The sequence below is a fragment of the Halomonas sp. SpR8 genome, assembly GCF_031010195.1.
Taxonomy (GTDB): domain Bacteria; phylum Pseudomonadota; class Gammaproteobacteria; order Pseudomonadales; family Halomonadaceae; genus Vreelandella.
The window spans coordinates 57672-113366 of record NZ_JAUAMC010000005.1 but is presented as its reverse complement, the minus strand read 5'-3'; the positions used below and the strand labels follow the sequence as shown (position 1 = coordinate 113366).

Below are 55695 nucleotides of genomic sequence, written 5' to 3'. Positions count from 1 at the left end.
CGCATCACCAGCAATGCATCGCTATCGGTGAACGCGCGTTTATTTATCTAATCGATTGCGAGCTTGAGTTAGCGCTGCCCTGCGACGAACGCATCGAATACGACCTGCAGGTGGAATCCCTGCAGGGCGAATGGCGCTCACTGCCCGAGTGGGCGCCGTGGCTGTGTTATGACGGCGCCGTGTATCCCGCTTTTGTAATTGCCTCGCGCCATCACCGACTGATGCACGGCTCCTGCCGCAAGCCCCATCACTTCAGTGCCGATGGCCTGGTGCGCGCCGATAGTTGGCTTGCCGAACAGCAGTCAACGCCCACCGAGTGGCCCGCCTGGCTGTTGATGACCGGCGATCAGGTTTACGCCGATGACGTGGCCGGGCCAATGCTGCGCGCCGTGCATGCGCTGATTGAACGGCTAGGGCTGGTAGATGAGTGGCTGGAAGGCGCTACAGTGGATGATAGTCAGGCGCTTTATCAGTCGCCTGATAGCTATTACCGGCGTGCGCAGCTGCTGCCCGATGTGACCAGCAACGTGGCGCTACGCGAGCGCTTTTTTGGCGGTGTCAAAAAGCCGGTGTTTACCTCGGCGAACGCGCAAAATCATTTAATGACGCTGGCTGAAATGCTCGCCATGTACTGCCTGGTGTGGTCGCCGACGCCCTGGCAAGTGATTGCGCAAACGCCGCCTGCCTTGGATGAAAAAGACGCCGAGCTGTATCGTCAGGAACAGGCGGTGATCGATACCTTTGTTGATGGTTTGCCCCAGTGCGCGCGACTGATGGCGCATTTGCCCAGCCTGATGATTTTTGACGACCACGATGTTACCGATGACTGGAACCTAACCGCCGATTGGGAACGTGCCGCCTACGGCCATCCGTTCTCTAAACGCATTATCGGTAACGCCCTGGTGGCGTATCTGCTCTGCCAAGCCTGGGGTAATGACCCGGATAAAATGAATCCGTTAGTCCATCACGCCTCGACCCTGCTGGGCGATGGCGACCAACCGCTAGTCTGTGCTGAGCAGGATGGGCTGATTGAGCGGTTGCTGCGTTTTCAGGGCTGGGAGTTTCAGGTGCCGGGCACCCCTGCGCTGATTGTGCTCGATACCCGCACCCGCCGCTGGCGCAGCGAACGCAGCCCACATCGGCCTTCGGGCTTGATGGACTGGGAGGCGCTAATGGAGATGCAGCAGGCGTTAATGGGCGCCAAGAGCGCGGTGATTGTCTCTCCTGCGCCGATGTTTGGCGTCAAGTTGATAGAGACAATCCAAAAACTGTTTACCGCCGTGGGGAAGCCGCTGGTGGTGGACGCTGAAAACTGGATGGCCCACCGCGGAGCCGCCAATACGCTGCTGCAGATTTGGCGGCACTCCAAAACCCCCGGCAACTATGTGATTTTATCCGGGGATGTGCACTACTCCTTTGTCTACGACATTGTGGTTCGCCATCAGCGCCGCGCGCCCCACCTGTGGCAAATTACCTCCAGCGGGATCAAAAATACCTTCCCCGAAAACCTGCTCAATACCTTTGACCGCCTCAACCGCTGGCTCTACGCCCCCTGGTCACCTCTCAATGCATTTACCAAACGCCGTAAGCTAAGCGTTCACCCCCGCGACCCGGATCGCGCCAGCGCCGGTGAGCGGTTGTGGAATGCCAGCGGTATTGGCTTGGTAACCCTTGACGAGAAAGGCCGCCCTATCGATATTCGCCAGCTTGACGCCGACGGCAGTGAAGTGGTGTTTCCAGCGCCTGATAAGCCTCTTACCTGATGGCCTTCAAAGCGCTCGTTAACCCTAACCGCCTGGCTCTCCAACTGGTCGTTAGGTAACCGCGACTGTCATTTTTCGTTCGCTAAAACGTCACCAAGTGGTCATAAGACTGCCCCGCCTTTGTCATCTGCCGTTGTCAGGATGTCGCTATCTTCTAACAACGCGCTAGGTGACCCATGCAATCTTTCTCTCTTTCTTTCTCGCATTCCATGTCACGTGCTTTGCCCCGCACATTAACCAGCGCCGCCGTTGCCAGTGCTTTCGCCTTGGCGGCGGTGAACGCCTCTGCGGATCTCTCATCGCGCTATGTGGACAACGATGGCGATATGATCGCCGATGTTCCCAGCGATGAGTCTCAGTGGGCCGGCCCCGATACGCTGGTGTTTGCCTACACGCCGGTGGAAGATCCTGCGGTTTATGCGGATGTCTGGTCTGACTTCCTTGACCACCTGAGCGAAGCCACGGGCAAAAAAGTCCAATTCTTCCCGGTACAGTCCAACGCTGCCCAGCAGGAAGCGCTGCGCGCGGGCCGTTTGCACGTCGCTGGTTTTAATACCGGCGGCGTACCGGTGGCGGTTAACTGCGGTGGCTTCCGCCCCTTCGCCATGATGGCCGCTGAAGATGGCAGCTTTGGTTACGAAATGGAGATCATTACCTATCCAGGCAGCGGCATTGAGGCCGTTGAAGACCTGGAGGGTCGCCAGTTAGCGTTTACCTCCGAGACCTCCAACTCTGGCTTCCGCGCACCCTCTGCGCTGTTGCGTTCAGAGTACGGTCTGGAAGCGGGTGAAGATTTTGAAACCGCCTTCTCCGGCTCCCACGACAACTCCATTCTCGGCGTGGTCAACGAAGACTACGAAGCGGCGGCGATTGCTAACTCCGTAGGCCACCGAATGATTTCCCGCGGTGTGGTTAACGAAGGTGATTACGACGTTATCTACACCTCGCAAACCTTCCCCACCACCGCTTACGGACTGGCCAATAACCTGAACCCGGAGCTTGCCGAGAAAATTCAGGACGCCTTCTTCAGCTACGACTGGGAAGGCACTGCCCTTGAGGCGGAATTCGCCAACTCCGGTGAAGCACAGTTTATTCCGATCACCTATCAGGAAAACTGGGCCGTTATTCGCACCATTGCCGACGCCAACGGCGTGACCTACGACTGCGATTAATCAGTCGGTTATCAGCCGTTATTCGGCCAGGAGGGCTTACCTTCTGGCCGTTTCGCTATACATAAGAGGTGGAACGATGTTGACACTAAGTGGCGTAGGCAAGCGCTACCCCACCGGGGATCGAGCGCTGACGGATATTGAACTCACGCTGCCCAAAGGCCAGGTGATGGCGCTGATTGGGCCATCGGGCGCGGGTAAAAGCACGCTCATTCGCTGTGTGAACCGATTGGTTGAACCCACCCAAGGCAGCATTCGCCTGGAAGATGCCGAGCTCACCAAGCTTTCCGGGCATAAATTGCGTCATGCCCGCCGCTCCATGGGGATGATTTTTCAGGAGTACGCGTTAGTAGATCGGCTGACCGTAATGGAGAACGTGCTTTCCGGGCAGCTCGGCTACGTGGGCTTTTGGCGCAGCTTTCTGCGCCGCTACCCCCAGGAGGCCGTGGTCGAAGCCTTCCGGCTGCTAGAGCGGGTAGGCCTGACCCATGCCATCGATAAGCGCGCCGACGCCCTGTCCGGCGGACAGCGGCAACGGGTCGGCATTGCCAGGGCGCTACTGCAGAGCCCCAAGCTGCTGCTGGTCGATGAACCGACCGCCAGCCTTGACCCGAAAACCTCCCGCCAAATCATGCGCCTGATTCGCGAGCTGTGCGCCGAGCGCGAATTAGCGGCGATTATCAATATTCACGACGTAGCACTGGCCCAGCAGTTTGCCGACCGTATTGTCGGCCTGCGCGCGGGTGAAATCGTCTTTGATGGTCTGCCCAGCGAGCTGGATAGCGAGATGCTTACCACGATCTACGGGGAAGAGGAGTGGGATACCACGCCGGAACCCATGGACGATGAAGCCACAGACGAGGAGCCGGTTAATCCTCCTTACGCACGGGTGATGTCAGCCATTGAAGCGGGAGCGGCACGATGAGCGAGCAGGCGCGTCAACAGGCGGCGCGGCGCGGTGAGTGGCGGCGTCTACCGATGATTGAAAGTCCGCGTTTGCGCTGGGGTCTCGCTGCCGGCGCGGTGGTGTATGTGTTGTTAGCGCTTGCCTCGGTAGAGGTTAACTGGGCACGGGTCGCTGAAGGGTCAGCGAGGGCGGTCAATTTTTTAGGCGCCTTTATACAGCCCGATTTTATCAGCCGCTACGACGATATCGTCGCGGGGCTGATGGAGAGTTTGACCATGACGCTGACGTCCACGGTATTAGGCGTCCTGCTGGCGATACCCGTGGGCTTAGGGGCGGCGCGCAACATTTCCCCGCTACCTATCTACTTTGTGTGTCGCGCGATTATCGCCGTTTCCCGCACGTTTCAAGAGATCATCATCGCCATTCTATTTGTGGTGATGTTCGGCTTTGGGCCGTTTGCGGGCATGATCACTCTGGCCTTCGCGACGATTGGTTTTATGGCCAAGCTGCTGGCGGAAGATATTGAAGACTTGGATTGGCGCCAGGTGGAAGCGGTGCGTGCCACGGGGGCTAGCTGGTGGCAAACCATGAATCACGCCGTGCAGCCCCAGGTAATGCCGCGTTTGATCGGGCTTTCCATGTACCGTCTGGACATCAACTTCCGCGAGTCGTCGGTGATCGGCATTGTCGGTGCAGGCGGTATCGGCGCCACGCTGAATACCTCGCTGAGCCGCTATGAGTACGACACCTCAGCGGCGATCCTGCTGATCATCATCGCCATCGTACTGCTGTGCGAGTACAGCTCAAGCCATGTCCGCCGCTGGACCCAGTAATTTCTGGCCTGATCATTTGTGGAGACGTTATATGCCTGTTTCAACTACCCCCCAAGGCCAGCCGATTTGGCAGCGGCGCACCACCCGCGCTCAGTGGCTGCAGTACCTGGCCTGGCTGGCGGGTGTCAGCCTGTTTCTGCTCTGCTGGAAGGTCATTTCCGATAACACCATGTGGGTGTTTGTGGAGGACGCCGGTCGCCAGGGTGCAGATCTGATCAGCCGCATGACCCCACCCAAGTGGGGCTACGCCAATGTGCTCTGGAAACCCATGTGGGACACCATCAATATCGCCACCTTGGGCACCGCGTTAGGCATTATCATGGCCTTCCCAGTGGCATTTTTGGCCGCCCGTAATACCACGCCGCATCCGCTGATTCGCAGCGCCGCCCTAATGGTCATCGTCTCATCGCGCTCCATTAACTCGCTGATTTGGGCGATGCTGCTGGTGACTATTCTTGGCCCCGGCGTACTGGCGGGGATTATCGCCATCGCGCTGCGCTCCATCGGCTTTGTAGGCAAGCTGCTGTACGAAGCGATAGAAGAGATTCACCCCACACCGGTAGAGGCAATTAGCGCGACAGGCGCGAGCCGTATGCAGGTGATGAACTACGGCGTGTTACCGCAAGTCATGCCCGCCTTTGCCGGAATTAGCGTCTACCGCTGGGATATCAATATCCGTGAATCAACGGTATTGGGTTTGGTTGGGGCAGGAGGGATTGGCTTGCAGTTGAATGCCTCGATCAACAGCCTTGCCTGGGATCAGGTCAGCGTTATTTTCTTGATGATCTTCGCGACTGTGCTGGTGTCCGAGTGGATCTCCGCACGGGTTCGTCACGCTATTATTTAATGCCGACAGCGGTAACCGTCGGTAAGGAGTCGAGTATGCGTTTTCCGGATGCGCAGACCATCACCATTGATTTGCTGCGTCACGGCGAGCCGGTAGGTGGCCGAATGCTGCGCGGCTCCACTGATCACCCGTTGAGTGAAACCGGCTGGCAGCAGGTGACCGATGCAGTGATGCGCCATACGGTCGAAGGGCATTTACCTTATGATGCGATTGTCACTTCGCCGTTAACGCGCTGCCGAGAGTTTGCGTTGTGGTTAGGTGAAGAGTTTGATCTACCCGTTCAGGTGGAGGATGACTTGGCTGAGCTGCACCTGGGGCAGTGGGAAGGTAAAACCCACGCTCAGGTGTTTGCTGAAGAGGGCACTGCGCGGATGAGTGCGTTTTGGCGCGATCCCTCTAGGGTGTCTCCGCCGGGTGGTGAAACGATGCAAGCCTTCGATGCCCGGCTCGCTGAGGTATGGCAGCAGCTGTTAATCAACCCCCCCGGCAAGCATGTGTTGGTGGTGGCGCATTTGTTTGTCTGCAATGGCCTGCTGCGTCAGGTTATTGGGCAGCCGCTTTCGCGGGTGCTGGCAATGGATCTACCCTATGCGGCGCTTAGCCGGGTTCGCCATGAACGCCATGAGCTGGGTGAGACCACGTTTGTTGAGTGGATCGGGCGTTAAACATTGGCGGCTAGGTAGGCTTTGCGCCATCATGAAGGCATATTGGCTTATCGGAGACAGCCCATGCCCTTGGCGCGTTTGTTGTCTTTACCCTACGGGTTAATATCCTCGCGGAGGTGGTTACTCGTCTGCCTGACAATGCTGGTGTTAGCGGGCTGCGCAAGCCGCGATCTTACCCCTATCGAGGCGCCCCCTAACCGTGCGGGACTCTCCATGGAGCGGGCGCTGATTCTTTCCCACGCGCAGCAGGCAATAGGCACGCCGTATCGATTTGGTGGCAATACGCCCGATGGGCTCGACTGTTCAGGGCTGGTGGAAATGACCTACGGTGCAGCGGGTATACGCGTGCCGCGCACCGCCGATGAGCAGTTTCGCGCCTTGCCACACGTCGACGCGCCACGCCCTGGCGATCTGCTTTTCTTTGGCGACCGTCGCAAAGCTACCCATGTCGGTATTTATCGTGGCAACGGCCAGATGATTCACGCGCCGGGTAATGGCCGAGCCGTGGTCAGCGTGCCGCTGGAAATCGATTACTGGCAGGCGCGCTTTTTGGGCGCAGCCAGTCCCGCCCCTTAACTTATTCCATGTGTGATATCGTGCAAAAAAATCGCAACATGGCATCAATATTGCTTTTATAATGTGGCAATTGGACTTTCGGGCTTACCCGCTTGAAAGAGAACGGCCTGCCTACCCGGCGTTGGCTGTTGTTACATTAGGAGATATACCATGTCTGCCTCACCTGTCACATTGATGGTGGCTCGTCGCGTTGAGCACGGTCGCTACCGTGATTTTAATCGCTGGCTTAACGAAGGGCGCGAATTAGCCGCCGATTTTACTGGCTATCTTGGCTCTGGCGTATTGGCGCCGCCCGCTAATGACGATGAGTACCAGATCATCTTCCGCTTTAGCAGCAGCGAAACCTTAACCGCCTGGGAGCACTCCGCCTCACGTCATGCGTGGTTGGCTCGTGGTAAAGGGTTGTATGAAGCGCCTCATGAGCATCGGGCCACCGGTTTGGATGCGTGGTTTCAAACCGGCAGCAGTGCGCCGCCGCGCTGGAAGCAGGCGGTGGCCGTATGGCTAGCCTTCTTTCCCATATCGCTGCTGTTTCAGTGGGTATTTGGTGGTGTGCTGGCAGGCTGGGCGCTGGTGCCGCGAGTGGTGGTTAGCACCATGATGTTGACGCCTGTGATGGTGTTTGTATTTATTCCGCTATCGATGCGCCTGCTATCGCCGTGGCTACAAGGTAAATGGTCTCCATTGGATTTACTCGCCCGTTGGCGCCAAGCGCATCGCTCATAATGGGCGTTCAAGCATAAACATTAGCTCTAGATAAACATTAGCTCTAGATAGACACTTGTTTTAGATAGACACTTCCATGGAGTTCGGCGCTGCCAGGGTGCTAACCTTAGCAAATTGACCCTACACGCTTGATCTTTATGATACTAAGCTAAATGTACAAGCAGTGAAGGATAACTGTCGCCAGTGCAACGCTGGCGTACAACACAGCCCCATGGAGTGTTTATGATCCACGTTCACCACCTGGAAAAGTCTCGTTCTCATCGCATTCTATGGCTACTTGAAGCCTTGGCGCTGGACTATGAGCTGGTTGTGTATCAACGCGATGGTAAAACACAGCAGGCGCCAGAGGCGCTGAAAAAGATCCATCCGTTGGGCAAGTCCCCAGTGATTACCGATGGTGACCTCACCGTGGCGGAGTCAGGGGCTATTATTGACTATCTCATACAGCGTTACGGCCAGGGGCGGTTGCAGCCTTCGCCGGATGATATGCGGGCGTGGGTTGATTATCGCTACTGGCTGCACTATGCCGAAGGTTCCTTAATGCCGCTGCTGGTAATGCAACTGGTGTTTGGACAAATCCCCAAACAGTCTCCCTGGTTCATAAAGCCACTGGCTAAAGGCATTAGCGATACGGTGAGCAAGCGGTTTTTAGCCCCGCAAATCAAACGCCACCTCCGCTTTATTAATGAGCACCTCTCGGCACACGGCAATTTTGCTGGCGCCTGGCCTAGCGGCGCCGATATACAAATGAGTTTTCCGCTACAGGCGGTGGCCGCCGTGCAGTCGTTAGAACAGTATCCTGCTATTGCCGCTTTTGTGTCGCGCATCGAGCAAGATCCTGCGTGGCAACGAGTGGTGGCGAGAGCGGGCCCGCTTACTATGCCTGGGCAGTGAGTCCCCATTGGTCATTGGAGACTGCGCTCAGCCTGCGAGCAGTTAGCAACGTGGTCTCATCAAGGGGCATATGAGCTGCTCACGGATAAAACCGATGCGGCGATTGAGTATCTTTCGAGAGTAATTAATCAATATCAAAAACCCCCTTTCCAGTAAGCTAGAAAGGGGGTTGATAATGTGCTTATTGGGCGCTGTGCTTAACTAAATAGCGCAAAGCTCTCGGCGTTAAGCCACATGTGTACCAAAATGCTGGCGACATAACCAAGAAAGATGACCGGCGACCAGCGCAGGTGCCCCATAAAGGTGTAGGCACCTCGCGCTTGGCCCATGACCGCGACACCGGCCGCTGAACCAATCGACAGCAAGCTTCCCCCAACGCCTGCGGTTAAGGTAATCAGCAGCCATTGGCCGTGGGACATATCGGGCTCCATGGTGAGTACCGCAAACATCACGGGAATGTTGTCCACCACGGCAGAAACGACCCCTAATACGATGTTGGCAGCCGTGGCGTTCCAACCGGTATAGAGCGCTTCTGACAGCAGGCCGAGATAGCCCATAAAACCCAGCCCGCCAACGCACATTACGACCCCGTAGAAAAACAGCAGCGTATCCCACTCTGCGCGCGCCACGCGGTTAAAGACATCGAACGGCACCACGCCCCCCAACTGTTCGAGCTTCTTATTGTCGCCCCGGCGGCTGTAGCGTTCGCGCTTGCGCTCCAGCGAACGTGGCAAGCTGCGGCGCAGGTAGTAGCCGAAGAACTGCAAGTAGCCTAGCCCCGTCATCATGCCCAACACCGGCGGTAAGTGGAGTACCACGTGGCACAGTACGGCAGTGGTGATGGTGAGCAAGAACAGCGCCACAATGCGCCGGGCACCGCGCTTCAGCCAGACATCCTCGTACACGCTTCCTGGTTTCTCGTCTTTAATAAACAGGCTCATAATGGTCGCGGGAATCAAGAAATTGACCAGAGCGGGGAAGAACAGAATGAAAAAGTCCTGGAAGGGGATCATACCTGCCTGCCAGACCATCAAGGTCGTGATATCACCGAAGGGACTAAACGCGCCTCCCGCGTTAGCGGCAACGACGATATTAATACAGGCAAGGTTAATGTAGCGCTTGTTGCCTTCGGCTACCTTGGTCACCACCGCACACATCAAGAGTGCGGTGGTAAGGTTATCGGCAATTGGAGATAGCACGAAGGCGAGGCCGCCGGTCAGCCAAAACAGCGTGCGATAGTTGAACCCTTTACGCAGCATCCAGGAGCGTAGGGCATCAAACACCCGACGCTCTTCCATTGCGTTGATATAAGTCATCGCTACCAGCAAGAACAGCATCAGCTCGGTGAACTCCAAAAGTGTCACGCGGAAAGCGTACTCAGACGCCTCCGACATGCCGTTTTGGACATACACCCAGCCGATGAGGCTCCAGATGATACCGGCAGCCACTAACACCGGTTTCGACTTGCGCATATGGATCTTTTCTTCCGCCATGACCAGGGTATACGCCAGGACGAAAACCGCGACAGCGAAAAAGCCAACCGTAGAAGTGGTGAGGTCTAACTCACCGGTGACTGCAAATGCACTTGGACTTACGCCTAATAGTAAGGCCGCTAACAAAAAAAGCCAGCGACGATATAATCGTGGCTGGCAAGAGGGTTGGCACAACGTAGGCATGTGACGTTCTTCCTCATAGTTAAGTTGTCAGGGAGGGATAAAAAACGCGTCCATTTTATCATTTTATATTGCGCCGCAATACCTTATAAAAACGAATGAAAGCAGTTTTTATTAAGGTGATAGCATCTTTTTTTAGGAAATTAATCCTTTAGGTAATAGCAACGTTAGCAATGTTAGTTAATGGTCGGTGATCATAGAAAGGTAAATGTTATACTAACGCCGAATAGTATTATTAGATAACTTCCCAACTTTATACCTGCTCTTGCTAATGCACTATGTTAAATCAGCGCCTGGGCTATGGCTGGACGGGTATGTAAGAGGGGGTTGCCAATGTCGATGGAGAGATGTGCTCGTTGGGGTATAGTCATGCTATGTTGATGCCGCCAAGTTCACAGCTTGGTCTAATCACGACTGGATACGATAAAAACGAGGCTGGTTAGCAAACCGCCGCTGGACACGTTAAGGAAAATAACGATGCGCAACCCCTTTCGCTCCCTTCGCCGCACGCTTGGCGTGTCGGTTGCTACGCTCGCCTTGGCAACCACCGCGCTCTCCGCCAGTGCTGAAACCCGTGTGACCTATAAATCGGCCTCAGCCGGTACCGCCTATTATCAGATGGGCGTAGAACTCTCAGAAGCGATTCGCCAGGGCACGGATGACGCGATCATCCTCACGCTGGAAGAGAGCCAGGGCTCCGTTCAAAATGTAATGGAAGTCATGGCCCGGCAAGGTAACTATGTGTTTACCACGCCGCCGGCACTCGTTGAACAGGCCATGGCCGGAGAGGGCGCTTTTGCTGAGCGTCAGAATCCCCGCTTCCAAGAGATTCGCGGCTTGTTCCCAATCCCTTCGATCACCATGCACTTTGTATTGGCGGGTGATGAAGGCGTGACCGATATTGCCGCCTTGGAAGGCAAGCACTTATTGATTGGCCGAGGCACCTTTGGCGCCCGTGAGGCCGACCGCTACCTTGAACTGTTTGGCCTAAAGGAGCAGGTTCAAATTGCCGATGCGGCTATTGGTAGCGGGCCTGATGCGCTCAAAAACGGCCAGATCGATGGCTTTGTGACCGCTAGCTCTTTCCCAACCCCCAACGTGATTGAGACGGCTGCCAGCATGCCGGTGACCTTGGTTAGCCTAACCGACGAGCAGATCGAACAGACCGGCGCACCCCGTCAAACAATCCCTGGCGGCACTTATCCAGGCGTTGATAAAGACGTCGCAACCACATCGCTGCCGGTGATTGCCTACACCACAACGAATATGGACGATGATACGGCGTACATGCTCACCAAAACGTTTTGGGAGCGTCGCGATGCAATGGCGGAAGAGGCCGCATGGTGGAGCAGTATTACCCCTGACATGCTGGAAAACATGACCGGCACACTGCATCCCGGTGCGCTGCGCTATTACGAAGAAGCAGGCATCGAGGTGCCTGACGCGCTGCGTTAATTCAGCTACTTTTTTATCTCCCCACTGCCATAGCCTTTGCGCTGTGGCAGTACCGTATTGATGCTGGATTGATAGGCAACTGGGTATGCGTGTTTTTTCCTCATTGCAAGCGGCGTCACCGGCGGATGATTCAGTCGCGCCGGGTTGGGTGGCGTTAGGCGCGGTCAGCGTGGTGTTCCACCTTGGGTTGATTTTTTACGGTTTAACACCTGCGCTCGTCAGCCGGCCATTACATATGGCGCTGCTGTTGCCGTGGGTGCTGGTGTATATGGCGAGCACATCGGTGCAGCGAATTAGCGGCTGGGTGCTAACGGTATTAGGCATTGCAGCGTGCGGCTACATTGCGCTTAACGAGGCCGCGCTGGCCAATCAGTACGGCTTTATTGATACCCATCTACAGATGGCGATTGGGCTGTTCTTAATCGCCCTGGCGCTTGAAGCTGCGCGCCGAGCGATTGGCTGGCCACTGCCGCTGGTGGCGCTGCTGGCGCTGATGTATGGCGCTTTGGGGCAGTATATCCCCGGTGCTTTTGGCCATCCGGGGCTGCCGCTGGCAAGCATGGTGGGTACGCTGACCATTGCTGAAGGCGGGCTGTGGGGGTCGCTTACAGGCGTTAGCGTTAGCGTGGTGGCGATTTTCGTGATTTTTGGCGCGGTGCTTAATGCGGGCGAGGCGGGTCAGGGTTTTATGAATCTCGCCAGCGCGGTGGCGGGTCGACTCACCGGTGGAGCCGCCAAAGTGGCGGTTATTTCCTCGGCGTTGATGGGCTCCATTTCAGGTTCGGCGTCGGCTAACGTGGCTTCCACCGGGGCGATTACCATTCCTTCCATGGTGCGGCTGCGCTACCCGCGCTCGCTGGCTGGCGCAGTGGAGGCGGTCGCCTCTTCAGGAGGGCAAATTATGCCGCCGTTGATGGGCGCGGGCGCATTTGTGATGGTGGAGCTAACCGGCACGCCCTACACGCAAATTATGGCCGCCGCCATGCTGCCAGCGGTGCTGTATTTTTTGACCGTCTGGGTGGGCATTAATGCCTATGCAACCCGGCATGATCTCCAGCCTGTTGCGGAGAGCGAACGACCCAGCACCAAAGAGGTGCTAATTACCTCGCTGTTTTTCGCTATTCCGTTTTTGCTGCTGTTGGAGCGTATATTTAACGCTGGTTTTACTCCCCAGTACGCCGCCAGCATTGCGATTTTTGCGGGTATGGCCCTGCTGTTTTTCGATGTCAGACTACGCTTTTCACTCCCTGGCTTTGCTAATCGCTTAGCGGACGCAGCGGTAACCGCAGGGCGTCAAATTGCCGTGATTGGCGCTATTATTCTGTGTGCGTCGCTGGTGGTTGGCGTGCTGTCACTGACCGGTTTGGGCGTTAAAATTACCTCGGGTATTCTTTCGCTCTCCAACGACATGCTATGGCCTGCGCTGCTGCTAACGGCGCTTGCCTGTTTGATCCTTGGTATGGAGGTGCCCACCACAGCCGCCTATGTGATTTGTGTCTCCGTCGCCGGGCCCGCGCTAACCTCGCTAGGTTTGGAGCCACTTTTAGCGCACCTGTTTGTGTTCTGGTACGCGCTGCTCTCGACCATTACGCCGCCGGTGTGTGGCGGTGTGTTTATCGCCGCGGGTATGGTCGGCGAAAACTGGCTGAAAGTGGCGTTCAAAGCGATGGCGCTTGGTATTGGGCTGTATATTATTCCTCTGGCGATGGTGGCCAATCCAGAGATAATCCAACTGGCCTTCAATCCCACGAATGCTCTGCTGGACGCACTGAAAGTAGCGATAGGATTAAGTGCTATCTCATACGGTATCATTGCGCGTAAAGCGCTGTGGCAACGGGTAGTGCTGGTCGTGTTGGGAATCGTCGTTATTTTTGTGTTTTAGTTGTCGTCTATGTTTAGTCCTCAAGACACAGCGGTGAAGAGGCGGGCAACGGCGTAGTGGCAAACACTACCCAGGTGTCTAATGCAGGGCCCAGTGATTGCACTAGGCGCAACTGCTCAGGTGCCTGCGCTAGCACTTCTTCGGCACAGATACCCGCCTCAAAACGCCCTGCAAGCAGGCCTTCTGCCACCGCCACGGTGGTGGGTGCTTCAATAATGTCTGCATAGCTCGTCAAGTCGGTGTAATAGCGGGTCGCTGGTTGCAGCGCGACCTGGGTGGGGTGAGCAATAGCGCGTTGTGCTAATAGTGCCAGCGGCTTGCTGCCGGCAATAAACGTATCCACGGGATAAGCATGATGCATATAGCGGCCAACGCAATCGCTGTGCGTTGCATGGGCGGTGCACTGCAGTACGTGGCTCACTTGCCCAGCAATCAGTGCCTGGAAGGCGTCTTCAAACTGGCTGAACAGCGCGATGCTGTCTTCGCCACAACAGCGCAGGCTGAGATAGCGCTTGGCAATCAATTCGTGGTTATTACCGCTAGGTCCGAGGGTCGCAATGCGCACGGTGATCCTTATATGAAGTTGCAGGCATAGAGCCTAAATCCGGGAGGCTGTTGGCTCTATGCAAATTACTAGCAAAAAACATTAGAAAGCAGTAAAGCTCAACGCTATATAAGCCGCGTAACCGGCAAGCAGCGCAGCGCCTTCCCAGCGTGATAAGCGCATGCCGGTATACAGGAACAGGACCAGTACACTGGCTGCGCCGAGCATGACCCATTGATCAAATAAGACGACCCGTTCTACCAGTGGCAGCGGTTGTAAAAAAGCTGAGATGCCCAAAATGCCCAGCAGGTTAAAGATATTGCTGCCGAGAATATTACCCACCGCCACATCAGCATGACGGCGTATGGCCGCAATCACCGAGACCGCCATTTCAGGCAGCGACGTACCTATGGCCACAATGGTTAAGCCGATGACCGCTTCGGAAATTCCCATTGCCTGCGCTAAGCCAATGGCACCAAATAGCAGCAACTGCGAACCACCAATCAGCATGCCCAGTCCGACCACCAGCGCGACGGCGATCATCCATCCTGTGGTCGGTAGTTTGGTCATTTCATCTGCTTCTGAGACGTGCATATCCGCTGAGGGAACGTGATGGCGGCTTTCACTGACGTATGCCCAAATAAGATAGCCAACAAGCCCTGCTAGAAAAATGCCGGCATCTGCGCGCCCTAAGGCGCCGTTAAACGCAAGACCAATAAACAGCAGGCTCGCCAGCACCACCACCAAACCATCCCGGCGCAGCGCTAAGGGTTGCACCACCATGGGGCTAATAACCGCGCACATACCTAAAATCAATAAAATGTTGCCAATATTACTGCCCACAATATTGCCCACAGCAATATCTGGCTGTTGGTTTATCGCGGCATCAATTGACACCACCAGTTCAGGCGCCGACGTGCCAAAACCTACCACGACTAGCCCTGTTAACAGTGGCGAAACGCCTACTTTACGAGCGCCAGCCACTGCACCACGGATGAGTGACTCACCCCCGAGGGTGAGTAGCACAATACCCGCCAACAAACTAAGTCCATATAGCATGTTAAGACCTCTTCCAGAGTACTCCCCAGGCCGCGAATAACGCGGGGTTCACCTGGTTCGTAGAGCGCGCTGGGCGATCGGATTATTAGTGCCCAGCTTATCGGCAAGATTACGGCTATTTTTCATAATTTGCGCGGTTTTATAGCGGCTAAGAGAGGCGGGCCGTTAAATTAAAAAAGCACAAAAGCTTTGACCTGCTGCCGTCCACATGGCAGGATATACCCAGTTAGTAAGTTAGCAAGCAAGCATGGTTTCAGAAACATTCGAATTCTTTCGGTAGTCTGTAATTGTATTCCTTGTTCTACTCACTATTTATCTGGGTAATACCAGGATTTTACAATTCGCAACTGCGAAAAGGATTTATATCATGGCAACTGGCACAGTTAAGTGGTTCAACGACTCCAAAGGTTTTGGCTTCATCGCACCGTCTGACGGCAGCGACGACGTTTTTGCTCATTTTTCTGAAATTCAGGCTGATGGCTTCAAATCTTTGCCTGAAGGCGCTAGCGTCTCTTTTGACGTTACCCAAGGTCAGAAAGGCCTTCAAGCTTCAAACATCAAGCTGCTTTCTTGATCCTAGCGATCATTTAAGCTCTCGAATCTTTTGATTCGATGATCGGGCCCCGCGCAAGCGGGGCCCGATGCGTTTGTGTCTGTTAAAGTTTTTTTATTTAAGCGTATCCTCTCTGGCTGGCGCCAAGTAATAACTCAGATTATCGGTTGAAGCGCAAAGCTTAGACAAGAATGAGTTTGATTAAAGTTATGTTATAATATACCTTATTGTGAAGCTGTATTACTTTGCAATTGGCAAAAGGAGAGATTGGATATGACGACATTGTCACTTAGAGGCATCGTTGCGCTTGCATTTAGCGCTTTGCTATTAACGGGTATTCAAGGCGTAAGCGCCAACGATCACGACCATGCTCACGATCACGATCACGATCACGATCACGATCACGATCACGACCACGACCACGATAGCGATATCTATTCGGGGTATTTTGAGGACGATCAGATTAAGGATCGCCCATTGTCGGACTGGGAAGGTGATTGGCAATCTGTCTATCCGTACCTGCAAGATGGCACGCTAGATGAAGTATTTGTTGATAAAGCAGAGAATGGCGATAAAACCGCTGAAGAGTATAAAGACTATTACGATACAGGTTATGAAACCGATGTAGAGCGTATCGTTATCGATGGTAGTAATGTTACCTTTTTTGCAAGCGGCGAAGAGGTGTCGGGCAACTACCAGTACGATGGCTATGAGATTTTAAATTACCAAGCGGGCAACCGAGGTGTTCGGTTTATTTTCGAGCTTGAGGGAGAGGGCTCTGGAGAGCTACCCCAGTATATCCAGTTCAGTGACCACAGCATTTACCCCACGGACGCACACCATTTCCACCTTTACTGGGGTGATGATCGTGAGGCGCTGTTAGAGGAAGTGACTAACTGGCCTACCTATTATCCTTCCGAGTTAAACGGTGACGAAATTGTTGGTGAAATGCTAGCCCACTAATGGGCAGTCGCTATAATTTAATTGATCGTAACAGCGCTGGCCTTATGCCAGCGCTTTGCTTTTATTGGCACTTATCAACTAGGATTCAAGGGAGATGATGTACTCCCTCAATATTGCTTTATCCAAATGGAATAGGATCACTCACTATGCGTTTATCTACACTTCTTTTAGGGGTAGGTTGTTTAGTCGCAAATAGTTTTACATATGCGGGCGATACATGTGATAGCGCTACTACTCAGGCTGAACTCACCGAATGCTCCGCGCAGGCGTATCAAGCGGCTGATGATAAGCTCAATGAGACTTATCAGGAGCTTGTGGGTCAACTAAACAGTAACGCTGACGCATTAGAGAAGCTTAGAACTGCCCAACGGGCGTGGATCGGTTTTCGCGACGCTGAGTGTGCATTTGAGAGTAGCGCTGTTGAAGGCGGTAGTGCACAGCCTATGATCCAAAACGTATGTCTTGAAACGCTGACAGAGGCACGTACTAATCAACTGCGTGAGCATGCTAGCTGTGAAGAGGGCGATCTAAGCTGCTCTCGGTAAAAAAAAGGCAGCAGGCAATCACCCGTTCCACTCGCTGCGCGCCACTGCATTGTGGGCGTGCAGGCTCTCGGCATGCACCACCTTAAGCTGAAAACCGGCGATCCCCGGTGCCTGCCGCAGAGCTTTATCGACCCGCCTTGCCGCGTCTTCGCAGAACATCAGGTTTTGCCCGTTGGCCAGGGCAAACGCCTGCTCGTCAATACGCTTCACGGCGGTTTGCAGTGCGGTGCCTAGCGCATTCTCGATACGATCAATCGCACGTTCTAGCCAATCTGCTATGGGTAGTTCATCGTTTTCACCCTCGGCTAAACGCAGCGAGCACTCGACAAAGCTGCGCTGGCTGTGAGGCGTGGCTAATATGCCCTCTTCGCTGCCCAGCCATGCCGATACCGCCGATTGGGTTAGCGGGATTTCTGAAAAATCTTCTGCAAAGGCTTGCTGGATAGACTGCCGCGCCAGCGCCGCCGAGCAGGGGCAGGTAGACGAATAGCCCACCGTCAGCCCCAGTTCAACTTGAAATCCGGCAGGGGTTAATTGGCCGCGCAGTGAAAAGGGGTAGCTTTTCCATCCGGCGAGCGGACTAATCAAGGCTTGCCGCTTGAGCGGCAGTTCGCCTTCCACATTCAGGTACGCCTGCTGGGATATCCCCTCCTGGCTGGTTAAAAACGTGCTCAATATGTCCTTCACCGTTGGCAAGGTAAGCGGTGCGTCCTCAAGCGGTGCCATCGCCAAATAGAGCCGCGACATATGGATACCGCGTGCTTCGCTATCATCAAGGCTCACCCCCGCGTCCAGTTTGGCTATCACACTGCGAGTGCCCAGTTGGACAGGCAGCGCAATGCCCTCCATGCCCACCCAGGTCAATGTACTCGTTAAGCGGGTGGTTTGGCTGGCGATATCGGGTAAGGTCAAAACGGTCATTGGGCTACCTCTTGAGAGGAGTGGAAGAAGTTGTACAGCTCGGCCACGGTGTCAGGCGCCACATTGTGGGTAATAAATACAAAGCGCGATACGCGGTCGCCCACGCTGTTGGCTGGCAGCGGCGCTGGCGGGTGAAAAATGTGCTGCACGCCGTGAAGCGCTAGCGGCGTATCTCTATCAGTGAGGTGCACAATGGCTTTAATGCGCAGCATTTTGTCGCTCATTAATGACATCAACACATCCAGCCAGCCTTCCAAGGCGTCAGGCTCGATAAGCTCGTTAACGCTAAAGCAGAAGGCATTAATACCGTCGCTGTGCGGGGAGTCGCCGGGCTGATGAGTATTCAATGGCGAACGGTTCAGCGGCGCGGTCAAAGCGTCCGGATGGGCGTCTGCTTGGTGTACAGCGTAGCTGCCCGCTTTGAGCCACTGCTCCACCTGGAACCCCTTGGTGTCGCCACCATGTAATCCTGCCCCCACCAGCAAATCTGCGGAGAGTTCGCCATTAAACACCTGCCACTGCGCCGCGGCGGGGTTCAACCTGGCCAATCGATTTGCCAGTTGGGACACGCTCTCTTCGCTCGCCAGGTCGGTTTTGGTCATCAGCAGTTTGTCGGCCACCGCGATTTGCTGTTGCGACTCCGGGTGGGCGTCCAGGGTTGCCAAACCACTTGTGGCATCAACGCAGCACACCACGCTATCTAGTTTAAAGCGGTGCGCTAGCCAGTAATCCGTCATCAGCAATTGCAGCAAAGAGGTTGGCTCCGCTAGCCCAGTGGTCTCAATCACCACCCGGGAGGGCAAAGGCTTCTCTTGAGCCTCTAAGTCTTCCATCGCCTGCTGCAGCGTACGGCTCAAATCGCCCCGCAGGGTGCAGCATAAGCAGCCGCTGCTCATTTCGATCACCGCCTGCTCATCGCTGTGGGTAATCAGCTGGTGATCCAACCCGATGGCACCAAACTCATTGATCACCACCAAGGTGTTGTGCATGGAGGTTTGGTGAACCCAGCGATTGAGTAGCGTGGTCTTTCCACTACCCAAGAAGCCGGTCAGCAGATTGACCGGTATTAATGACGGTTCCTGCATAACAGCTTACTCCCAGCGCGCTTTGCGATAATGGTGTTCTTGTTGCTCCTGACGCTCTTTTGCTTCAATGCATAGTTTCGCGGTGGGCCTGAACATCAACCGGGGTAGTCCAATGGGCTCGCCGGTCTCTTCGCAGTAGCCGTACTCGCCGCTCTCAATGCGTTTTAAGGCTGACTCAATGTTTTTAAGCAAACGGCTCTCGCGATCCGCCTGGCGCAATGCCAAGCGCAGCTCCTCCTCAAAGGAGGCTTGATCCGATTCGTCACTGTCGCGTTCACGGGAAGCGATGACGTCCTTCATCTCTCTTAAGTGCGCTTCAATCTCGGCACGTTCGGCCTGCAGTCGATGTCGGAAAAACCTCAATTGCTCGTCGTTCATATAGTCACTGGCGGGCATCGCCAGTAGCTGCTCTGCCCAGGCTTTATCAGCGGATGCGCTTTGTTCTTGCACACTCATACTTGTCTCTTGCATATCCCTATCGCACCTTAAGGTAAACGTTATAACGTAGCATAAAATGCCAACAGACGAAGATCCCTGCTAACTGGCGGTCAACCGCTCCATTAGCCGCTGCTGGGCCGTACGATGTTCAGCGGCATCCGGGGTTTGAACATGTTCTAACAGTAACGCTACGGCTTGCTTAATAGGCAGTACGCCCAGGTCTTCGCCCTCACGAGTGCGCAGGGCAATACTGCCCGCCTCGCGCTCCTTGGCGCCTGCCACTAGCAAAAAGGGGATGCGCTGCAGGGTTTGCTCGCGAATTTTGTAGCCGATCTTCTCGTTGCGCACATCCACCTCGGTGCGCACACCTGCCCCGTTGAGCAACTGCGCCACCTCCTGGGCGTAGCGGGCATGGTCATCGGTGATCGACAGTACCACTGCCTGAACCGGCGCCAACCAGGCCGGGAGTTTGCCCGCGTAGTGTTCGATCAGAATGCCGATAAAGCGCTCCAGCGAGCCAAACAGCGCCCGGTGCAGCATCACGGGGCGCTTGCGCTGGCCGTCTTCAGCCACGTACTCAAGGCCGAAACGCTCGGGCAGGTTCATATCCACCTGAAGCGTGCCGCACTGCCAATCGCGGCCAATGGCGTCGCGTAGCACAAACTCAAGTTTTGGGCCGTAGAAGGCGCCTTCACCGGGGTTGAGCTGATAGGTCAGGCCCATGCCCGTCAACGCCTGCTCCAGCGCGCCTTCCAGCAGATCCCAGCTGGCATCGTCACCCATGCGGCTCTCTGGCCGAGTAGAGAGTTTGATACGCACATCCTCAAAGCCGAACTGGCGGTAGATATCCAGCACCAGGGCCACCACATCCCGGCACTCGGCATCCATCTGGCTCGGCGTGCAGTAGATATGGGCGTCGTCCTGGGTAAAGTGGCGCACACGCAGCAGCCCGTGGAGCGCGCCGGAGGGCTCGTAGCGGTGCACCTTGCCAAACTCGCCCATGCGAATGGGCAGGTCGCGGTAGCTTTTTAAACCGTGGCGGTAGAGCAGCACGCTGCCGGGGCAGTTCATCGGTTTGAGCGCCAGCGAGCGTCCATCCTCGGTGTCGGTGGTGAACATATGCTCGCGGTAGTTGTGCCAGTGGCCGGAGATTTCCCATAGGCTGCGATCCATCACATCGGGGGAGTTGACCTCCACATAGCCCGCCGCCTGCTGGCGGCGGCGCATATAAGCGACCAACTGCTGGAAAACCGCCCAGCCGCGGGGATGCCAGAACACCGCGCCCGGCGCATCTTCCTGGAAATGAAACAGATCCAAACCCCGGCCCAGGCGTCGGTGGTCACGCTTTTCCGCCTCTTCAAGGCGCTGCAAGTAGGCTTTGAGCTGCTTTTTATCCGCCCAGGCGGTGCCGTAGATACGCTGTAGCTGTTCGTTGTTGGCATCGCCCCGCCAGTAGGCACCGGCCAGTTTGGTCAGTTTGAACGCTTTGAGAAAGCGGGTATTGGGCACATGGGGGCCAAGGCACATATCCACATACTCTTGGTGGATATACAGCCCCACACTGGTGACGTCCGCGGGCATTTCTTCGATCAGGTGCTGCTTGTAAGTCTCACCGCGCGCCTTAAACAGCTCGGCCGCCTCCTCCCGGGGCGTCATGCGCTTTACAACGTCATATTGCTGATCAATCAGCTCGCTCATCCGCGCTTCAATGGCGGCGAGATCGCTGGGCGTCAAGGGGCGTTCAAAGGCGATATCGTAGTAGAAGCCAGCGTCAATCACCGGGCCAATCACCATCATGGCGCTAGGGTAAAGCTGCTTAACCGCATGGCCGATCAGGTGGGCGCAGGAGTGGCGGATAATCGCCAGCCCTTCATCATCCTTGGGGGTAATGATCTGCAGCTGGGCATCGTGATCAATCACTTCGCAGGCATCGACCAGGCGACCATCGAGCTTACCGGCCAGGGTCTGTTTCGCCAGCCCAGGGCCAATGGCGTGCGCCACCTCGGCGACACTAACTGGGTGGTCAAAGTGGCGTTTGGCGCCATCTGGCAGCGTGACAGTTACTGTCTGTTCTAAGGTGGGCATGTTCATCGCTTAAAACTCGTTATGGATTGCCTTATAGCCCAGCACCAGATCATTATTGGTGCGGGCGACATCTTCGGAGAACTCACTGGCTTCGATTGAGACTTGTGGCAAAAACGCCAGATCGGTTTCCGGGCCAATGCGTTCAGTAGAGTGAACATAAAAGCCAGCAGGAAGATGGCAGCCATCAACCACTGCGTTATAGCGCACCACACATCGATCCTCGATCGTGCAGTTGAAAAGCACACTGTTAAAACCGATGAATACATGACTGCCTACCGTGCAAGGACCATGCACGATTGCCCGGTGAGCGATTGACGTATGCTGGCCTATCGTCACCTTGGCGCCGGATTTTGAGTGAATAACAACGCCATCTTGAATATTAGAATGGGCACCGATAACGATTGGATCGATATGCCCATCCGCATCGACTTCATCAGCTCGAATGACGGCATAGGGGCCGATAAAAACGTTCTCTTCAACAATCACTAAGCCGCAAATAATGGCGGTAGGATCAACAAAGGCGCTGGGAGCAATTTTAGGCAAATCGCCACGCGGATTTTTTCTGATCATAAAGGGCCTTTAGATAAATGGATGCTAATCATAATGACGGCGTGGTTAACCACTATTACGACGATGAAACCATCGGGATGGATCAGGGGGGACGCTTGAGCACCAGCAGCACGCGCCTTAGCAGCGTCAAGTGAGGAAATTCCACTAACATGCCGATCACCAGAGCAGCGTAGATGAGGGGCTGGCCGGGCAGCACCGTCATGGTCACCGCTAGCATCAGCGGCGCATTACGGGCGGCGATGGTCATGGTGAGTAGCGCGTGTTCGGGGTAGTCCAGGCGGCACCCGCGGCTGATCGCCTCGCTAAGCAGGAAGGTCAGCACAAAGAACACAAACACCGACAGCAGCAGCCAGGCAAACACATAACGGTGGGCGAGGATTGAGGCGATATTACCGGCGAATATCTGCAGCACCAGCAGTGCAATCACCCAGGGGGTGATGCGGTCTGCAAAGGTTAGCCACTGTTCAAAACGTTGCTCGCCAAGCATAAAGCGTAGGGTGTGATGCAGCGTTAGGGCGGCGATCGCGGGCAGCAAAAACCAGTGCAGCAGCGTGGTAGCGATTAACTGGGGATCAACCGCGCCCGTATGCGGGGTAAACCACTGCAAATAGAACGGGTAAAGCAGCAGCTGTAGCGCCATATTAATCGGTATCAGCGCCATCCCTAAGGCGACATTGCCCCCTGCCAAGCGGGTAAAGCCCAGAAACCAGTCGGTGCAGGGCGACATAAAGTAGATCACTAGCCCCACCATCAGCAGTGGGTGCGCTGACATAAATAGCGACGCCACGCCATAGCCAATCAGGGGTACCAACACAAAGTTAGCCATGATGGCGATGACCATAAAGCGCAGATTGCTCGCCTGTCGGGCAAGCACGTTTAAGCGCACGCTGAAGAACAGCAAACCAATCATGGTGAGCAGCGTGGTATCGACGTTATCGCCCAGCCACTGGCCGCGGACGGGGGCGAAGTGGCCGAGTAGCGCGCCGATAATAATCGCGATCACCAGCAAGCTGGAGGTCAGCGTGGCAGCGGGTAAGTGGTCGCGGGAGCTAAGGGTCAGCATTGGCAATCCTCGCAGCACTCCTGGTTGCCGAACGCGCCCCACACTTGGTTATCCTCTTCCAGTACCCAGGCATCAATGTCCAGGCGCTCGGCCAAACAGGTAGCGATCATGCTGAAGCGCTGGCGAAACTTGTAAACAAAGCAGTAGATTTGGGGGTCGTGACGCACCTGGGGGCCAACTAAAAATAGCCCTGGCGTTAGGGTGGATTCGTCCAGCTCGGTGAGCATTACCTGTCCCTTCGCATCCCACTCCCACCATTCATCGATCTGGGTGGCGCCGCCGCCACTGAGAAAGCCAGTGCCCAGAATCGGCGGCTGCTCGCACGCCCACTGACGGCCATCGGCGGCGTGGATGCTAAAGCCGCTGTCCGCATTGGCCACGACTTCAACAATATCCGCACCGAAAACAATCTCCAGCCGCCCGGTGTTGACCGCCTCATTCAGACGGCTACGGGTGTAGGGTGACAGCGACAGGCTGGGGTCGTGGGGGCTACTGGGATCCCAGGAGGATTTGCGCGCCAGCAGGCGCACCGAGCGCCCCAGCTGGACCAGGTTGACCGCCGCATCGACGCCACTTTCGTAGCCGCCGATCACCGTATAGCGGGGGGCGGTGAAGTCTGCCCAGTTTTCCACCTCGGCATAGTGGGGGCACCAACTGGCCCCGGGGAATGGCGCCAGCGCGGGGAACTGATACTCGCCGGTGGCCCATACCAGAAAGCGCGTGTGCAGCTCGCCCTGTTCGCCACTGATGATAAAGCCGCCGTCTGCCGTAGGCGTGACCTGCTGGACGAGCCAGTTTTCGTGGACGGGTAATTCATGCTGCTGGGCAATAAAGCTTAAATAGTCGGCGTACTGGGCGCCACTGGGGTGCTCTACACCGCAATATAATGCGGGTGAACTCAATGCATCTACCGCGTTGAGATCGGCCAGGCCGAAGGGGTTGCTGTAAAAAGAAGGGGTGATAAAACGCGTTTGCGCGGGCCAGCGGCGCAGCGACTCACCAATACGCCCGCCTTCCAGCAGTACATAATCGAGATCGGGCAGTTTTGCCAGCAGGGTGGCCAAACCGACCCCAGCCGGGCCCGCCCCGACGATAATCACATCATAGTATTGCATTACGCGCCTCCATCCTCATACCGTCACCGCGTCGGCGAACGGCCTAACACGCCGACAGTAAATCCAGCGTCTGCATAGCCTGATAGCAGGCTCGATATAGCGCTCGGTGATCGCACCAATCGGTAAGGCCTAAGCGGGATCAATGCTCATCAGCAGCCGCTTACCTTCGCCATCCAACGCGGGGCTTCTATGCACTAATCCTCGCTCTTCGCAGCCCACCCAGCCGCTCCCTTTGAGTAAGGCTATATCGCCCGGCGCAAGGCGCTGAATAGCGCTGGAGTCGGTTGCGATGTCGGGGCGGTCGGGGTGTGGAGCGCCCAGTCCCGCACGGTTAATGGCGTACTCTGGCAGCCATTCGCTGCCTGGGCCGACATAGGTGGTTACCATGCGCACCGGAAGGTTATCGCAGTGAAAACGCGGGCACATGGCGCTAGTGAGTAGGCGCACGCGAATCCCGACGGTCTGGGTGTCAAACAGAAAGGCGATCGCTTCGGCAATCGTCGCCATATCCTCAACCAGCGGGGTTGCCGCATCCGGGGCGGGCAGGCGGCGGCGCAGGTCGGCGACGAAAGTTTCATCCGGATGGCCAAGCCAGCTATATTGCCAGGCGCGATTCGTTTGGCACTGCGCCTGGGCACTGAAGGCAATATCGGCGGGCAGTGGGCGCTGGAAGATCGCGATATTAATAGCGTCTTCAAAGATGCGCGGCAGCACGCTGATGTCATTATCACCGGCGGCATGGTCTGGCAACGGCCACTGGGGGGCAGGTGGCGAAGACATAAGTGAAGACATAAGCGAAGACATAAATGACTCCATAAGCGTTGTTGAGATAGCCGTCATTGAATGCGCTGACGCAAGAAGCGCCAGCTTTGTGTCGTGACCGTCGCCAGGGTAAACAGCACAGCGGCAAGCGTGACGATCGTTGGCCCGGTCGGCGTATCCATCACATACGCAGCTCTAAGCCCCGCCGTCACCGCCAACATAGCGACCCCAGCGGCCACCATCGCCATGATTTCTGGCGTGCGGCAAAACGGCCGCGCCGTGGCCGCTGGAATAATCAGCAAAGCGGCAATCAGCAGTACGCCCACCACTTTTAGCGCCACGGCGACGACCAGCGCTAGCGCCAGGGTGAGCACCAACTGTTCGCGGCGCGGGTGGAGGCCGCTGGCATGGGCAAGCTCGTCGCTTAGTGTCGCGGTCAATAAGGATGACCAGCGCCAAAAAAGCAGTATTAGCACCAGCAATACACCGCCGCCGATGATCCACAGGTCGCTTTTCCCAACGGCCAAAATATCGCCAAACAGATAAGCATTGAGATCAATACGTACCCCGGCAAGAAACGACACGGCCACCAGGCCAACCGCCAAGGCCGAGTGCGCCATGACCCCGAGCAGGGTATCCATGGCATAGCCGCGCCCGCTAAGTAGCGACACACAACCTGCCATCATCAGGGCGACTGTCAGCACCCCCAGGAAGATGGAGACGTTCAGTAACAGCGCTAAAGCGACGCCCAGAATGGCGGCATGCGCTGTCGCATCACCGAAGTAGGCCATACGCCGCCACACCACGAAACACCCCAATGGAGCAGCTGCCATCGCCACCAGCACTCCGGCGAACAGCGCACGCCACATAAAATCATCCAACATTGGCCGCCTCCTGATGATGGTGGCGGTAGAGCGCCAATGTCTGGGCGGTCTGGTCGCCAAACAGCGCCTGATAATCCGGTGATGAGGCAACGTGCTCGGGTTCACCCTCGCAACAAATAACCCGATTCAGGCACAGCACGTGATCGGCGGTGCGCATAACGACGTGGAGGTCATGACTGACCATCAACACAGCGCAGCCGTAGGTATGGCGCACGCTTTCGATATGCTGATAGAACGCAGCGGTACCGCGGTGGTCGAGCCCTTGGGTTGCCTCATCGAGAATCAGAATGTCGGGCTTTGCCAGCAGCGCCCGAGCCAACAGCACACGTTGAAACTGGCCGCCCGACAGTTCGCTCATGGCGGCATGAATCAGCGCCTCGGCACCGGCATCTTCCAGCGCCTTTTGTACATCGCGACGCGGATGGCGACGCGGCAAGTTGATAAAGCGTTTGACCGTCATGGGCAAGGTCGGATCCAAGTGCAGCCGCTGCGGCACATAGCCGATGTGCTGCTGGGGGGCGATGGTCACCTGCCCCGAGGTCGGCGTTACCGCACCGATCAGCGTTTTCACCAGCGTGGATTTCCCCGAGCCGTTGGGGCCAATCAGGGTCACAACCTGCTGTCGATATAAGTCGAGATTGATGTTCTCAAGAACCTGCTGTCCACCGAAGCGAACGCTCAGTTGGCGAACGCTCAGAATCGCATCGCTATCAGGAGGGTGAGCAAGCCGCATGGTTAACATTCACTCTTAGTGTATTTGTTATGTTATAACATATAAGATAAATGTAGGCGAGTCTTGGCTCACTATTGCGTTTAACAGTTACTTTTATCAGGAGAACCCCATGAACAACCGTTTAGCCCGTTTATCATGGCCGCTATTGGCGGCTTTCCCCCTTGTTGCCGCCGCAGATGTGCCGCGTGTTGCGGTGGATATTCCGCCCGTTTATTCGCTTGTTGCCAAGGTAATGGGGGAGCGCGGCGATCCTGAGCTGTTTATTCAGCCCGGCGCTTCACCCCATGGCTATTCGCTACGGCCATCTGAAGCGCAATCGCTCAATGATGCTGACCTGGTCATATGGGTAAGCGACGCGCTAACACCCTGGCTATCAGGGCCTATTGAGAACCTGGCGGGAGAGGCACACCATCTTGAGCTAATGGACGTGCCCGGAATCACGACACTGGAGTATCGTGAAGGCGCCACCTTTGCGCTAAACGATGCTGATGAACACGATCATGCCCACGGCAATGACGATCATAACCATGGGCATGACCACGGGCATGACCACGACCACGATGAGCATGATCACAGCGATCACGAGCACCACCATGAAGACAGTCATAAAGACAGCCATGACGAAAGTAGCCATGACCATCACGATCATCACGATCATCACGATCATCACGATCATCACGATCATCACGGCCATGACCACAGCCATACCGGCATGAATCCGCATGCTTGGTTGGATCCTGCCAATGCACGCCGTTGGCTGGATGCCATCGCCGAGCAGCTAGGTGAGATCGACCCTGATAATGCCGCGTACTATCGCGACAACGCCGCTGAGGGCAAAGAAGAGTTAACCAGTCTTCAGGAGCACATCCAAAATCGTTTGGCCAGCAGCGCCGACACACGCTTTATTGTTTTCCATGATGCTTACCAGTACTTCGAAGAGGCCTTTAACGTGCACGCGGCTGGCGCCATTTCCATTGGCGATGCCTCTTCACCTAGCCCTGCGCGTATCGAGAAGCTGCAAACGCTGGTGAATGATGAAGGTATCCAATGTGTGTTTAGTGAACCCCAGTTCAATCCGCAGATGGTCAATAATGTTTTCGGGGATACGTCGGCGTATATCGGTGTCATTGATCCCTTGGGCGTGGGTCTGACGCTGGATGCAGGTCTCTTTGATGCGCTGCTGGAGCAGTTGGCCGATGAGATTGCCCGTTGTACCGATGCTTGAATGGGTCTTGCTGGATGTGCCGCTGACAATATCAAGCCTTATCTCTGTTCGGTCAGCCGGGCGAACAGCGGCATAAGCAGCGCGAAGAGCTCCGCTTGGGAGGAGATGCAGCACTTGGCGTAGAGTTGGCGGCGGAAGACCTTAACTGTCTGAAGGCTGACACCCAGGTGTAGGCTGATCGATAGGGATGAGTGGCCTCTTAGAATAAACAGTGCCACCTCCGCCTGGCGCGGGCTCAGCCGTATGCTGTGTTGCTGATTCAGCGCCTCTCTCAAGCGCTCCTCTAAAGGGGCGGGTGCCGCTTTTCTCACAGCATCGGAGCGGTAATCTTGCCAGTGTTTTTTGAGCAGAGCGCTAAGGATCATCCCGTGCTGTCGCAACGCCAGGAGTTCTCGCTTGTTGAAAGGCTTGCCACTGGAATAGTCTCTGCCCAAACAGGCGGTTAGCGTCACTCCCTCGGTGATGCTGGCGAAAACCGCCACTTCGTCCAGTAGCGTGGTCTGCTGGTAGTAATTCTTATAGTAATGCGTGCGTCTAAAGTGATCGGGCGCCACGTCCATCAATCGGTGTATACCCTGCACACCGCCTCGAAGATGCTCGCGGTAAAACGGATCCAACAGATAAGCTCCCCCCAGATATTGGCTATCCATGGGTAGATAGACGACAGGGTCGGTGTACTCCCGATAGAGCACCGCTGGCCGTTGTTCACCGTGGTAAGCGATGATGATCAAGTTATCGAATGCCGCTAGGCATTTCACCAGCCTGGAGAAATGTTGAGGCAGCTCAGGGGTCGCTAACGCCATGATGGCGTTGGCTAGTTCCTCGTTATGTTCGTTATGTGTCACCCGTTCCACATCCACATGCTCATACCACGCTGGGGTTATATACGCTCAAGCAGGCTGCCAATAACGTTCTAAGGAGACCGGCTACCTTTTGTCGCAGTCTAGCTGCATTGCAACAACGCCAGCAACTGTAGGGGCTAGGTCGGTCTAGTGGTAGCAAGCGGGTCCAGTCTCGGCGCTTGGCCTGAAAAACCACCTCGTCGTTTTGTACCGACAGAGTAATTAATTGCCCGATGTCGGTTCCAACGTTTCCTGGAGATGGATCATGACGGATAACAATATCAAACTGGAAAGAACCCTATCACTCAAAGCGGTGGTGCTGTTTGGCCTCGCCTATATGACGCCATTGATCGTGCTGGGCACCTTCGGGGTCATTGCCAGCACGAGCAATGGCGCCGTACCTACCGCTTATCTCATCACCACCGCGGCCATGCTATTCACGGCTTACAGCTACGGCATTATGGCGCGCACCTATCCGGTATCCGGCTCTGCCTATACTTATGCCCGCAGGGCCATCGACTCCCGAGTCGGCTTTATGGTGGGGTGGAGCGTGCTGTTGGATTACTTCTTCCTGCCCATGGTGATCTGGCTGATCGGCGCTGCTTACTTGAACGCGCGCTTTCCTGACGTGCCGAGCTGGATATTCCTGCTCGGCTTCATTGGAATCACCGCCTTCCTGAATATTTACGGCATCAAGCTGGCGTCTAAAGTGAACTCGTTGCTGATGGTGTTTCAAATATTGGTGATCGCTTTCTTCGTACTGCTGTCGGTTCGTCATGTCTTTGCGACCGGCGGCAGCGACGCACTCTTTAGTCTGGGGCCGTTCTTGGGTGAAGAGGCTGGCTTTACCGCGATTGCCGCAGGCGCCGCGGTGGCCGCTTACTCGTTTCTAGGCTTCGACGCCGTCACTACACTGACCGAAGAAACCATCGATCCAAAGCGCAATATTCCCAAAGCTATTATGCTTACCGCGCTAATCGGTGGCGGTATTTATGTAGTGGTGGGTTACACAACCCAACTGGTGCATCCTGGCAGCAGTTTCGTAAATTCCGACTCCGCCGCCTTTGAGATAGCCACGACCATCGGTGCGGATCTCTTCGGGGCGATCTTTCTGGCTGGCATGGTACTCGCCCAGTTCACCTCTGGCCTAGCCGCTCAAGCCAGTGCCTCTCGACTGTTGTTTGCCATGGGGCGGGATGCGGTACTGCCGCCTAGGCTGTTCGGTGCGCTGCATTCACGCTTTCATACGCCGGTGTTCAACATCGTGCTCACGGGCGCTATCGGCGTTATCGCCTTGTTCCTCGATGTGTTATCTGCCGCCTCGTTTATCAATTTCGGTGCCTTTATCGCCTTCACGATGGTGAACCTGTCGGTGATCTTTCTGGTCAGCAAAGACGCCGATGCAAGGCGCCAGTATGGTGTGATTAGAGGGATGCTAGTGCCGCTCATCGGCGCCCTGGTTAACCTGTGGCTGATGAGCAAGCTGGACGTCAACGCCTTTATTCTGGGCTTGATCTGGCTTTCTATCGGTCTCGCTCAGCTGACCTACTTGACTCGCTTTTTCCGTCGTGAGCCGCCGGAAGTGGCCTTTGAAGACTCAGAGCCCGCATCCAGCTAGGCAAAAGCGACCTTTTAAACGGAGACCGACCATGTCCAGATATTTGCCCGTGCTAGTGGTGCAGGAAGCCTCGCGGCAGCATGGCACTGACACCGAACTGCAGGCCTTCGAGGCCGAACTGGCGGTGCACCTGAGCGACTTCGGCGCTGACTTTGAACAGCCGAGGATGGTGGTCTATCCCGAGATCCATTTGTGCGCTGCCTCGGGGACGCCCCAGCAGCGCAAGGAGCAACTGGAAGCCGCTGCTGAGCCCATTGATGGACCTCGCCACCAGCACTTGTCACGTGTCGCCCGTAACCTGGGGATATGGCTGCTGCCCGGCACGGTATGCGAACGGGGAGAGGATGGGCACCTGTACAACACCGCGCCGGTCTATTCGCCCATAGGTGAGCGCGTAGCCGCCTACCGTAAGTGCTTCCCCTGGCGACCTTTTGAGCCCTATCAACCGGGAGAACGCTTTGAAGTGTTCGAGGTGCCCGGCATAGGCCGGGTCGGCCTAGCCATCTGCTACGACATCTGGTTTCCCGAGATGGTGCGCCAACTGGCTTGGCTGGGGGCCGATGTGATCATTAATCAGGTGGCCACCACCACCTGCGACCGCGCTCAGGAGCAAATCCTGGTGCAGGCTAACGCTATCTTTAATCAGGTGTATATGGTCAGCGCCAATGCGGCCACGCCTTCGGGGGAAGGTCAGAGCCTAATCGTCGACCCCGAAGGCCGCATCCGCGCCAGTATGCCCGGCGCCACCCCGGGCATTCTCACCGATGTACTCAACCTGGATGAGGTCGAGCGAGTGCGCACCTTCGGCACTGCGGGCCTGAACCGTATGTGGTCTCAGTTCCGGGAGGATGACCCGATGCTGGAGTTACCGATGTACGAAGGGCGCATTGATCCACGGAAGTGGAGTGCAAAACGTTAAGCAACCGACCACCACTCTCTTCAACCCTGCGTTATTCCCATACCGTGCAACTATGCCATCACCTAGGTGATGGCTATTGCCTGCAAAAGTTGGTTGTTCAGATAGCTGAGCAGCTACCCCACCCAGCGGTAAAGGTGACTACTTCCCGCTGGGTGGGGTTATCCCCCCCGGTTTGTGCTCTCGCAAGGGCAGCGGATGGGCGCAATAGCGCGCTTACCGAGAGCCTTCTTACCTATAGCAGCTCCCGCTGACCTGACAAAGTCGGCGTTGAATGCCCAAACCTAAGATAATCAGTCGTCTTAAGCATCCTGTGCTAATCTGGATTTGGTAGGGTGAATCAGAAAAGCAGTACGACAGATAACCGCCCAGGGCGGAGGTGCCGGGAAATACAGCAGGCGCGCGAACTTTGGATGCGCAGCCTAATTAAAGTTATTAATAATTTATATCAATAACTTGGAGCGGTTTTTAAGGCTGCATTTGTCGGATGAACGTGTAGGCACGTTCATCCAATCATAAGATGAGTAGTCTAATACCTGTTATCCCTATGAACAGTATCGACCCGCAACCCCCAGTCAAAGTATTTTCAGCCGGATGCGCTTTGTTGCTTGTACTGTCCGCATTCTTTTTTTGGGTTTGGTACGAGCGTTACTTGAGCATCGATTTCAATGAGCTTGGACGGTACTACGATCCAGAAGCTCAACTCGTGTACACAGACGCCGGGTTCGTTTGGTGCTTGCCAGCCTTCGGCTTTTTACTGTGGGCTACACTTTTGGTTTTACTTCGCTTATGGAAGACGATGATGTCTTAGCAGAACTTGCCGCGAGAATTAGGGGGTAGGGGAATGCATAACCAAGCCAATCACGGCGACAGCTTTTTCGTTGCGGCTTCGCCTTCACTACAAAGCTGCGCGTGTTGGCCGGCGTTACACGGATTGTGGTCCTTAAAATTTTGGAGTTTGTGTTTTGAGATTACCGTACCCCACTTCACCACCCTGGCAAGCTTCGTCAGCCGCCATGCTGATGAAATTGAAGCGCTGTTCGAACAAGTTCTGCTGGTGTGCCACGAACAAGGCTTGTTGGGTAACGAGCTCGGCGTAGCCACGGTGGATAAAAAACACCAGATCGTAATTGATGGGCGAAGTCCAGGAACACCACACAGCGGGATAAGTCGCTTGTAAGAGCAAAATACCGCCTTCAACTAGCTTTAGCTGGGTGCTTAAGTGGCTGAATGCCGATATTAGGAGTACTCATCCAGATGACTGGCGGAGTAAATAAATTAGGACGACAGGCGGTGGTGATGACTCTAAATCGGAGTTTTCTACAGCCTCGTTAGAGACGAAAAGGAGATCTTCAATTTGATTGTCCGTGAAGCTAGGAAAGCCGATCTGAACGCCATCTGCCAACTTTCTAATGAGATTAATGAAGATCACTATTTACATATGCCACATGATTTCGTCAAGCCAGATGGAAGCAATCGTGATGAGCCATATTGGCTAGGTTTCATGAGCATGGATAATTCCGCGGTATTTGTGACAGAGGACAATGGTGTATTAACAGGCGCAGTGGCGGTATCGGTATCAACATCGGCGCCATACCCGTTTCTCACTTCTCGGCCCCGTGGGCACGTAGCCACAATAGTCGTGGCCGAAAGCTATCGTGGTAGGGGGCTAGGCCGAGAGCTTATGTCTGCTGCCGAGGCTTATGCAAAAGAGAAAGGTGCTGAGGATATCAAGCTAGAGGTAATGGCGTTCAACTCTGACGCTTTAGATTTTTATAGAGAACTGGGCTATGGGAACTTTTCGTTCCGACTTTCTAAGTCTTTGCCCTAAAAAGGCCAGTCACGGCGACGTCTGCTACATTGCGACTTCGCTCCATTTCGTACGCGTAAGCTGAGCGGCGTTACGTGTTTAGAAGCGCCAGCTTGCTACCCTTTGCATAAAGTCTGGTTTTCAAAATGTGCTCTCAGTAGCGGGCGGTAGTAACCATCAATTTAGAAGGAAGAACATCCATGTCATTAACGAAGCTACTCGTCCCAACCTATACGCAAATGCTCAGAGCGCTCGCAGGTTGGTTGAAAAAGGCAGAGGAACAAATGCCGAAAGCAGATGCGGAAGCGCTGTTATCCGCGCGTCTCGCGCCAGATATGTTTCCCCTATCGACTCAGATTCGGTTTGCCTGCGTGCAGGCTCAAGAGGCAATATTCCGACTTAAAGGAGAGGCTTTCCCAAAATCTATCGATGAGCTGCTCGAAGAAGGGCGAAATGCAGGCGAGCGACCCGGTTCGCTCGCGGATGCTCAAACTCGGATTGATGAAACTATCGTGTTACTAGATGGCCTCGCTCCTAACGCCCTGGATGCAAACTCGGACAAACCCGTTGTGCACGAACTTCCGAACGGTATGATTCTTGATCTGACCGCTGAGCAATATGCCCGTGATTGGGCACTAGCCCAATTTTACTTCCACCTCATGATCGCTTATTCAATATTGCGCAGCAAGAAGATCGAACTTGGAAAAGCTGACTACGTAGCCCACATGTTTCCATATATTCGTCCTGAAACAATACCTAAAGGTTAAAACTTGGTTATGACCCATAGTGCCCTTATTCAGTGCGATTTTTAATTGAGATGAACACATAACAAGCGCATGTTGTAGGGCTTGGAATTCCCCCTTTTACGCTCTACGGGAAGCGGTCTCGGCCTCAATCTGGGAATTGAAATCTATATACTTGTTATCTGCCTTAGAAATACCCGCGCATGGGAGATAAGACGCTATGAAAACGCGCCCCACGAATAAAGCAGGTCAAGTAAGAGAGCTCACAGGCCGGGACGTTAAACGGATGCAACCTATGGACAAAGTGTTGCCCGAAAACCTACAGCGAGCTATAAGCGAATGTGATCGTTAGAAAGGGAATAATATATTTATTTGACTATGTTATTACGTTATTAAGGTTGTTTATGGAAAGTCGGCATAAAGCCGACTCGAAAAAGCTATTCGTAACTTTTTACAGCTGCCAATAACGCCTCACTGTGGCTGAAAATATCAGTCAGCGTGACTAGGTCATGCTTAACTTGCTGATCATCTTGGCGAATTTCTAGTCGCTTAAGAGTTTTTGAATTGAAATGTAGGCGGCAAATAGGTTTCCGGTTGTTGTCATCCAGCAGAATTGCACAATAGGATTTGGCGTCTCGCATGTATACGCGTTCGGGAGCAACTGCGCTGGCTACGATGGCTCTGACCATGTTGTATCCATCAATTTCTTCTTGGGTTGTAACGATTTCGTCTTCAGACTTTAAAGTCACTTTGGTATCGTCTTGACCGGGTTGTGCGACGATGGCCAATGATTCTTCACCACTCGTCGTGGCTAAAGCCAATTTTAAGCGTTGTGAAACTTGTTCCTTAATGTGCTGGGCCATCGCGTCACGAATGATGGGGGTGAACTCATCTAGCACCTGTTGTGTCATTCGTCCATCAAAAAAGTCTTGGGCTATTAGCTTGATAAAATCTCGGGGTGGTTCCTTCATCAATTTACTGAAAGATGTCTTGGCGAGATTGGTGTATTTAAGGCGATTGGCAGTGCTGAGGATGGTGTCGACATTGAAGACAGGTTTTGCAAATTTTTTCAGTTCTTCAATATCTCTTTCATTGTAGTCGGTTAAACGGAAGGTGAAAAAAGGTCGAGTATCTAACTTGTTGGCATCATCGAGATCAGAGTAGAAGCGGTACTCAATACCGTTGGTAAGAATGGCGAACTTGGCTTCAGTACAATTAAAATAGCGGTATAGCTGGCTAAATTGAGCGTTAGCAAGATCGGTGGTGCGGGGCTTGCACTCGATTAGTATAGATAGAACGCCTTCATTTTTGATGGCGTAATCCACCTTCTCCCCTTTTTTCAAACCCACGTCAGCGGTAAATTCTGGAAGCACTTCAGTGGGGTTGAATACGTCATACCCCAAGCTTTGTATGAAGGGCATAACCATGGCGTTCTTTGTCGCCTCTTCATTAACTATATGATCGAGTTGTTCTTTTGCACGGCTGGCCAGAGCTGCAATTTTTTGTGTTATCTCCATGTTCCCTGCCTTTCTAGTTTAGTTCTCTATATTTTTCCGAATGCCCAATGTCCCAGCAGCAGACAATTATTAGTCGCATTCATTTTATAGTTAGGGTAAAGACTGGCTCCCTAAGTGGATCAGATGCGGTGACTCGGCAAACGAAAACGCTGTATTACATTAATCCTTTCATCGGGTAGAAAGATATAATCGCTGTCATTCTGCATTTCGCGGATAGGGGTAACGATGATTGTTAAGGCACCACCATCAGGACGGCTAAGTATTAAGAGGCACATCTTGTACTGAATATGGGAGAAAAACGTAAAAAGCTCAACTTAAATTGTGCAGTAGAGCTTTGGGCGCCTGTATGTCGTCAGGAGTTGCCTTGAATAGCACCACATATCAATGCTTTGAGCTAGCCTTAACAAGAAGATAAATGCAGTAGTTTGCCCCTCGGACTTAAAGCATGCATGAAGCTTTGCTTTAGCTCTAAAGAATATTTGTATAGGGCACAAAAAAAAGCACCCGTAGGTGCTTGATTTGTATAGTAAGGTGGTGGAGGCGGCGTCCCGTTTAAAGTATGTTTAACCTTATGTTTTTATTGTAAATAAATTTATACAGTTTTAAAAGTGCCCCCAATTATGCCCCCTATTTTATGTCGCTACTCACCTTAACCCGTGCTTTGAACTCGGGTAGAGATATGGGGGTAATTAAATTTGCAGCGGGCTATCCAACAAGTGCCGTTTATTAAACCCTGTTTGGCAATAAAGCGGCGGTGGTGCTTTGGGCTTTGAGGTGGACGGCTGCCCACAAGCCGCCGCGGCTTTAGTGCCCGGTCTGTTACCGCTTCGCTTCATGGGGCTTCGCCCCATCCCCCAGGTAGTGAAGTGCACCAGCAGCCTAATTGCCTGCATTAAATCGTGACAAAATCACAGCAACGCCAGCAGCGCACCGGGCATGGCCAAAGTGCGCCGCTTGGTTGCGTTGGGTTGTTGTATCGCGTGCCTATGGCCGGGGCGGTTTAGTGGCCACCTTAGCGGATGGCGGGCACCTTTTTGGCTTCGCTCCATCCTGACCAAAGGCCATCAAAAACAGCGCATTGGCTCATAAGTGGCTTATATCGGCTCAAAAGTAGCGAGGTGTTCACGGTATACCGGGCATGGTGCCAGCGGCGGCTTGATGGCGTGATAACAAAACAACAACCAATCCCGTAAATTTGCCGTGCATAGGCGAATTCCGGGACTGTTTGCCCCCGTAATGCCGGGGTGGGTGGGGGAGTACCTTTTTATTTTTTCGGCATGTAAGAGCGCCAGCGCTGGCCACAAAAAAGCCGCGAAGCTGGTTACCCTTCGCGGCTTAAGTAAGCGGCCTACTGGTTAGAATTCAAGCCGCTCAGGTGCATCCATCATGTAGAAAGTTGAAAGCCTTAGTTCAATGTGAGCGCTGTTGTAGCCAGTGCCCTCAGGGGCGTAGAAGCTCGCTTCATCGCGGGCGGCATTAATCGCGGCCACACGATCTTGCAGCCCTGCCACCTCGATAGCTTCCAGCAGTTCGCGCTCTGCTTTCGCTATGGCGGCTTTACCGACCTCATAGCCTACGCCACGTTGCAGGCTTTCCAGCTCGGTAAGCTCGGCTTGCAGGTCGTCACGGATTCTTTCTAGCCCCCGGCGTCCACTGGCTTGCTTCTCTGCCTGTTCGGCTGCTTTTTCGGCAGCCTTCCGGGCCTTCGCTAGTGTGGTGGTGGCTTGCCCCTTGGCGGTTTCGTCAACTTCGCCCATCAGCGCGCTAGCTTCTAGCCGATCCACCTCTTCAGCAGCGCGGCGGGCTTGATCTTCCAGGTCGGCAATTATGCTTTTGCTGTCTTTCATCGCCGTGATAGTGACGTTGATTTTGTCAATGTGCTGCTGGTGTGCATCCATTGCCTGAGTCACCGCCTCCAACGCCTGCGGTGTAGCCTCTGGCCGATCCTTAACGATAGCAGTTAATGCTTTTTCAGCCTGTGATTGTTCGTCGCTTAGCTCAACATGAGTGGCATGGGCTTCATCGTAGCGACCCCGTGCTTTTTGGAGATCACTAAGCGCTTTCTGTAATTCTAATCGGCTAGGATCATGCTTGTGTGTGGCGCTGCGTTCTAGCTTAGCAGTAAGGGCTCCCGTTACCTTTTGCACCTGTTCAGGCGTTGCAGGTTGGCTAATCTGCAAGCCATGCGGGCTCTCTCTATGGGTTAAAGACGTAAGGTGTAGTTCAGCCATTTCCATTTGATGCCGTGCTTCTGACGCTTTGACAGTGGCGGCACTTACCACTTTTTGAGCTTGTTGGTGCTGTTCAAGCCATGCTTTCCAGGTGTTTAGATTGTCGTTCATTGGGTTGCCTCGCTTTTGGGTTGTTTCATTTCAGATAACAGCAGTAGCCAGCCAGCGGCGTTAACGTCGCCAGCGCTGGCCATTTCATTGAGCATTCGCGCCAGCTCTGCGCGCCGCTGTTGAGTTGGGTAAATCTGGGAACCGCGTTTCTTCATTTTCGTACCACTTTTATTTGCCGTTAATCTGGCCTTATTGGGCCTTTTCTTTAGCGTTGGGCTATTACATGGCGTCACCTCCCGGCGGCGCTAAGCGCTGGCCGTGGCTGGTGAGTGGTGCCGCTTTGAGGTGTGCATTTCGCTGGGGGGCACCTGTACATGCTTTGCCTGAGTAAGCTGGGGACGGTGTACAGGTCGCACAGGTGATAGGCCGCATCGCTACGCGGATACTGCCCACCTGCGGTGGTACACGCTGGGTGGCCCAAAATTTCCCGGAATCCGGGACTGTCTGCCCCCGTGGCTCTGGGTGTTGAGCGCCAGAAGAACCTAGGTTTTTTATTGCGGGGAACTGGCGGACTATTCTTTTTGTCCATACAATAAAAGCTATGATCATCGACTATGACCCAAACAAAAGCGCCCGGAATGAACAGGAGCGCGGCCTTCCTTTCACGGCAGCAGAGCGCTTTGATTGGGATGGGGCTGTATTTTCGGAAGATACCCGCAATGACTACCCAGAACGGCGCTTCATTGGTTTGGGAAAGATAGGGGAAAGGGTGCACGTGGTGTGCTTTACACCTATCACAGATGGCATTCGGGTGATCAGTCTCAGGAAAGCCAACGCACGGGAGGTGCGGAGCTATGAAAACGCGACTCACGAATAAAGACGGCGAAGTAAGAGAGCTAACAGACGCGGACGTAAAACAAATGCGGCCCATGGCTGACGTGCTGCCCGCTGCCCTGCAACGAACAATTGGTAAGCGTGGGCGCCAGCAAGCCCCCACTAAGGTTAAAACGTCAATACGCCTTTCTCCCGAAGTAATAGAGCATTTCAAAGCAGAGGGCGAAGGCTGGCAGCGTCGTATTGACCAGGCGCTTAAAACCTATATCCGTGAGCATGAACACGGTTGACCACGTTAGCGCGCTCATTGATCAAGCTGCCGTTTTAGCCAACGATTAGCCGCTTGACGGCCTGCATTGCTCTTTACATGGGCGCGCTGTTCCTGCATGGCTGCCTGTTCCCAGGCGGCGCTATACCCTTCGGCTAGCCGCATTGCTTCACTGTGTTGTTGTGTGGCCAACCGTAGGCGAATAAAGCGACGATCCTCAGCCAGCAGGCCGCACCGTTTCTCTATCAGCGCCAGCCATGGCTCTATGCGAGTGGTCACGGTTGCACGGCGCTGGCGTTGCTTGGCTCGGATACCGGGCTGACCTTGTGACCGGGCAGCGCCAGCAGTGGCCTGCATATGAGCAATGCGGGCAAGTAAGGCGTCACCGTTCATGCAAATACTCCCGGTGGTATATCAGCGAGTGACAGCTCCCCATCCAACAGCCAATCAAGAACCAGTTCACGGCCTTCCTCAATAGATGCCTTGCGCCGTACTTCAAGGCGCTCGCGCTCTTCACGCATCACGCGCTGCATATCGTCCCGCTCGCGATAGCTCTCTCCCTGCTGGAGAAGCTCGGCCACCCTGGCCGGGTCGGCTACTGGAAATAACCGCCGGAATGTTTCGGTAGCGCTCCTTTCAAATAGAATTGATTTCTCCCATGGCCATAGCGGTCGCTTAGGCTTCAATTCGCCCATGTAACGAAAAGCGGTTAGTGGCCCTTTTGCCGCCAGTTCCCTTGCCTCTCTCTCGTATTTCATGGCTCTGCGCGTACAGTTAATGACACGAGTCCAAGGCGCTGCGGCTTCGCCTTCGCGCTGAAAATCAACCCCGGCAGTTTTACCCTTGCGCTCAAACGTCCAGCGGTAGTACCGGGTAAGGTATTCCGTTTCGCCTAACTGACTGCTAACCACTAAGCCCCAGGTGCCCGCCATCGGTTCCCCGTAACGGCCAAGCGTGTCGCTTGACCATTCCCCGGTCATTGGGTTGATGTTGGCCGCGTCAACGGTTTGACGTACCACCCGCCACGGGCGAATGGGTGCAGCGTCGCGGGGCTGCATAGGGCCACCCATCAAGTGCAGGTACTTATCCCAGGCGCCAGCATTGGCCGCTTGGCGTAATCCTTCTAGGATCGCGGCGGCTTCCGGTTCTGGCCGTGTGGCCGCTTCCCAATCGGCTAGGCGCTGTTCATCTTTGAGGCGGCGCAGTTCACGCCACACGGTGACGGAAGGAAGGCCGACAAACTGAAACTGGCGAATACCCCAGCAGGCTGCCCACGCTTCAATGCGCGGGGCGCTGGTTTCTAGTGGCTGGCCGTAGTGGTCTAGGTTATCGCCCGGTACACCTTGGCGGCTGTGCTGCTTACCGTTGATATTCTTCGCCACGTACTTAGCCACGTAACCCGCTGCACTACCTTTGCGGCGGTCGATCTTGACCGCTTTGAATCGGATGCTGGTGTTGTGTGCTACTTCCCCTGGTGAATCTTCTAGGGCATAGCGGCGTAAAATCCCGGTTACACGGCCTTCATTTTCTGGGCACATCCATATCAGTAGGTGCCAATGCGGGGTGCCATCGTGGTGAGGCTCAGCTACACGGATGCCATAGATACCCAAGCCTTCACGCTTTAGCTTGGCGCGGGCCTTGGCCCATTGGTTTTGCAAGTAAGCCTGTGCTTCACGCGGGTCAGCGCCAGCGTACTTATGGTTTAGGCTGGCGTTCTGGCGTACCGGGTGAAAGCGGCTAGGGGTGGTGATGGTATAGAACATGCCGCAATGCCCGGCCCGGTCGGCTTCGCGCTCAGTGTCGGCAATGCGCAGCATTAGCTCTGCCCGCCGAAACTCAGGGTTAGCCAGGCCAAGCTCTGTCAGTTCTGCCAGCGTGTACTGGTCGCCCTCTTGGTTGGTGGCGGTGATGGCTTCCAGCAGGCGAGCATTTCGGGTGGCTTGGTCAATGCGGCGGCGGTAGCCTTCATTGCTCACGTAGATACCCGCCCGCTTCTGGGTACGACCTAGCAGGCGTTGCCGCTGTTCACGGCGGCGGCTGGTTAAGCGGCGAAGCTGCCGACGCCACCACAGCGGGCAAGCGAGCCGCAACAGCTCCCCGGTACAGCTATACCCCGTGGGTGGGGTTAGATGATGACGGGTGGCACGGCGGCGGGCGCGTTGCAAAGCGTAAATAGGGTCGCTGAGCTGTGCGGTTTCCAGCTCAACGGTGCGGGCTTGGGCGGTGGCGTGGTCGATCAAGGCTTGGTCGTCGTTGCTGCACTTCCAAGGGCCACAATGCAGCAGCGAATCAGCAAAGGCTTGTCGATCAATAAAGGCGGCGTGGCTGGTCATATCACCCCCTTACCGCTTACCGGGCTTAGCTTCTCAGCGCCAGCAATGACCGTTGACGATTGCGTACGATCCACACGGCATAGGCGCGCCCCATACCGTGTGCTATTCTCAGGTTTAGCGTTTGCTGTGGAAGGCGGCGCGGAGAAGGCCCAGCCATTGCGCTGGGCTTTTTCATGGGTGTTAGTCAGCAATGTGGCCCCCTTCCAGCTCAGCGTCAGCGGCTTCGGGGTCTTCTTCCAAAAGCTCATAGGCTAAGGTGGTGGCACGTTCCCCCATGCAACGGAAGACGGTTGCCCAGGCTTGCGCCTGCTGTTCGGTGACTTCACCGCTTAGATAGGCAACATCACCCATCACGGTTGCTAGCATGGTATTGGCTTCGGCAATATCACGCAGCTCGGCTAGGTGCTTTATGGTTTGGTTGTTTAGGCGGTTCATGCGGCCGCCGCCTTAGGAAGTAACGCTTCCAGTTCGCGGGCAATGGCTTGAAGCTGCTCAAGGCTGTCGGGCTCAGCGCGTCGGCATGGTGGCACTCGCACGCAATAGGTCTTTGGCAATGCGCCCGGAGAGCGAAGGTCAGCGCGGCGTAATACGTGAACGTTCAGCTCAAGTAGCATTCCGCTGAAATCGACGCTTACCCAGCATGGCGGTTCTGATCCATCCGCATGGCGTAAAGCGTTGGCAGCCATGCCGATAGTCATTATGTGCAACAAGGCGTCGCGGCATTCTTGAGGGATTTGGTTTTGGTTCATGCCGCACCGCCTACGCTGCGCTTGGCAGTCTCTAGGGCGCGGGCTTCTAGCTGTTGGGCTTTTTCAATGTGGTGGTTGTAACGCTTAAGGCGGGTGCGCGTGCTGGAATCGGCAAATAAAGCGGCCTTGGCCATCTGGCGATGCGCTGCTGCACGGCTGGATAAACTGCGGGTAATCAGGTTGGATAGGCGGATTGATGCCGTCATTGGTGGATCTCCTATTTGATCGGAGTCCGCCAGATCACTTGCACATGATGGGTGGCGGACTGTACGCAGGTGTGCAAGACCGGACAAATAGGAATCCGGCAGGCCGAAGCCTCCCACGCACAGTCCACCATAATTGACGGGCATAAAAAAAACGCCGTCATGGTGGGCGCTGTTGCGCCTATTTGAATTCGAGCTTGCACACCCGGCTGACGATTTTGCGCCAGCCCTTGGAGCATAGCGGGGAGTGGTGGCAGCGGTCAACATTTATGCGGCCCCCTCTTGGCGGCTAGCTTCAATGCGTTGCTCGATCCAGGCTTCAACTTCATTCTCTACCCAGGCCACGGAGCGTGGGCTAAGTCGCACAGGCTTGGGGAAGTCGCCTCGCTCAACGCCTCGGTAAATGGTGCTAGTGCTTAGGGAAGTCTTTTCTTTAACTGCGGGGAGTTTGATTAGATTAGCCATGTCGGTGTAGCTCTTGATTGCTTTGGACATGGCTAGGATGGCTAGCTATTTGGAGAGGCTGTAGCAGGTAAAAAACAAGTTGCTTGCTTTAGATCTTCCTAATTTTTTATATCAAGCTTTTCTCTAAGCTTGATGAGCATTACCTTTCGTTCTTTTGTTGACTCCCAAATTATCTCGTCGAGCTGATCACGCACGGCGTCCACTACTGATTGTCCGCTATCAATATTGTATTTTTCTGCTATTGGCTGACAGGTTTCGCGGTCAAGCGGATATGCAGCTTTTCCATGTTTTTCCCGCAACTGGATATATTCATTCACTGCTCGCTGGCGTTGATCTGCGCTGTATCTAGGCCTTTTACCCGGTCGCCTCAGGATTTGCTCGCCGCCGTATTCACCTAGGTACTTGTCCTGCTGATTAAGGTAGCGAGTGGCCATCTCGGCGAGTATCGCCATTTCTTCAGGCTGTACCAATTGAAAAATGGGACGGATTGCCTGTGATGCCTTGTAAGGCGTGTTGCTGATTGCTTCTAAGGCAAATATAAGCCTGCCTTTTTGTTCACCAAGTTGATCTATACGAATCCAGCGTGATGCTTTTGAAAGGCCTCTTTCCTCGCACGCCTGAATCCATGCACTACCAAGGTCACGGTCAGCGCGTTGAGTTAGATATAGGTAAAGCGTATCCCTGGCCACAGCTCTTATATTACTGTCACCATCTTCAGGTGAAATACCAAGCAGACTACACGTTTCGGGTAAGCCGTAAGCACCATCGTTGGCTTTAATGTACTTCTCTAAGCGCCCAACCAAGCTATCCAGATCGTCTTGTATGCCTTTTAGCTCATCATCCATGATTGGCTACTCCCTTATAGATCGGCACCACATTGCTTGCGCCATCGCGTAGGGCGTCGAGGTAGTCGGCCCAGCTTTGCAGCATTTCCCGGCGCTGTTCCAGGTGAGTGGTGCGGTTATAGGCGCGACCGTTGCTGTCTTTCACCTTGTGGGCTAGCTGCTGTTCTATGTACTGCTCTGGGTAGCCAAGGCGCTCAGCCAATATCGTGCGTGCCATGGCCCGGAAACCGTGGGCGGTCATTTCCCCTTGGAAGCCCATGCGGTCAAGCGCGGCTTTGATCGTGGCGTTACTCATGGGGCGTTTGCTGCTACGGGCACCGGGGAAAACGTATTCACTGCGTCCGGTTAACCGCTGAATTTCTTCAAGGATCGCCACCGCTTGCCGGGGGAGGGGCACCACCAACGGATCAGCGTTTTTGCTTGGCTGGAAAGCCCATTCACCGCGCTCTAAATCGAAGTCTGCCCATTTAGCCTGGCGTAGCTCCCCAGGGCGAACGAATACCAGCGGGGAAAGCTTGAGCGCGGCAATGGTAACTGGGGTGCCGCTATAGCCTTCGATAGCTCGCAGAAGTGGGGGCAGCTCAGCCGGGTCGGTGATCGCTGCATGGTGGTTTGTCTTAGGGGTGCGTAACGCGCCTCTAAGGTCTGGCGTTAAGTCGCGTTCGGCGCGGCCCGTGGATATGGCATAGCGGAACACTTGCCCACACAGCGTTTTTACCCGGTGGGCGGTTTCTAGGTGGCCGCGCTTCTCAATTTTGCGCAGGCATTCCAGCAGTTCAGGCGGTGTTATATCGGTAATAGGCCGATGGCCCAGCGCTGGGAAGGCGTCACGGGTCAGGCGGGATTTATTGCGTGCGTAGTGATCGGGCACCACTTCATGGCGATGGATATGCTCAAGCCATTCGGTGGCCACGGCCTTAAAGGTGTTTCCCGCCGATGTTTTGCCAAGCTCTTTGGTCACTCGCTTGGTGGTGCTGGGGTCTAGCCCTTGCGCCAGTAGCTTGCGGGCTTGGTCACGGGCTTCTCTGGCATTGGAAAGGCTCACTTCTGGATATACGCCAATCGCTAAGCGTTTTTCCTTACCGTGGAAACGGTACTTCATGCGCCAGTAGGTGCCCCCAGTGGGGGTAACTTCCAAGTACATGCCCCCACCATCGGTCAGGCGGTAGGTTTTTTCTTTGGGCTTGGCGCTGCGCACGGCGGTAGCCGACAGCTTATTGCTAACGTGGGCCATTTGGGGGCACCTCATCGGTGAAGGCTCTTAGTGCCCCCAGATATGCCCCCTTTGATGGGGGCATGTCAAGATATTAGGTGAATACTCCTGACAACAAAAAAGCGCCCGGAGGCGCTTGATTGCTGGCTTCATGAGAAGTTCTGACAACTCCTGAAACCTTAAGGTGGTGGAGGCGGCGGGAATTGAACCCGCGTCCGCCAGCACGCGCCTATTGGCTCTACATGCTTAGATTCCGTCATTTAGTTTAGCGCGACTGACTCCGACGGTCAGGATTCAGCTACGCGAGCCTTCTAAAGTTTAACGCTTGGCGAGAAGACACCACCAAACGCGGTCCTATCAGCTTTAGCTCGTATCCCCTCAGTGATGAATAGGCACATCACCTTGGGGCCAGACAAGAAGCTAACAGTGTTTAAGCTGCTAGCGCGCCTTGAGCGTAGTTTTCGTCATTTGCGACTATTTTTCGTGATGTGGGATTTACGAGATACATCACGCTCTCGGCATGCACCGCAAGGGTTGTCACCAGCGTCGAAACCATGTCGCCCCCTTATTACAGGTGAGCATTCTAACGTGCTCACAGCTGATTGACCAGTTAAGCCTTGGTATGTTCCCGCATGATTCGACCTTTTTGACGGTTCCAATCGCGGTCTTTTTCTGTGGCGCGCTTGTCATGCAGCTGTTTGCCGGTCACTAGCGCTAGCTCGCATTTCACTTTATTGCGTTTCCAATAAAGTTTGAGCGGCACACAGGTGTGGCCTTTGTCTTGTGTGACCGAAAAGATTTTGGCGATCTCTTTACGATGCAGCAGCAGTTTACGGGTGCGCGTTGGGTCTGCGATCTCATGAGTACTTGCCGTGTTAAGCGGCATAATATGACTGCCCAGCAAAAACGCCTCGCCGTTACGCACCAAAATATAGGTGTCAGTGAGCTGAGCTTTGCCCGCGCGCATGCTCTTCACTTCCCAGCCAGCGAGCGATAGCCCTGCCTCGAAGGTCTCGTCGATATGGTACTCAAAACGTGCCTTCTTGTTTTGGGCAATAACGCTGCTACCGGGGCCCTTACTGTTACCTTTCTTAGTGGCCATGGAACCTCATAATTAATCTGTCAGTGGCTTCCCCTTCGTTATTGGGGGAGGCGTGATACCATTTAGGGTCTGAAAAATATTTCCCATGATACGCTTTGGGCACTGTGAAGTCAGCGGAGAGGTCAATGCCAACCGTCAATCGTTCCGCCTTGGTGCGGCACACCCCCCAGAAAATGTTCGATCTGGTCAACGACTTCGAACGCTATCCGGAGTTCTTGCCAGGTTGCCGTCAGGCGCGTTTGCTCGAGCATGATGAGGTGCATCTCATCGGTGAAATGACCCTCGGGCGTGCCGGTGTCGAGCAAACCATTACGACGCGTAACGATCTTTTCGCGCCTGAACGTATTGAGCTCTCGCTGGTAAAAGGCCCCTTCAAGCGACTGAAAGGCCGTTGGCTGTTTATCCCTATGGGCGAGGGCGCCTGCAAAGTCAGTTTGGAGATGGAGTTTGAGTTCGCCAACCGGTTGCTGAGTATGGCATTCGGCAAAATTTTCCAGCAAATCGCCGGACAGCTGGTTGATGCCTTCACCAAGCGCGCAAACGAGCTGTATGGGCGCTGAAACGCTGACCATTGAGGTAGTCTTTGCGTTGCCGTTTAAACAGCGCATAGTGGCTCTGAAGGTACCTGAGGGCACTACCGCGCGCCAAGCCGTTGCCTTGGCTGATTTACCCACGCTGTTTCCCGATGTGCCTGGCGATACGTTTGCTGAGGCACCGTTGGGTATCTTCGGTAAGGCGCTACGCGACCCCGATACCCAGCCGTTACGCGATGGGGATCGGGTCGAAGTTTACCGGCCGTTGGCTATTGACCCCAAAGTCGCCCGCTTAGAGCGCGCTAAGCGCCAGGCGGGCGACTCGGGGCGCTAGCCATTAAGGCTATTGAACGGCTTGTGTGTTGGTGAGCGGCTGTGTCTGGGTGCTCTCGGCAGGCAGTGCATCCATGGGATCAACCCCTTCTGTTGCGGGGCCCATGCTGCTCTCACCTTCAAGCGGTAGCGGTTTGGATAAGTCACCCTCTTGGTCAATATTCACCAGACGCCCTTGCGGATCAAAGGTGAGGGTAACGCGACGCTGCTCCACATCGCCATACGCTTTGTCTAAACGGAACACATAGTCCCACTGGCTGGCGTCAAAGGGCGCTTCCAGCAGCGGCCTGCCCATGACATAGGTAACCTGCTCTTGGGTCATCCCCGGCTGAAGCTGGCTGACCATCTCTTGCGTCACCAGGTTACCTTGGGGGATATCGCGCTTGTAAACACCGACGTAGCTGCAGCCGCTAACGACGGTAAGGGCGACGGAGAGTGTGATGATTCGAGTCAATTTTTGCATTTGGGCCTATTCTTCACTATCGTGGTTTCGGTTGATCATACCCGACCTAACCAGTTACTGCGAAGAGCGACCATGGCCGATCAGAACCATGAATTGCGCAAAGCCGGTCTAAAAGTGACCCTGCCGCGCGTTAAGATACTTCAAATTCTCGAAAACGTTTCGGGTCAGCACCACCTTAGCGCGGAAGAAGTGTACAAAACACTGATTGATGCGGGCGAAGATGTTGGCTTGGCAACCGTATACCGCGTATTGACTCAGTTCGAGTCAGCGGGCTTGGTTATTCGTCATAATTTCGACGGAGGACATGCGGTATTCGAGATGACCCAAGAGGATCACCATGACCATATGGTGTGCCTTGAAAGCGGTGAGATCATTGAATTTGTTGATGAGATCATCGAGCGTCGTCAGCAAGAAATCGCTGAAGAGCACGGCTACGAACTAGTGGATCACGCCCTGGTGCTATATGTGCGCCCGCGCGGTTCCGACGTAACGCGCCAGGACAGCGGGCCGACGAACAAGAAATAACGTTCTTAGGTCGCTGCTAGTCGAAAACGCTAGTCGCTGTTCGAAATGTGAGCGCCCCTAATCTACTGGGTCGAATTCGTGAAGTGAATTCGCCCAGTGGATCAGGGGCGTTCGTGTTTGTTCAATCAGCTGTGTGTCTGTGTGTCTGTGTGGTTAGTGGGGCGGGCGCTGGCTAGCGTGGAGCATCTCCCGTGCGTGGGCGAGGGTTTGGTCTGAAAGTTTCACGCCGCCCAGCATGCGCGCCAGTTCGCTGATGCGGCCCTGTTCGTCGAGCAGCGCCATCTGGGTCAGCGTGGTGTCACGCTTGGCCTGTTTCTCGATATGCAGGTGCTGGTGCGCCTGTGCCGCCACCTGGGGAAGGTGAGTCACGGTCATTACCTGCCCGTTTTGGCCCAGTTTGCGCAGCAGTTGGCCTACGATCTCTGCGGTGGCGCCGGAGATACCCACATCCACTTCGTCAAACACCAGGCTGGGCACCGTTGAGTGTGTCGCCGCGACGACTTGAATCGCCAGGCTAATCCGCGACAATTCGCCGCCGGAGGCGACCTTGGTCAATGGCCGCGCGGGCTGGCCAGGGTTGGCGTTGATCAAAAACTGCACGCGATCCAAGCCTTCCGGAGAGGGTGCATCCTTGGCGGTGACCTCCACTTCAAAGCGCGCTTTGCCCATGGCTAAAAAGCCCAGTTGTTGCTGTACCTCTTTGCCTAAACGCAGCGCTGCTTTTTGGCGACTCTCAGTGATTTTTTTCGCCTCTAAGCGGTAGCGTTCGCGCAGTTCGACCACTTGGGCGCTCAGTGCCTCAAGATCATTGCCCCCCTCTTCCAACTGAGCGACTTCCCGCTGCAGGTCGGCATGCAGTGCGCACAGCTCTTCAGGCGCAACGTGGTGCTTGCGAGCAATGCGATGGACGTCGGCCATACGTTCTTCCACCCAAGCGAGTCGCTCGGGGTCTAACTCAGTACTGCTGGCGAGTCGGTTGAGCTCGCTGGAGGCTTCTTCCACTTGAATACGCGCATCGCTCAGCATGGCAAGCGTGTTGGCCAGGGTGCCTTTGTCACTTCCCAGCAGCGCGCTTAAATGAGCGAACGCCTGGTTGAGTAAAGACAGCGCACCGCCCTCATCGCTGGCGCAACAGTCGGCGGCAAACTGGGTTTCGCGCAGGGTCTCTTCTGCGTGAGCCAAGGTGTGCTGCTCTTCTTCTAGCGTGGTTAATTCACCTTCCGCTAACGCGAGTTGATCCAGCTCCTCTACCTGGTAGCGCAGCAACTGCCGTTTGGCCTCTACTTCGCTGCCTTCTTCGCTTAGCTTCTTCAACTGACGACGCGTATTGCGCCACTCGCGGAAGGTGTCGGCTAATCGAGCGGTGGAATCGTTTAGGCCGGCGTAATCGTCCAGCAAGGCAAGGTGGGTCTCTTCGCGCATCAAAGCGTGATGAGCGTGCTGCCCATGCACCTGAATCAGTTGCTCGCCGAGGGATTTAAGGTCCGAGATAGTCGCCGGGTGTCCGTTGATCCATGCTTTGGAGCGGCCGTTAGCGGTCACCACACGCCGCAACAAGCACTCTTCAGTCGGCAGTTCTCGAGCCGTTAACCACTCGATTGCGGCGGGCAGGTGCTGGATATCAAAACGCGCGGAGAGATCCGTGCGCTCGCGGCCGTGGCGCACGCTGCCCGCGTCGGCGCGCTCGCCCAGGCATAGCCCAAGGGCGCCTAACAGAATCGACTTACCCGCCCCGGTTTCCCCGGTAATTGCGGTCATGCCGCCGGTTAAGTCGAGCTCTAAGTGATCAACAATGGCGAAATCTTGAATAGCAAGCTGAGTAAGCATGACGCCTCCTGAGGCGGTTCAGCATAGAAGCTGGATACTTATCCAATAGTTGTTGATTTATACAGTAGTTAATAACTCACTTCAATGCACCTCTTGAGATGGAATTTATGGCCCCCATATAGCGTGCATAGCTGTTTATACCCTTAACTATTTGCGCCAAGCCCGATGTGGCAGCGCCTGACATTTTAGGAGCACAACATGGCGAAAGAACCGCAAACACCGTTGGATGATGAGCTGGCTCGCCACGAGCATGAAGCCGAGGGCGCCGAGCAAGCGGAAGAGAAAGTGGCCGAAGAGCGCCTAATGGAGGGTGAGCTGGAAGGCTTGGTTGATGAAGAAGAGCTGCTAGAAGGCAACATTGATAACCCCGAAGCCGAAATGCTGGCTGCCCAGGTCAGCGAGTTGGAGCAGAGCTTGACTGAAGCTAAAGACCAGGCGTTGCGCGCCGCGGCAGAAGCACAAAACGTGCGCCGCCGGGCTGACCAGGAAGCCGAGAAAGCGCGCAAGTTTGCGCTTGAGAAATTCGTTAAAGAGTTGCTGCCTGTCGTAGATAGCCTGGAAAAAGCGTTAGAGGCGATGGAAGAGGGGGCTTCAGACGCCCATCGTGAAGGTGTCTCTATGACCTTGAAAATGCAGCTAGATGTACTCAATAAATTCGGCGTTGAAAGCATTGAGCCCCATGGCGAGCCCTTCGACCCGCAGGTGCACGAAGCCATGACTATGGTGCCCAGCCCGGACATGGATCCGAACACCGTGATGGACGTCATGCTGAAAGGCTATTTGCTCAATGGACGCCTCGTGCGCCCGGCGATGGTCGTGGTGAGTAAAAAAGCCGATTAAGCCACTGGCGGCACAGCGTCTGAAATAAGCGCGTGAGATATGAGTGTGAAAAAAGCCCTTGAAATGCTAGCGGCGGCCCCCAAATAAAGGGCAACCCCGCGGGGAAACCCGCAGACACGTTTTAAAAGACTAAATTTTCAGTTTTGTAACAACCGAATTCGAGGTAATTGCTATGGGACGTATTATTGGTATCGACCTGGGCACCACAAACTCTTGTGTAGCCGTGCTCGATGGTGACAGCGCTAAAGTTATCGAAAACGCCGAAGGTGGCCGCACGACGCCTTCTATCATCGCTTATACCGATGATGGCGAGACGCTAGTCGGCCAGGCGGCCAAGCGCCAAGCGGTTACTAACCCAGAAAACACTCTGTACGCCATCAAGCGCCTAATTGGCCGTCGTTTTAAAGATGACGTTGTTCAGAAAGACATCAAGATGGTGCCGTATAAAATCACCGAAGCAGACAACGGTGATGCCTGGGTTGAAGTGAAAGGCAAAAAAATGGCACCGCCGCAGGTAAGCGCGGAAGTGCTGAAGAAAATGAAGAAGACCGCCGAAGACTACTTGGGCGAAGCGGTGACCGATGCCGTTATTACCGTGCCGGCTTACTTCAACGACAGCCAGCGTCAAGCAACTAAAGATGCTGGTCGCATCGCGGGTCTAGACGTTAAGCGCATTATTAACGAGCCGACCGCTGCCGCACTGGCCTACGGTATGGACAAATCGCGCGGCGACAAAACCATTGCTGTGTACGATCTGGGTGGCGGTACCTTTGATATTTCAATTATCGAAATTGCCGATGTAGACGGCGAGACTCAGTTTGAAGTGCTGGCCACCAACGGTGACACCTTCCTGGGTGGTGAAGATTTCGACCTAGCGTTGATCAACTACCTGGTTGACCAGTTCAAGTCTGACAGTGGTATCGACCTGTCTGGCGATAACCTGGCCATGCAACGTCTCAAAGAAGCCGCTGAAAAAGCCAAGATTGAGCTATCTAGCGCTCAGCAGACGGATGTGAATCTGCCTTACATCACTGCTGACAACACTGGCCCGAAACACCTTAACGTGAAAGTGACCCGCGCCAAGCTGGAGTCGCTGGTAGACGATCTGGTTCAGCGTTCGCTCGAACCATGCAAAATGGCGCTGAAAGATGCGGGCTTATCCGCTTCTGAAATCGACGAAGTGATCCTGGTCGGTGGCCAGACTCGCATGCCGATGGTGCAGAAGAAAGCCGCTGATTTCTTCGGCAAAGAAGCACGCAAAGACGTTAACCCGGACGAAGCGGTTGCTGTGGGTGCTGCGATTCAGGGTGGCGTACTGGGTGGCGACGTTAAAGACGTACTGCTGCTTGACGTTACTCCGCTGACCCTGGGTATCGAAACCCTGGGTGGTGTGATGACGCCGCTGATCGAGAAGAACACCACCATCCCGACCAAGAAGACACAAACCTTCTCAACCGCGGATGACAACCAAACGGCGGTGACTATTCACGCCGTACAGGGTGAACGTAAGCAAGTATCGCAGAACAAGTCGCTGGGTCGTTTTGATCTCGCCGACATTCCGCCCGCCCCGCGCGGTGTGCCGCAGATCGAAGTCGCCTTTGATCTGGATGCCAACGGTATTCTGAACGTATCGGCGAAAGACAAGGCGACTGGTAAAGAGCAGTCCATCGTTATCAAGGCCTCTAGCGGCTTGTCGGACGAAGAAGTCGAGCAGATGGTTCGCGACGCTGAAGCTCACGCGGAAGAAGATAAGAAGTTCGAAGAGCTGGTTCAGCTACGTAACCAAGCCGATGGCATGATTCACGCCACGCGCAAAACGTTGGAAGAAGCTGGCGATAAGGCGACTGAAGACGAGAAGCAGGCGATTGAAACGACCATTACCGAGCTGGAAGAAGCGGTTAAGACTGACGACGTCGATAACATTCAGAAGAAGCTGGATGCCTTGACCGAAGCCTCCGGCCAGCTAGCCCAGAAGATGTACGCCGAGCAGGCAGAAGCGGCTCAGCAAGAGGGCGGCGAAGGTGCTGAGAGCACTTCCAAGCCGGAAGAAGACGTGGTTGACGCCGAGTACGAAGAAGTTAACGACGAGCAGAAAAAGCAGTAACCAACCTCTTTCTGCCAAAGAAAGCGGTGACGCGGGAGCTTACTCCCGCGTTGCTGTTTCCGCGGCCAAGGCGCACAAGGCGAGTTTTCAATTAAGTGCGTAGCTAACCAGGAGGCGTAGGGCCTATGTCCAAACGCGATTATTACGAAGTCCTGGGTGTCGAAAAAGGGGCCGATCAGAAAGAGATCAAGAAGGCCTATCGCCGTCTGGCGCAAAAATTCCACCCTGATCGAAACCCGGACGATAAAACCTCAGCGGAAAAATTCCGCGAAGTGTCCGAAGCGTATGAAGTGCTCAGCGACGGCGAAAAGCGCGCTGCTTATGACCAATTCGGCCATGCGGGCGTTGATGGCCAAGGCGGCGGTGGTTTCGGCGGCGGCGCAGGCGCTGGTGATTTCAGCGATATTTTCGGCGATGTATTTGGCGATATTTTTGGCGGGGGTGGTGGTCGCCGCCGTGGGCCCAATTCCCCGGCGCGCGGTTCCGACCTGCGTTATAACCTTGAGCTGGATTTAGAGAATGCCGTTTCTGGCACCACAGTCGATATCCGGGTGCCGCGGCATATCGAGTGTGACCGCTGTGATGGCGGTGGCGCCGAGCCAGGCTCCACTAAAGAGACCTGCCCAACTTGTCACGGTCACGGTCAGGTGCGTATGCAGCAAGGCTTTTTCGCCGTGCAGCAGACCTGCCCCACCTGTCATGGTTCTGGCCAGCACATTAAGGTGCCGTGCCATAAGTGCAATGGCGAAGGACGCGTACGCGAGACACGCACGCTATCCGTGAAGATTCCGCCCGGCGTGGACACCGGTGATCGTATTCGCCTAAATGGCGAAGGCGAAAGCGGTGTTAACGGTGGTCCGCCTGGAGATCTATACGTACAGGTAGCGATCAAGCCGCATCACATCTTCCAGCGTGACGGTAAGCACCTGCAGTGCGATGTGCCGATCAATTTTGTCGATGCAGCGCTAGGTGGCGAGCTCGAAGTGCCCACGCTAGACGGCCGCGTGAAGCTGAAGATTCCGCCGGAAACCCAAACCGGCAGGCTCTTTCGCCTGCGTGGTAAAGGCGTCAAGCCCGTGCGTGGTGGCATGCCCGGCGATCTGCTGTGCAAAGTAGTGGTGGAAACGCCGGTCAAGCTTAACGATGAACAGCGCGACCTACTGCGCCAGTTGCAAGAGAGCTTTGACGGCAGCAACAGCCACAGCCACTCGCCGAAGAAAACCGGTTTCTTCGACAGCGTGAAGAGCTTCTTTGAAGATATGAAGCCGTAAAACTGTAATAATGGTATGCAGTTAGTTGTTTGGTTCAAAAACCCTCGGTTCGCCGGGGGTTTTTGCTATTTAGGGGATGCTTCGCGCAATGGATAACCTTCAGGATAAACCCATAAAGGGAATTTTGCTTCGGGTACTGTCAGGCGTCCTGTTTACCGGCATGCTGGTGTGCATTAAAGCCGTCAGTGACGACGTGCCGGTGGGGCAGTCGGTGTTTTACCGTTCGCTGTTTGCGCTATTCCCGATCGTCATTTTTTTAATGATCCGCCGGGAGTTCCCCAAAGCACTGGCCACCCGCCGGCCGCTGGGCCACTTATTGCGCTCTGGATTGGGCGCGGCGGCGATGTTCTTCTCGTTTTCCGCCGTGGCGTTCTTGCCGGTGGCCGAGGCGACGCTCTTGGTTCAACTGGCACCGGTATTTATGGCGATAGGTGGCGTGCTGCTGCTAGGTGAAAAGTTCTCCTTTTATCGCGCTGGCGCTATTGTGCTGGCCCTTGCTGGCATGGCCGTGCTGGTGATCCCCGGGCTTAATTCAGGCGCAGACGATGGGCGGCTGCTGGGGTATGTGCTGGGTACGCTAGGGGCGCTATTAACCGCCGGGGCGCTGCTCACCGTTCGGCGTATCTCGCGCACTGAGACCGCTGGCTCCATCGCCTTTTACTTTATTGTGGTGGCCTCGCTCGCCGGGCTGGCGACGCTGCCGCTGGGGTGGGCCTCACTAAGTCACAGCGAGTTTGGCCTTTTGGTGCTCTCAGGGTTATTTGGCGGGGCGGGGCATATCGCCATGACGATGGCGTTTCGCTATGCCGAAGTTTCGCGGCTGGCCCCCTTCGAGTATGTGGCACTGGCCTGGCCTGTTATCGCCGACTGGGTGCTGTTTGGTATACCGGTCTCCAGCGGCTTCCTGCTAGCGCTTCCGCTGATGTTAAGCGGGGTAGCGCTAGCGGCGATGGAGGGGCGGCGGCTGAAGTTAAGGGTTGGATAAGAGCTGCATAGGCGCAAATATCGACGTTTTACTTGCAGTGTCTATGAGCAATTTCACTTCTCAGGAACATATCGTTCCAAGGCGTTTTCATTCGCTGCTTGGCGCTGATCGTCGCGCGCATTACGCTGGTAGGTACTAAATGGCTGCTTCTCTGGAGAAATCATTATGCCGTTATCACGTGTTGAAATTGCTACGCCTTCCGCTGAGCGTTTAATGAATCGTCTCTGCAAACACTGGGCGCACAAGTTGGAGGTCGAGCAGAGTGATCAGCAAGCTACCATTACATTTGCCACCGGCACCTGTTTAATGCTCGCGGAGCCCGATAAATTAGTAGTGGCCCTTGAAACCCTCGAAGAGGAGCATTTGGATGAGCTTGAAGGTGTGGTCGAGCGTCATCTGATCCGAATGGCAGGGGATGAAGAGCTGGCGATCGTATGGGAGAACTGAGTTGCCCTGCAAGATGTAAAAGGCCAGCGTCTAATGCTCGAGGGTGTCTGCTATAATCGCGACAAATTTTGATCTCGCTATTTTCGCACGCAACTGTAACGCAGAGCGCAGGAGTTCGCATGACCCGAATTGCCATTGTAGGTGTGGCTGGCCGCATGGGCCGTACGCTGGTAAACGCTGTAGAGCAAGAGGCTGAAGCCGCACTGGCCGGTGGAATCGTGGAGCCGGGTAGCTCCCTGGCGGGTTCTGACCTTGGTGAGCTGGCTGGCGTAGGCAAGCGCGGCGTTGTTGCGGTCGATTCTCTGGACTCAATTGTCGATGACTTTGATGTGCTGATCGACTTCACCGCACCACAGGTTACGCTGGCCAACCTGTCGTTCTGCGCCGAGCACGGCAAGCGTATTGTGATTGGCACTACCGGTATGAGCGATGATGAGCTGGCCCAGTTGGATAGCTACCGCGATAAGGTGGCCATGGTGTTCGCACCCAATATGAGCGTTGGCGTTAATCTAACCTTGAAGCTGCTCGAAACGGCTGCCAAAGCGCTGGGCGATGAAGGCTACGATATTGAAGTGATTGAGTCCCACCACCGTCATAAAGTCGATGCGCCTTCCGGCACCGCCATCAAAATGGGTGAAGTGATTGCCGACAGCCTGGGGCGTAATCTGAAAGAACACGGCGTGTTCGAGCGG

General features: G+C 55.0%; 59 protein-coding genes and 1 other RNA gene (2 of these 60 running past the window's edge). 31 read left to right on the top strand and 29 right to left on the bottom strand.

Going from position 1 to position 55695, the window contains the following annotated elements; translation table 11 throughout:
- From QT230_RS11540 to QT230_RS11500, 9 genes are all read left to right on the top strand, one after another.
- Nucleotides 1-1763: the 3' portion of an alkaline phosphatase D family protein gene (locus QT230_RS11540; protein WP_308321946.1), read on the top strand. 157 nt of this gene lie to the left of the window's left edge; the window shows 1763 of its 1920 coding nt (coding positions 158-1920); its start codon lies beyond the left edge, outside the window; it ends in the stop codon at nucleotides 1761-1763.
- Nucleotides 1764-1972: 209 nt separating this feature from the next.
- Nucleotides 1973-2935 (top strand): phosphate/phosphite/phosphonate ABC transporter substrate-binding protein, encoded by a 963-nt coding sequence (gene phnD / locus QT230_RS11535; RefSeq protein ID WP_308321945.1) that lies wholly within the window; start codon nucleotides 1973-1975, stop codon nucleotides 2933-2935.
- Between the two features lie 76 nt (nucleotides 2936-3011).
- The gene (phnC, locus tag QT230_RS11530; RefSeq protein WP_308321944.1) at nucleotides 3012-3857 is read left to right on the top strand and encodes a phosphonate ABC transporter ATP-binding protein; all 846 of its coding nucleotides are present in this window, start codon (nucleotides 3012-3014) and stop codon (nucleotides 3855-3857) included.
- The gene (phnE, locus tag QT230_RS11525; RefSeq protein ID WP_308321943.1) at nucleotides 3854-4672 is read left to right on the top strand and encodes a phosphonate ABC transporter, permease protein PhnE; all 819 of its coding nucleotides are present in this window, start codon (nucleotides 3854-3856) and stop codon (nucleotides 4670-4672) included. Before phnC ends, phnE (QT230_RS11525) begins: the two co-directional genes overlap by 4 nt.
- A 31-nt stretch (nucleotides 4673-4703) precedes the next feature.
- Complete coding sequence (phnE, locus tag QT230_RS11520; protein WP_308321942.1) at nucleotides 4704-5519, top strand: phosphonate ABC transporter, permease protein PhnE; 816 nt, start codon at nucleotides 4704-4706, stop codon at nucleotides 5517-5519.
- A 35-nt stretch (nucleotides 5520-5554) separates the two neighbouring features.
- Nucleotides 5555-6184 (top strand): histidine phosphatase family protein, encoded by a 630-nt coding sequence (locus tag QT230_RS11515; protein ID WP_308321941.1) that lies wholly within the window; start codon nucleotides 5555-5557, stop codon nucleotides 6182-6184.
- Between the two features lie 63 nt (nucleotides 6185-6247).
- The gene (locus tag QT230_RS11510; protein ID WP_308321939.1) at nucleotides 6248-6760 is read left to right on the top strand and encodes a C40 family peptidase; all 513 of its coding nucleotides are present in this window, start codon (nucleotides 6248-6250) and stop codon (nucleotides 6758-6760) included.
- Nucleotides 6761-6910: 150 nt separating this feature from the next.
- Nucleotides 6911-7486: an antibiotic biosynthesis monooxygenase gene (locus QT230_RS11505; protein WP_308321937.1), complete on the top strand. Its 576-nt coding sequence runs from the start codon at nucleotides 6911-6913 to the stop codon at nucleotides 7484-7486.
- 222 nt (nucleotides 7487-7708) lie between these two features.
- Complete coding sequence (locus tag QT230_RS11500) at nucleotides 7709-8380, top strand: glutathione S-transferase (protein WP_308321935.1); 672 nt, start codon at nucleotides 7709-7711, stop codon at nucleotides 8378-8380.
- Between the two features lie 197 nt (nucleotides 8381-8577).
- Here QT230_RS11500 and nhaD read toward each other — a convergent pair whose 3' ends face one another.
- Nucleotides 8578-10056, bottom strand: a complete 1479-nt coding sequence (gene nhaD, locus QT230_RS11495) for a sodium:proton antiporter NhaD (protein ID WP_308321933.1) — start codon at nucleotides 10054-10056, stop codon at nucleotides 8578-8580.
- 474 nt (nucleotides 10057-10530) lie between these two features.
- Between nhaD and QT230_RS11490 the strand changes: the two genes are divergently transcribed.
- A complete protein-coding gene (locus QT230_RS11490; protein ID WP_308321931.1) occupies nucleotides 10531-11508 on the top strand; it encodes a TAXI family TRAP transporter solute-binding subunit in 978 nt (325 codons plus the stop codon).
- Between the two features lie 85 nt (nucleotides 11509-11593).
- Nucleotides 11594-13390, top strand: coding sequence for a TRAP transporter fused permease subunit (locus QT230_RS11485; protein ID WP_308321930.1), 1797 nt, complete (start codon nucleotides 11594-11596; stop codon nucleotides 13388-13390).
- A 13-nt stretch (nucleotides 13391-13403) separates the two neighbouring features.
- Here the strand turns inward: QT230_RS11485 and QT230_RS11480 are convergent, their stop codons facing one another.
- Together QT230_RS11480 and QT230_RS11475 are read right to left on the bottom strand one after the other, a co-directional pair.
- Nucleotides 13404-13955: a hypothetical protein gene (locus tag QT230_RS11480; RefSeq protein ID WP_308321928.1), complete on the bottom strand. Its 552-nt coding sequence runs from the start codon at nucleotides 13953-13955 to the stop codon at nucleotides 13404-13406.
- Between the two features lie 81 nt (nucleotides 13956-14036).
- The gene (locus tag QT230_RS11475) at nucleotides 14037-14993 is read right to left on the bottom strand and encodes a calcium/sodium antiporter (RefSeq protein WP_308321927.1); all 957 of its coding nucleotides are present in this window, start codon (nucleotides 14991-14993) and stop codon (nucleotides 14037-14039) included.
- Nucleotides 14994-15360: 367 nt separating this feature from the next.
- Between QT230_RS11475 and QT230_RS11470 the strand changes: the two genes are divergently transcribed.
- The 3 genes from QT230_RS11470 to QT230_RS11460 all read left to right on the top strand — a co-directional run bounded on the left by QT230_RS11470 (nucleotide 15361) and on the right by QT230_RS11460 (nucleotide 17054).
- Complete coding sequence (locus tag QT230_RS11470; protein WP_308321925.1) at nucleotides 15361-15567, top strand: cold-shock protein; 207 nt, start codon at nucleotides 15361-15363, stop codon at nucleotides 15565-15567.
- Between the two features lie 252 nt (nucleotides 15568-15819).
- A complete protein-coding gene (locus QT230_RS11465) occupies nucleotides 15820-16509 on the top strand; it encodes a metal-binding protein ZinT (protein ID WP_308321923.1) in 690 nt (229 codons plus the stop codon).
- A gap of 146 nt (nucleotides 16510-16655) precedes the next feature.
- Nucleotides 16656-17054 carry a lysozyme inhibitor LprI family protein gene (locus tag QT230_RS11460; RefSeq protein WP_308321921.1) on the top strand — a complete coding sequence of 133 codons (399 nt, stop codon included), beginning with the start codon at nucleotides 16656-16658 and terminating at the stop codon, nucleotides 17052-17054.
- Between the two features lie 18 nt (nucleotides 17055-17072).
- On the opposite strand, the gene folE2 is transcribed toward QT230_RS11460, so the two are convergent.
- The 10 genes from folE2 to QT230_RS11410 form a co-directional block, all read right to left on the bottom strand.
- Nucleotides 17073-17975 (bottom strand): GTP cyclohydrolase FolE2, encoded by a 903-nt coding sequence (gene folE2, locus QT230_RS11455; RefSeq protein WP_308321919.1) that lies wholly within the window; start codon nucleotides 17973-17975, stop codon nucleotides 17073-17075.
- A complete protein-coding gene (locus QT230_RS11450; RefSeq protein ID WP_308321917.1) occupies nucleotides 17972-19060 on the bottom strand; it encodes a GTP-binding protein in 1089 nt (362 codons plus the stop codon). Before QT230_RS11450 ends, folE2 begins: the two co-directional genes overlap by 4 nt.
- A gap of 6 nt (nucleotides 19061-19066) precedes the next feature.
- Nucleotides 19067-19516 (bottom strand): RNA polymerase-binding protein DksA, encoded by a 450-nt coding sequence (gene dksA / locus QT230_RS11445; RefSeq protein ID WP_308321916.1) that lies wholly within the window; start codon nucleotides 19514-19516, stop codon nucleotides 19067-19069.
- Between the two features lie 81 nt (nucleotides 19517-19597).
- Nucleotides 19598-21583, bottom strand: coding sequence for a threonine--tRNA ligase (thrS, locus tag QT230_RS11440; RefSeq protein WP_308322212.1), 1986 nt, complete (start codon nucleotides 21581-21583; stop codon nucleotides 19598-19600).
- Between the two features lie 9 nt (nucleotides 21584-21592).
- Nucleotides 21593-22153: a carbonate dehydratase gene (locus QT230_RS11435; RefSeq protein ID WP_308321914.1), complete on the bottom strand. Its 561-nt coding sequence runs from the start codon at nucleotides 22151-22153 to the stop codon at nucleotides 21593-21595.
- 82 nt (nucleotides 22154-22235) lie between these two features.
- A complete protein-coding gene (locus tag QT230_RS11430; RefSeq protein WP_308321912.1) occupies nucleotides 22236-23216 on the bottom strand; it encodes an arsenic resistance protein in 981 nt (326 codons plus the stop codon).
- Entirely contained in the window at nucleotides 23210-24331 is a 1122-nt protein-coding gene (locus tag QT230_RS11425) for an NAD(P)-binding domain-containing protein (RefSeq protein ID WP_308321910.1), read from the bottom strand. Before QT230_RS11425 ends, QT230_RS11430 begins: the two co-directional genes overlap by 7 nt.
- 129 nt (nucleotides 24332-24460) lie before the next feature.
- Entirely contained in the window at nucleotides 24461-25135 is a 675-nt protein-coding gene (locus QT230_RS11420) for a DUF1826 domain-containing protein (protein ID WP_308321908.1), read from the bottom strand.
- A 32-nt stretch (nucleotides 25136-25167) separates the two neighbouring features.
- The gene (locus QT230_RS11415; protein ID WP_308321906.1) at nucleotides 25168-25977 is read right to left on the bottom strand and encodes a metal ABC transporter permease; all 810 of its coding nucleotides are present in this window, start codon (nucleotides 25975-25977) and stop codon (nucleotides 25168-25170) included.
- A complete protein-coding gene (locus QT230_RS11410; protein WP_308321905.1) occupies nucleotides 25967-26710 on the bottom strand; it encodes a metal ABC transporter ATP-binding protein in 744 nt (247 codons plus the stop codon). The genes QT230_RS11415 and QT230_RS11410 overlap by 11 nt, the downstream gene beginning before the upstream one ends.
- A gap of 109 nt (nucleotides 26711-26819) precedes the next feature.
- Between QT230_RS11410 and QT230_RS11405 the strand changes: the two genes are divergently transcribed.
- Nucleotides 26820-27935, top strand: coding sequence for a metal ABC transporter solute-binding protein, Zn/Mn family (locus QT230_RS11405; RefSeq protein WP_308321903.1), 1116 nt, complete (start codon nucleotides 26820-26822; stop codon nucleotides 27933-27935).
- A gap of 38 nt (nucleotides 27936-27973) precedes the next feature.
- Here the strand turns inward: QT230_RS11405 and QT230_RS11400 are convergent, their stop codons facing one another.
- Nucleotides 27974-28789, bottom strand: a complete 816-nt coding sequence (locus QT230_RS11400) for a LuxR C-terminal-related transcriptional regulator (protein WP_308321902.1) — start codon at nucleotides 28787-28789, stop codon at nucleotides 27974-27976.
- A gap of 253 nt (nucleotides 28790-29042) precedes the next feature.
- Between QT230_RS11400 and QT230_RS11395 the strand changes: the two genes are divergently transcribed.
- The 5 genes from QT230_RS11395 (at nucleotide 29043) to QT230_RS11375 (ending at nucleotide 33888) form a co-directional block, all read left to right on the top strand.
- Nucleotides 29043-30395, top strand: a complete 1353-nt coding sequence (locus QT230_RS11395; protein WP_308321901.1) for an APC family permease — start codon at nucleotides 29043-29045, stop codon at nucleotides 30393-30395.
- 31 nt (nucleotides 30396-30426) lie between these two features.
- Entirely contained in the window at nucleotides 30427-31314 is an 888-nt protein-coding gene (locus QT230_RS11390) for a carbon-nitrogen hydrolase family protein (protein WP_308321900.1), read from the top strand.
- A gap of 841 nt (nucleotides 31315-32155) precedes the next feature.
- Nucleotides 32156-32491, top strand: a complete 336-nt coding sequence (locus tag QT230_RS11385; protein ID WP_308321899.1) for a hypothetical protein — start codon at nucleotides 32156-32158, stop codon at nucleotides 32489-32491.
- A 177-nt stretch (nucleotides 32492-32668) separates the two neighbouring features.
- On the top strand, nucleotides 32669-33142 hold the full coding sequence (locus QT230_RS11380; RefSeq protein WP_308321898.1) for a GNAT family N-acetyltransferase: 474 nt from the start codon (nucleotides 32669-32671) through the stop codon (nucleotides 33140-33142).
- Nucleotides 33143-33321: 179 nt separating this feature from the next.
- Entirely contained in the window at nucleotides 33322-33888 is a 567-nt protein-coding gene (locus QT230_RS11375) for a DUF1993 domain-containing protein (RefSeq protein ID WP_308321897.1), read from the top strand.
- Between the two features lie 413 nt (nucleotides 33889-34301).
- Here QT230_RS11375 and QT230_RS11370 read toward each other — a convergent pair whose 3' ends face one another.
- The 3 genes from QT230_RS11370 to QT230_RS11360 all read right to left on the bottom strand — a co-directional run bounded on the left by QT230_RS11370 (nucleotide 34302) and on the right by QT230_RS11360 (nucleotide 37878).
- Nucleotides 34302-35381 (bottom strand): type I restriction endonuclease, encoded by a 1080-nt coding sequence (locus tag QT230_RS11370; RefSeq protein WP_308321896.1) that lies wholly within the window; start codon nucleotides 35379-35381, stop codon nucleotides 34302-34304.
- Between the two features lie 1355 nt (nucleotides 35382-36736).
- On the bottom strand, nucleotides 36737-37723 hold the full coding sequence (locus QT230_RS11365; protein ID WP_308321895.1) for a hypothetical protein: 987 nt from the start codon (nucleotides 37721-37723) through the stop codon (nucleotides 36737-36739).
- Nucleotides 37720-37878 carry a hypothetical protein gene (locus QT230_RS11360; RefSeq protein WP_233973670.1) on the bottom strand — a complete coding sequence of 53 codons (159 nt, stop codon included), beginning with the start codon at nucleotides 37876-37878 and terminating at the stop codon, nucleotides 37720-37722. Before QT230_RS11360 ends, QT230_RS11365 begins: the two co-directional genes overlap by 4 nt.
- A 386-nt stretch (nucleotides 37879-38264) precedes the next feature.
- On the opposite strand from QT230_RS11360, the gene QT230_RS11355 reads away from it, so the two are divergent.
- Together QT230_RS11355 and QT230_RS11350 are read left to right on the top strand one after the other, a co-directional pair.
- The gene (locus tag QT230_RS11355) at nucleotides 38265-38540 is read left to right on the top strand and encodes a BrnT family toxin (RefSeq protein ID WP_308321894.1); all 276 of its coding nucleotides are present in this window, start codon (nucleotides 38265-38267) and stop codon (nucleotides 38538-38540) included.
- Nucleotides 38518-38787, top strand: a complete 270-nt coding sequence (locus tag QT230_RS11350; RefSeq protein ID WP_172419672.1) for a BrnA antitoxin family protein — start codon at nucleotides 38518-38520, stop codon at nucleotides 38785-38787. Before QT230_RS11355 ends, QT230_RS11350 begins: the two co-directional genes overlap by 23 nt.
- 14 nt (nucleotides 38788-38801) lie before the next feature.
- Here the strand turns inward: QT230_RS11350 and QT230_RS11345 are convergent, their stop codons facing one another.
- The 10 genes from QT230_RS11345 to smpB form a co-directional block, all read right to left on the bottom strand.
- Nucleotides 38802-39158 carry a hypothetical protein gene (locus tag QT230_RS11345; protein ID WP_308321893.1) on the bottom strand — a complete coding sequence of 119 codons (357 nt, stop codon included), beginning with the start codon at nucleotides 39156-39158 and terminating at the stop codon, nucleotides 38802-38804.
- Complete coding sequence (locus QT230_RS11340; RefSeq protein ID WP_308321892.1) at nucleotides 39155-41098, bottom strand: replication endonuclease; 1944 nt, start codon at nucleotides 41096-41098, stop codon at nucleotides 39155-39157. Before QT230_RS11340 ends, QT230_RS11345 begins: the two co-directional genes overlap by 4 nt.
- A 180-nt stretch (nucleotides 41099-41278) precedes the next feature.
- Nucleotides 41279-41533 (bottom strand): hypothetical protein, encoded by a 255-nt coding sequence (locus QT230_RS11335; protein WP_308321891.1) that lies wholly within the window; start codon nucleotides 41531-41533, stop codon nucleotides 41279-41281.
- Entirely contained in the window at nucleotides 41530-41847 is a 318-nt protein-coding gene (locus QT230_RS11330) for a hypothetical protein (RefSeq protein WP_308321890.1), read from the bottom strand. Before QT230_RS11330 ends, QT230_RS11335 begins: the two co-directional genes overlap by 4 nt.
- Entirely contained in the window at nucleotides 41844-42053 is a 210-nt protein-coding gene (locus tag QT230_RS11325) for a hypothetical protein (protein ID WP_308321889.1), read from the bottom strand. The genes QT230_RS11330 and QT230_RS11325 overlap by 4 nt, the downstream gene beginning before the upstream one ends.
- Before the next feature lie 264 nt (nucleotides 42054-42317).
- A complete protein-coding gene (locus QT230_RS11320) occupies nucleotides 42318-42515 on the bottom strand; it encodes an AlpA family transcriptional regulator (RefSeq protein WP_308321888.1) in 198 nt (65 codons plus the stop codon).
- 98 nt (nucleotides 42516-42613) lie between these two features.
- Complete coding sequence (locus tag QT230_RS11315; RefSeq protein WP_308321887.1) at nucleotides 42614-43360, bottom strand: hypothetical protein; 747 nt, start codon at nucleotides 43358-43360, stop codon at nucleotides 42614-42616.
- Nucleotides 43353-44594, bottom strand: a complete 1242-nt coding sequence (locus tag QT230_RS11310) for an integrase arm-type DNA-binding domain-containing protein (RefSeq protein ID WP_308321886.1) — start codon at nucleotides 44592-44594, stop codon at nucleotides 43353-43355. The genes QT230_RS11315 and QT230_RS11310 overlap by 8 nt, the downstream gene beginning before the upstream one ends.
- Nucleotides 44595-44758: 164 nt before the next feature.
- Nucleotides 44759-45138: a transfer-messenger RNA gene (ssrA, locus tag QT230_RS11305) on the bottom strand.
- 45 nt (nucleotides 45139-45183) lie between these two features.
- Nucleotides 45184-45675: an SsrA-binding protein SmpB gene (gene smpB, locus QT230_RS11300; RefSeq protein ID WP_308321885.1), complete on the bottom strand. Its 492-nt coding sequence runs from the start codon at nucleotides 45673-45675 to the stop codon at nucleotides 45184-45186.
- A 125-nt stretch (nucleotides 45676-45800) separates the two neighbouring features.
- Here smpB and QT230_RS11295 point away from each other — a divergent pair, with 125 nt between their 5' ends.
- Together QT230_RS11295 and QT230_RS11290 are read left to right on the top strand one after the other, a co-directional pair.
- Nucleotides 45801-46235 carry a type II toxin-antitoxin system RatA family toxin gene (locus QT230_RS11295; RefSeq protein ID WP_308321883.1) on the top strand — a complete coding sequence of 145 codons (435 nt, stop codon included), beginning with the start codon at nucleotides 45801-45803 and terminating at the stop codon, nucleotides 46233-46235.
- Complete coding sequence (locus tag QT230_RS11290) at nucleotides 46225-46542, top strand: RnfH family protein (protein ID WP_308321881.1); 318 nt, start codon at nucleotides 46225-46227, stop codon at nucleotides 46540-46542. Before QT230_RS11295 ends, QT230_RS11290 begins: the two co-directional genes overlap by 11 nt.
- A 9-nt stretch (nucleotides 46543-46551) precedes the next feature.
- Here the strand turns inward: QT230_RS11290 and bamE are convergent, their stop codons facing one another.
- Nucleotides 46552-47004, bottom strand: coding sequence for an outer membrane protein assembly factor BamE (bamE, locus tag QT230_RS11285; protein ID WP_308321880.1), 453 nt, complete (start codon nucleotides 47002-47004; stop codon nucleotides 46552-46554).
- Between the two features lie 72 nt (nucleotides 47005-47076).
- Between bamE and fur the strand changes: the two genes are divergently transcribed.
- Complete coding sequence (fur, locus tag QT230_RS11280) at nucleotides 47077-47529, top strand: ferric iron uptake transcriptional regulator (RefSeq protein WP_007111850.1); 453 nt, start codon at nucleotides 47077-47079, stop codon at nucleotides 47527-47529.
- Nucleotides 47530-47682: 153 nt separating this feature from the next.
- On the opposite strand, the gene recN is transcribed toward fur, so the two are convergent.
- Nucleotides 47683-49356 carry a DNA repair protein RecN gene (gene recN, locus QT230_RS11275; protein ID WP_308321879.1) on the bottom strand — a complete coding sequence of 558 codons (1674 nt, stop codon included), beginning with the start codon at nucleotides 49354-49356 and terminating at the stop codon, nucleotides 47683-47685.
- Nucleotides 49357-49554: 198 nt separating this feature from the next.
- Here recN and grpE point away from each other — a divergent pair, with 198 nt between their 5' ends.
- From grpE to dapB, 6 genes are all read left to right on the top strand, one after another.
- On the top strand, nucleotides 49555-50196 hold the full coding sequence (gene grpE / locus QT230_RS11270) for a nucleotide exchange factor GrpE (RefSeq protein ID WP_308321878.1): 642 nt from the start codon (nucleotides 49555-49557) through the stop codon (nucleotides 50194-50196).
- 172 nt (nucleotides 50197-50368) lie between these two features.
- Entirely contained in the window at nucleotides 50369-52300 is a 1932-nt protein-coding gene (gene dnaK, locus QT230_RS11265; protein WP_308321877.1) for a molecular chaperone DnaK, read from the top strand.
- Between the two features lie 125 nt (nucleotides 52301-52425).
- Nucleotides 52426-53571: a molecular chaperone DnaJ gene (gene dnaJ / locus QT230_RS11260; protein ID WP_308321876.1), complete on the top strand. Its 1146-nt coding sequence runs from the start codon at nucleotides 52426-52428 to the stop codon at nucleotides 53569-53571.
- An 88-nt stretch (nucleotides 53572-53659) separates the two neighbouring features.
- Nucleotides 53660-54556, top strand: a complete 897-nt coding sequence (locus QT230_RS11255; protein ID WP_308321874.1) for a DMT family transporter — start codon at nucleotides 53660-53662, stop codon at nucleotides 54554-54556.
- Between the two features lie 165 nt (nucleotides 54557-54721).
- Nucleotides 54722-55003, top strand: coding sequence for a DUF2218 domain-containing protein (locus QT230_RS11250; protein ID WP_308321872.1), 282 nt, complete (start codon nucleotides 54722-54724; stop codon nucleotides 55001-55003).
- Nucleotides 55004-55122: 119 nt separating this feature from the next.
- Nucleotides 55123-55695 carry the 5' portion of a 4-hydroxy-tetrahydrodipicolinate reductase gene (dapB, locus tag QT230_RS11245; protein WP_308321871.1) on the top strand. 234 nt of this gene lie beyond the right edge of the window, so 573 of the gene's 807 nt are visible here — the first part of the coding sequence; the start codon lies at nucleotides 55123-55125; its stop codon lies off the right edge, out of view.

Excerpts from the sequence above, each read along its gene's own strand:
- QT230_RS11310 (WP_308321886.1), bottom strand. The coding sequence starts at position 44,594 with ATGGCCCACGTTAGCAATAAGCTGTCGGCTACCGCCGTGCGCAGCGCC.
- QT230_RS11250 (WP_308321872.1), top strand. The coding sequence starts at position 54,722 with ATGCCGTTATCACGTGTTGAAATTGCTACGCCTTCCGCTGAGCGTTTA.
- thrS (WP_308322212.1), bottom strand. The coding sequence starts at position 21,583 with ATGCCCACCTTAGAACAGACAGTAACTGTCACGCTGCCAGATGGCGCC.
- QT230_RS11320 (WP_308321888.1), bottom strand. The coding sequence starts at position 42,515 with ATGGCTAATCTAATCAAACTCCCCGCAGTTAAAGAAAAGACTTCCCTA.
- dnaJ (WP_308321876.1), top strand. The coding sequence starts at position 52,426 with ATGTCCAAACGCGATTATTACGAAGTCCTGGGTGTCGAAAAAGGGGCC.
- QT230_RS11490 (WP_308321931.1), top strand. The coding sequence starts at position 10,531 with ATGCGCAACCCCTTTCGCTCCCTTCGCCGCACGCTTGGCGTGTCGGTT.
- QT230_RS11295 (WP_308321883.1), top strand. The coding sequence starts at position 45,801 with ATGCCAACCGTCAATCGTTCCGCCTTGGTGCGGCACACCCCCCAGAAA.
- smpB (WP_308321885.1), bottom strand. The coding sequence starts at position 45,675 with ATGGCCACTAAGAAAGGTAACAGTAAGGGCCCCGGTAGCAGCGTTATT.
- QT230_RS11290 (WP_308321881.1), top strand. The coding sequence starts at position 46,225 with ATGGGCGCTGAAACGCTGACCATTGAGGTAGTCTTTGCGTTGCCGTTT.
- dnaK (WP_308321877.1), top strand. The coding sequence starts at position 50,369 with ATGGGACGTATTATTGGTATCGACCTGGGCACCACAAACTCTTGTGTA.
- QT230_RS11255 (WP_308321874.1), top strand. The coding sequence starts at position 53,660 with ATGGATAACCTTCAGGATAAACCCATAAAGGGAATTTTGCTTCGGGTA.
- phnE (WP_308321943.1), top strand. The coding sequence starts at position 3,854 with ATGAGCGAGCAGGCGCGTCAACAGGCGGCGCGGCGCGGTGAGTGGCGG.
- fur (WP_007111850.1), top strand. The coding sequence starts at position 47,077 with ATGGCCGATCAGAACCATGAATTGCGCAAAGCCGGTCTAAAAGTGACC.
- QT230_RS11505 (WP_308321937.1), top strand. The coding sequence starts at position 6,911 with ATGTCTGCCTCACCTGTCACATTGATGGTGGCTCGTCGCGTTGAGCAC.
- QT230_RS11355 (WP_308321894.1), top strand. The coding sequence starts at position 38,265 with ATGATCATCGACTATGACCCAAACAAAAGCGCCCGGAATGAACAGGAG.
- recN (WP_308321879.1), bottom strand. The coding sequence starts at position 49,356 with ATGCTTACTCAGCTTGCTATTCAAGATTTCGCCATTGTTGATCACTTA.
- QT230_RS11350 (WP_172419672.1), top strand. The coding sequence starts at position 38,518 with ATGAAAACGCGACTCACGAATAAAGACGGCGAAGTAAGAGAGCTAACA.
- QT230_RS11425 (WP_308321910.1), bottom strand. The coding sequence starts at position 24,331 with ATGCAATACTATGATGTGATTATCGTCGGGGCGGGCCCGGCTGGGGTC.
- QT230_RS11395 (WP_308321901.1), top strand. The coding sequence starts at position 29,043 with ATGACGGATAACAATATCAAACTGGAAAGAACCCTATCACTCAAAGCG.
- dksA (WP_308321916.1), bottom strand. The coding sequence starts at position 19,516 with ATGAGTGTGCAAGAACAAAGCGCATCCGCTGATAAAGCCTGGGCAGAG.
- grpE (WP_308321878.1), top strand. The coding sequence starts at position 49,555 with ATGGCGAAAGAACCGCAAACACCGTTGGATGATGAGCTGGCTCGCCAC.
- QT230_RS11340 (WP_308321892.1), bottom strand. The coding sequence starts at position 41,098 with ATGACCAGCCACGCCGCCTTTATTGATCGACAAGCCTTTGCTGATTCG.
- QT230_RS11390 (WP_308321900.1), top strand. The coding sequence starts at position 30,427 with ATGTCCAGATATTTGCCCGTGCTAGTGGTGCAGGAAGCCTCGCGGCAG.
- QT230_RS11370 (WP_308321896.1), bottom strand. The coding sequence starts at position 35,381 with ATGGAGATAACACAAAAAATTGCAGCTCTGGCCAGCCGTGCAAAAGAA.
- QT230_RS11415 (WP_308321906.1), bottom strand. The coding sequence starts at position 25,977 with ATGTTGGATGATTTTATGTGGCGTGCGCTGTTCGCCGGAGTGCTGGTG.
- QT230_RS11470 (WP_308321925.1), top strand. The coding sequence starts at position 15,361 with ATGGCAACTGGCACAGTTAAGTGGTTCAACGACTCCAAAGGTTTTGGC.
- QT230_RS11510 (WP_308321939.1), top strand. The coding sequence starts at position 6,248 with ATGCCCTTGGCGCGTTTGTTGTCTTTACCCTACGGGTTAATATCCTCG.
- QT230_RS11315 (WP_308321887.1), bottom strand. The coding sequence starts at position 43,360 with ATGGATGATGAGCTAAAAGGCATACAAGACGATCTGGATAGCTTGGTT.
- phnE (WP_308321942.1), top strand. The coding sequence starts at position 4,704 with ATGCCTGTTTCAACTACCCCCCAAGGCCAGCCGATTTGGCAGCGGCGC.
- nhaD (WP_308321933.1), bottom strand. The coding sequence starts at position 10,056 with ATGCCTACGTTGTGCCAACCCTCTTGCCAGCCACGATTATATCGTCGC.
- QT230_RS11360 (WP_233973670.1), bottom strand. The coding sequence starts at position 37,878 with ATGAAGAAACGCGGTTCCCAGATTTACCCAACTCAACAGCGGCGCGCA.
- QT230_RS11500 (WP_308321935.1), top strand. The coding sequence starts at position 7,709 with ATGATCCACGTTCACCACCTGGAAAAGTCTCGTTCTCATCGCATTCTA.
- QT230_RS11475 (WP_308321927.1), bottom strand. The coding sequence starts at position 14,993 with ATGCTATATGGACTTAGTTTGTTGGCGGGTATTGTGCTACTCACCCTC.
- QT230_RS11365 (WP_308321895.1), bottom strand. The coding sequence starts at position 37,723 with ATGAACGACAATCTAAACACCTGGAAAGCATGGCTTGAACAGCACCAA.
- QT230_RS11335 (WP_308321891.1), bottom strand. The coding sequence starts at position 41,533 with ATGAACCGCCTAAACAACCAAACCATAAAGCACCTAGCCGAGCTGCGT.
- QT230_RS11330 (WP_308321890.1), bottom strand. The coding sequence starts at position 41,847 with ATGAACCAAAACCAAATCCCTCAAGAATGCCGCGACGCCTTGTTGCAC.
- folE2 (WP_308321919.1), bottom strand. The coding sequence starts at position 17,975 with ATGACCGTTTTGACCTTACCCGATATCGCCAGCCAAACCACCCGCTTA.
- QT230_RS11485 (WP_308321930.1), top strand. The coding sequence starts at position 11,594 with ATGCGTGTTTTTTCCTCATTGCAAGCGGCGTCACCGGCGGATGATTCA.
- QT230_RS11435 (WP_308321914.1), bottom strand. The coding sequence starts at position 22,153 with ATGATCAGAAAAAATCCGCGTGGCGATTTGCCTAAAATTGCTCCCAGC.
- QT230_RS11430 (WP_308321912.1), bottom strand. The coding sequence starts at position 23,216 with ATGCTGACCCTTAGCTCCCGCGACCACTTACCCGCTGCCACGCTGACC.
- QT230_RS11515 (WP_308321941.1), top strand. The coding sequence starts at position 5,555 with ATGCGTTTTCCGGATGCGCAGACCATCACCATTGATTTGCTGCGTCAC.
- QT230_RS11450 (WP_308321917.1), bottom strand. The coding sequence starts at position 19,060 with ATGCAGGAACCGTCATTAATACCGGTCAATCTGCTGACCGGCTTCTTG.
- QT230_RS11375 (WP_308321897.1), top strand. The coding sequence starts at position 33,322 with ATGTCATTAACGAAGCTACTCGTCCCAACCTATACGCAAATGCTCAGA.
- QT230_RS11410 (WP_308321905.1), bottom strand. The coding sequence starts at position 26,710 with ATGCGGCTTGCTCACCCTCCTGATAGCGATGCGATTCTGAGCGTTCGC.
- phnD (WP_308321945.1), top strand. The coding sequence starts at position 1,973 with ATGTCACGTGCTTTGCCCCGCACATTAACCAGCGCCGCCGTTGCCAGT.
- QT230_RS11385 (WP_308321899.1), top strand. The coding sequence starts at position 32,156 with ATGCATAACCAAGCCAATCACGGCGACAGCTTTTTCGTTGCGGCTTCG.
- bamE (WP_308321880.1), bottom strand. The coding sequence starts at position 47,004 with ATGCAAAAATTGACTCGAATCATCACACTCTCCGTCGCCCTTACCGTC.
- phnC (WP_308321944.1), top strand. The coding sequence starts at position 3,012 with ATGTTGACACTAAGTGGCGTAGGCAAGCGCTACCCCACCGGGGATCGA.
- QT230_RS11460 (WP_308321921.1), top strand. The coding sequence starts at position 16,656 with ATGCGTTTATCTACACTTCTTTTAGGGGTAGGTTGTTTAGTCGCAAAT.
- QT230_RS11325 (WP_308321889.1), bottom strand. The coding sequence starts at position 42,053 with ATGACGGCATCAATCCGCCTATCCAACCTGATTACCCGCAGTTTATCC.
- QT230_RS11405 (WP_308321903.1), top strand. The coding sequence starts at position 26,820 with ATGAACAACCGTTTAGCCCGTTTATCATGGCCGCTATTGGCGGCTTTC.
- QT230_RS11465 (WP_308321923.1), top strand. The coding sequence starts at position 15,820 with ATGACGACATTGTCACTTAGAGGCATCGTTGCGCTTGCATTTAGCGCT.
- QT230_RS11345 (WP_308321893.1), bottom strand. The coding sequence starts at position 39,158 with ATGAACGGTGACGCCTTACTTGCCCGCATTGCTCATATGCAGGCCACT.
- QT230_RS11420 (WP_308321908.1), bottom strand. The coding sequence starts at position 25,135 with ATGTCTTCGCTTATGTCTTCACTTATGTCTTCGCCACCTGCCCCCCAG.